51 protein-coding genes and 1 pseudogene (2 of these 52 only partly in view) are annotated in these 57,671 nt (G+C 55.8%); 16 read left to right on the forward strand and 36 right to left on the reverse strand.

Features of this window, described 5'->3' with window-relative positions; translation table 11 throughout:
- Positions 1-4,415, reverse strand: partial view of a filamentous hemagglutinin N-terminal domain-containing protein gene (locus V8J88_RS22030; protein WP_338846413.1) — the 5' end (the start) only. The gene continues 15,883 nt to the left of window position 1, outside the view; 4,415 of the gene's 20,298 nt are visible here — the first part of the coding sequence; its start codon is at positions 4,413-4,415; its stop codon lies beyond the left edge, outside the window.
- A 42-nt stretch (positions 4,416-4,457) separates the two neighbouring features.
- Positions 4,458-6,296 carry a ShlB/FhaC/HecB family hemolysin secretion/activation protein gene (locus tag V8J88_RS22035; RefSeq protein WP_338846414.1) on the reverse strand — a complete coding sequence of 613 codons (1,839 nt, stop codon included), beginning with the start codon at positions 6,294-6,296 and terminating at the stop codon, positions 4,458-4,460.
- 482 nt (positions 6,297-6,778) lie between these two features.
- Here V8J88_RS22035 and V8J88_RS22040 point away from each other — a divergent pair, with 482 nt between their 5' ends.
- The 3 genes from V8J88_RS22040 (at position 6,779) to V8J88_RS22050 (ending at position 9,987) form a co-directional block, all read left to right on the forward strand.
- A complete protein-coding gene (locus tag V8J88_RS22040) occupies positions 6,779-7,663 on the forward strand; it encodes a protein phosphatase 2C domain-containing protein (RefSeq protein WP_338846415.1) in 885 nt (294 codons plus the stop codon).
- Between the two features lie 146 nt (positions 7,664-7,809).
- Positions 7,810-8,580 carry an SDR family oxidoreductase gene (locus tag V8J88_RS22045; RefSeq protein WP_338846416.1) on the forward strand — a complete coding sequence of 257 codons (771 nt, stop codon included), beginning with the start codon at positions 7,810-7,812 and terminating at the stop codon, positions 8,578-8,580.
- Positions 8,581-8,625: 45 nt separating this feature from the next.
- The gene (locus V8J88_RS22050; RefSeq protein ID WP_338846417.1) at positions 8,626-9,987 is read left to right on the forward strand and encodes a S41 family peptidase; all 1,362 of its coding nucleotides are present in this window, start codon (positions 8,626-8,628) and stop codon (positions 9,985-9,987) included.
- Positions 9,988-9,991: 4 nt separating this feature from the next.
- Here V8J88_RS22050 and V8J88_RS22055 read toward each other — a convergent pair whose 3' ends face one another.
- Both V8J88_RS22055 and moeB read right to left on the reverse strand, forming a co-directional pair.
- Positions 9,992-10,600 carry a 3'-5' exonuclease gene (locus V8J88_RS22055; RefSeq protein ID WP_338846418.1) on the reverse strand — a complete coding sequence of 203 codons (609 nt, stop codon included), beginning with the start codon at positions 10,598-10,600 and terminating at the stop codon, positions 9,992-9,994.
- The gene (moeB, locus tag V8J88_RS22060) at positions 10,597-11,352 is read right to left on the reverse strand and encodes a molybdopterin-synthase adenylyltransferase MoeB (protein ID WP_338846419.1); all 756 of its coding nucleotides are present in this window, start codon (positions 11,350-11,352) and stop codon (positions 10,597-10,599) included. Before moeB ends, V8J88_RS22055 begins: the two co-directional genes overlap by 4 nt.
- Before the next feature lie 62 nt (positions 11,353-11,414).
- Here moeB and V8J88_RS22065 point away from each other — a divergent pair, with 62 nt between their 5' ends.
- On the forward strand, positions 11,415-11,645 hold the full coding sequence (locus V8J88_RS22065) for a hypothetical protein (protein ID WP_338846421.1): 231 nt from the start codon (positions 11,415-11,417) through the stop codon (positions 11,643-11,645).
- Positions 11,646-11,714: 69 nt separating this feature from the next.
- Here the strand turns inward: V8J88_RS22065 and V8J88_RS22070 are convergent, their stop codons facing one another.
- The 9 genes from V8J88_RS22070 to V8J88_RS22110 form a co-directional block, all read right to left on the reverse strand.
- On the reverse strand, positions 11,715-13,292 hold the full coding sequence (locus tag V8J88_RS22070) for a S8 family serine peptidase (protein WP_338846422.1): 1,578 nt from the start codon (positions 13,290-13,292) through the stop codon (positions 11,715-11,717).
- A gap of 1,330 nt (positions 13,293-14,622) precedes the next feature.
- Positions 14,623-18,324 (reverse strand): two-component regulator propeller domain-containing protein, encoded by a 3,702-nt coding sequence (locus tag V8J88_RS22075; RefSeq protein WP_338846423.1) that lies wholly within the window; start codon positions 18,322-18,324, stop codon positions 14,623-14,625.
- 230 nt (positions 18,325-18,554) lie between these two features.
- Complete coding sequence (locus V8J88_RS22080) at positions 18,555-19,577, reverse strand: NAD(P)H-dependent glycerol-3-phosphate dehydrogenase (protein WP_338846424.1); 1,023 nt, start codon at positions 19,575-19,577, stop codon at positions 18,555-18,557.
- Between the two features lie 21 nt (positions 19,578-19,598).
- The gene (locus tag V8J88_RS22085; RefSeq protein ID WP_338846425.1) at positions 19,599-20,048 is read right to left on the reverse strand and encodes an SH3 domain-containing protein; all 450 of its coding nucleotides are present in this window, start codon (positions 20,046-20,048) and stop codon (positions 19,599-19,601) included.
- A 67-nt stretch (positions 20,049-20,115) separates the two neighbouring features.
- Positions 20,116-20,355, reverse strand: coding sequence for a hypothetical protein (locus V8J88_RS22090; protein ID WP_338846426.1), 240 nt, complete (start codon positions 20,353-20,355; stop codon positions 20,116-20,118).
- A gap of 78 nt (positions 20,356-20,433) precedes the next feature.
- Entirely contained in the window at positions 20,434-20,601 is a 168-nt protein-coding gene (locus V8J88_RS22095) for a type II toxin-antitoxin system RelE/ParE family toxin (protein WP_338846427.1), read from the reverse strand.
- 153 nt (positions 20,602-20,754) lie between these two features.
- The gene (secB, locus tag V8J88_RS22100) at positions 20,755-21,231 is read right to left on the reverse strand and encodes a protein-export chaperone SecB (protein WP_338846428.1); all 477 of its coding nucleotides are present in this window, start codon (positions 21,229-21,231) and stop codon (positions 20,755-20,757) included.
- A 107-nt stretch (positions 21,232-21,338) separates the two neighbouring features.
- A complete protein-coding gene (gene grxC, locus V8J88_RS22105; protein WP_338846429.1) occupies positions 21,339-21,602 on the reverse strand; it encodes a glutaredoxin 3 in 264 nt (87 codons plus the stop codon).
- 30 nt (positions 21,603-21,632) lie between these two features.
- Complete coding sequence (locus V8J88_RS22110) at positions 21,633-22,058, reverse strand: rhodanese-like domain-containing protein (RefSeq protein ID WP_338846430.1); 426 nt, start codon at positions 22,056-22,058, stop codon at positions 21,633-21,635.
- Between the two features lie 115 nt (positions 22,059-22,173).
- On the opposite strand from V8J88_RS22110, the gene gpmA reads away from it, so the two are divergent.
- From gpmA to V8J88_RS22150, 8 genes and pseudogenes are all read left to right on the forward strand, one after another.
- A complete protein-coding gene (gene gpmA / locus V8J88_RS22115; protein ID WP_338846431.1) occupies positions 22,174-22,923 on the forward strand; it encodes a 2,3-diphosphoglycerate-dependent phosphoglycerate mutase in 750 nt (249 codons plus the stop codon).
- Positions 22,920-24,323, forward strand: coding sequence for a peptidoglycan DD-metalloendopeptidase family protein (locus V8J88_RS22120; protein ID WP_338846432.1), 1,404 nt, complete (start codon positions 22,920-22,922; stop codon positions 24,321-24,323). The genes gpmA and V8J88_RS22120 overlap by 4 nt, the downstream gene beginning before the upstream one ends.
- Before the next feature lie 10 nt (positions 24,324-24,333).
- Positions 24,334-25,815: a S41 family peptidase gene (locus tag V8J88_RS22125; protein ID WP_338846433.1), complete on the forward strand. Its 1,482-nt coding sequence runs from the start codon at positions 24,334-24,336 to the stop codon at positions 25,813-25,815.
- Between the two features lie 152 nt (positions 25,816-25,967).
- A complete protein-coding gene (gene amrB, locus V8J88_RS22130; RefSeq protein ID WP_338846434.1) occupies positions 25,968-27,374 on the forward strand; it encodes an AmmeMemoRadiSam system protein B in 1,407 nt (468 codons plus the stop codon).
- Complete coding sequence (gene amrS, locus V8J88_RS22135) at positions 27,361-28,458, forward strand: AmmeMemoRadiSam system radical SAM enzyme (protein ID WP_338846435.1); 1,098 nt, start codon at positions 27,361-27,363, stop codon at positions 28,456-28,458. The genes amrB and amrS overlap by 14 nt, the downstream gene beginning before the upstream one ends.
- A 58-nt stretch (positions 28,459-28,516) precedes the next feature.
- Complete coding sequence (locus tag V8J88_RS22140; RefSeq protein WP_338846436.1) at positions 28,517-29,035, forward strand: hypothetical protein; 519 nt, start codon at positions 28,517-28,519, stop codon at positions 29,033-29,035.
- Between the two features lie 27 nt (positions 29,036-29,062).
- Positions 29,063-30,600, forward strand: a pseudogene (locus V8J88_RS22145) (IS3 family transposase).
- A 125-nt stretch (positions 30,601-30,725) separates the two neighbouring features.
- Positions 30,726-31,115 (forward strand): kelch repeat-containing protein, encoded by a 390-nt coding sequence (locus V8J88_RS22150; RefSeq protein ID WP_338846437.1) that lies wholly within the window; start codon positions 30,726-30,728, stop codon positions 31,113-31,115.
- A 194-nt stretch (positions 31,116-31,309) separates the two neighbouring features.
- Here the strand turns inward: V8J88_RS22150 and V8J88_RS22155 are convergent, their stop codons facing one another.
- The 13 genes from V8J88_RS22155 to V8J88_RS22215 form a co-directional block, all read right to left on the reverse strand.
- The gene (locus V8J88_RS22155) at positions 31,310-31,693 is read right to left on the reverse strand and encodes a hypothetical protein (protein WP_338846438.1); all 384 of its coding nucleotides are present in this window, start codon (positions 31,691-31,693) and stop codon (positions 31,310-31,312) included.
- Between the two features lie 126 nt (positions 31,694-31,819).
- Positions 31,820-32,071 (reverse strand): hypothetical protein, encoded by a 252-nt coding sequence (locus V8J88_RS22160; RefSeq protein ID WP_338846439.1) that lies wholly within the window; start codon positions 32,069-32,071, stop codon positions 31,820-31,822.
- 154 nt (positions 32,072-32,225) lie between these two features.
- Positions 32,226-32,546 (reverse strand): hypothetical protein, encoded by a 321-nt coding sequence (locus tag V8J88_RS22165; protein ID WP_338846440.1) that lies wholly within the window; start codon positions 32,544-32,546, stop codon positions 32,226-32,228.
- A gap of 57 nt (positions 32,547-32,603) precedes the next feature.
- A complete protein-coding gene (locus V8J88_RS22170) occupies positions 32,604-33,617 on the reverse strand; it encodes a M35 family metallo-endopeptidase (protein WP_338846441.1) in 1,014 nt (337 codons plus the stop codon).
- A 69-nt stretch (positions 33,618-33,686) separates the two neighbouring features.
- Complete coding sequence (locus V8J88_RS22175) at positions 33,687-34,109, reverse strand: F0F1 ATP synthase subunit epsilon (RefSeq protein ID WP_338846442.1); 423 nt, start codon at positions 34,107-34,109, stop codon at positions 33,687-33,689.
- A gap of 57 nt (positions 34,110-34,166) precedes the next feature.
- Positions 34,167-35,564 (reverse strand): F0F1 ATP synthase subunit beta, encoded by a 1,398-nt coding sequence (gene atpD / locus V8J88_RS22180; RefSeq protein WP_338846443.1) that lies wholly within the window; start codon positions 35,562-35,564, stop codon positions 34,167-34,169.
- A 66-nt stretch (positions 35,565-35,630) separates the two neighbouring features.
- Entirely contained in the window at positions 35,631-36,506 is an 876-nt protein-coding gene (gene atpG, locus V8J88_RS22185; protein WP_338846444.1) for a F0F1 ATP synthase subunit gamma, read from the reverse strand.
- Positions 36,507-36,535: 29 nt separating this feature from the next.
- Positions 36,536-38,077 carry a F0F1 ATP synthase subunit alpha gene (gene atpA / locus V8J88_RS22190; RefSeq protein ID WP_338846445.1) on the reverse strand — a complete coding sequence of 514 codons (1,542 nt, stop codon included), beginning with the start codon at positions 38,075-38,077 and terminating at the stop codon, positions 36,536-36,538.
- Positions 38,078-38,134: 57 nt separating this feature from the next.
- Positions 38,135-38,668: a F0F1 ATP synthase subunit delta gene (locus V8J88_RS22195; RefSeq protein ID WP_338846446.1), complete on the reverse strand. Its 534-nt coding sequence runs from the start codon at positions 38,666-38,668 to the stop codon at positions 38,135-38,137.
- Positions 38,669-38,670: 2 nt separating this feature from the next.
- Positions 38,671-39,141, reverse strand: coding sequence for a F0F1 ATP synthase subunit B (locus V8J88_RS22200; RefSeq protein ID WP_338846447.1), 471 nt, complete (start codon positions 39,139-39,141; stop codon positions 38,671-38,673).
- Positions 39,142-39,213: 72 nt separating this feature from the next.
- Positions 39,214-39,456, reverse strand: a complete 243-nt coding sequence (atpE, locus tag V8J88_RS22205) for a F0F1 ATP synthase subunit C (RefSeq protein WP_338846448.1) — start codon at positions 39,454-39,456, stop codon at positions 39,214-39,216.
- 73 nt (positions 39,457-39,529) lie between these two features.
- Positions 39,530-40,369: a F0F1 ATP synthase subunit A gene (gene atpB / locus V8J88_RS22210; RefSeq protein ID WP_338846449.1), complete on the reverse strand. Its 840-nt coding sequence runs from the start codon at positions 40,367-40,369 to the stop codon at positions 39,530-39,532.
- A gap of 2 nt (positions 40,370-40,371) precedes the next feature.
- Positions 40,372-40,707 (reverse strand): ATP synthase subunit I, encoded by a 336-nt coding sequence (locus V8J88_RS22215; protein ID WP_338846450.1) that lies wholly within the window; start codon positions 40,705-40,707, stop codon positions 40,372-40,374.
- Positions 40,708-41,360: 653 nt separating this feature from the next.
- On the opposite strand from V8J88_RS22215, the gene V8J88_RS22220 reads away from it, so the two are divergent.
- From V8J88_RS22220 to V8J88_RS22235, 4 genes are all read left to right on the forward strand, one after another.
- On the forward strand, positions 41,361-42,020 hold the full coding sequence (locus tag V8J88_RS22220) for a hypothetical protein (RefSeq protein WP_338846451.1): 660 nt from the start codon (positions 41,361-41,363) through the stop codon (positions 42,018-42,020).
- Positions 42,021-42,058: 38 nt separating this feature from the next.
- Positions 42,059-42,868, forward strand: coding sequence for a hypothetical protein (locus V8J88_RS22225; protein WP_338846452.1), 810 nt, complete (start codon positions 42,059-42,061; stop codon positions 42,866-42,868).
- Positions 42,869-42,880: 12 nt separating this feature from the next.
- A complete protein-coding gene (locus tag V8J88_RS22230; protein WP_338846453.1) occupies positions 42,881-45,316 on the forward strand; it encodes a serine/threonine-protein kinase in 2,436 nt (811 codons plus the stop codon).
- Positions 45,317-46,588: 1,272 nt separating this feature from the next.
- Entirely contained in the window at positions 46,589-46,864 is a 276-nt protein-coding gene (locus V8J88_RS22235) for a hypothetical protein (RefSeq protein ID WP_338846454.1), read from the forward strand.
- A gap of 8 nt (positions 46,865-46,872) precedes the next feature.
- On the opposite strand, the gene V8J88_RS22240 is transcribed toward V8J88_RS22235, so the two are convergent.
- The 10 genes from V8J88_RS22240 to V8J88_RS22285 all read right to left on the reverse strand — a co-directional run.
- On the reverse strand, positions 46,873-47,433 hold the full coding sequence (locus tag V8J88_RS22240) for a PEP-CTERM sorting domain-containing protein (protein WP_338846455.1): 561 nt from the start codon (positions 47,431-47,433) through the stop codon (positions 46,873-46,875).
- Positions 47,434-47,559: 126 nt separating this feature from the next.
- A protein-coding gene (locus V8J88_RS22245) for an IS5 family transposase (protein WP_338846097.1) occupies positions 47,560-48,311 on the reverse strand; the annotation gives its coding sequence in 2 pieces (ribosomal slippage) (positions 47,560-47,981 and positions 47,981-48,311; 753 coding nt in all).
- A 364-nt stretch (positions 48,312-48,675) separates the two neighbouring features.
- The gene (locus V8J88_RS22250; protein WP_338846456.1) at positions 48,676-49,548 is read right to left on the reverse strand and encodes a ParB/RepB/Spo0J family partition protein; all 873 of its coding nucleotides are present in this window, start codon (positions 49,546-49,548) and stop codon (positions 48,676-48,678) included.
- 11 nt (positions 49,549-49,559) lie between these two features.
- Positions 49,560-50,330, reverse strand: coding sequence for an AAA family ATPase (locus tag V8J88_RS22255; protein WP_338846457.1), 771 nt, complete (start codon positions 50,328-50,330; stop codon positions 49,560-49,562).
- Between the two features lie 17 nt (positions 50,331-50,347).
- Positions 50,348-50,998 carry a 16S rRNA (guanine(527)-N(7))-methyltransferase RsmG gene (gene rsmG, locus V8J88_RS22260; protein ID WP_338846458.1) on the reverse strand — a complete coding sequence of 217 codons (651 nt, stop codon included), beginning with the start codon at positions 50,996-50,998 and terminating at the stop codon, positions 50,348-50,350.
- Complete coding sequence (mnmG, locus tag V8J88_RS22265; protein ID WP_338846459.1) at positions 50,995-52,911, reverse strand: tRNA uridine-5-carboxymethylaminomethyl(34) synthesis enzyme MnmG; 1,917 nt, start codon at positions 52,909-52,911, stop codon at positions 50,995-50,997. The genes rsmG and mnmG overlap by 4 nt, the downstream gene beginning before the upstream one ends.
- 108 nt (positions 52,912-53,019) lie before the next feature.
- Positions 53,020-53,778 carry a TSUP family transporter gene (locus tag V8J88_RS22270; RefSeq protein ID WP_338846460.1) on the reverse strand — a complete coding sequence of 253 codons (759 nt, stop codon included), beginning with the start codon at positions 53,776-53,778 and terminating at the stop codon, positions 53,020-53,022.
- 88 nt (positions 53,779-53,866) lie between these two features.
- Complete coding sequence (locus V8J88_RS22275; protein ID WP_338846461.1) at positions 53,867-55,066, reverse strand: ABC transporter substrate-binding protein; 1,200 nt, start codon at positions 55,064-55,066, stop codon at positions 53,867-53,869.
- A 760-nt stretch (positions 55,067-55,826) separates the two neighbouring features.
- Positions 55,827-57,446 (reverse strand): GMC family oxidoreductase N-terminal domain-containing protein, encoded by a 1,620-nt coding sequence (locus V8J88_RS22280; RefSeq protein ID WP_338846462.1) that lies wholly within the window; start codon positions 57,444-57,446, stop codon positions 55,827-55,829.
- A gap of 7 nt (positions 57,447-57,453) precedes the next feature.
- Positions 57,454-57,671 carry the 3' portion of a hypothetical protein gene (locus V8J88_RS22285; protein ID WP_338846463.1) on the reverse strand. Its footprint extends 934 nt past the window's final position, so the window shows 218 of its 1,152 coding nt (coding positions 935-1,152); the start codon falls outside the window, past its right edge; its stop codon occupies positions 57,454-57,456.

Here is a 57,671-nt window from a genome sequence, read left to right on the forward strand (position 1 = left end):
ACAGGACTGCCAAACCCGGCAAGCGCAGACGCTTCAATCGAGTCAAAGCTGAGCGCACCTGAAACATTCGAGCCAAGACTGATATCCACCGTAGGCGTATAAGGACTGAGCTTCAGTAAGGTAAGATTCGTACCGTCAGTGACGCCGCCCTCAAACTGCATCCGATCGGCCTGGATATCCACAGATGCGGCTTTCACGCTCCCCCCGTCCGCAAAGGTAAATGAGCCGGAAGAATGTTTATACACCACGGAAACATTTTTGCCGCTGGCGCTGATCGCCCCATCGAATGTAAATGAGGAAGCATTATTAGTCAGGCTGAAATCCCCGCCTGCGATGGTCAAATCGCCAAGCTCAGAGATTTCATTATCCAACCCCAGCGTCACCGCACCGCCGGCGTTATTCAACACCAGGACGCCTGCTTTCATCACTCCGCTTTGCGTCAGCGCTTGCGTGTTTTTCAGGGTGAAGGTTTGCCCTGTCGCGTCAATCGCGCCCAAGTCGCCGATCACATTGCTTTGATCCAGCGTGGTCGCGCCGCCGGTATTGGTCAGCACCAGCTTATCGGCCTTCATCACGCCGCTTTGCGTCAACGCCTGCGTGTTTTTCAGGGTGAAGGTTTGCCCTGTCGCGTCAATCGCGCCCAAGTCGCCAATCACATTGCTTTGATCCAGCGTGCTCGCGCCGCCGGTATTGGTCAACACCAGCTTATCCGCTGTCAGCACGCCGCTTTGCGTCAAGGCTTGCGTGTTTTTCAGGGTAAAGGTTTGCCCTGTCGCATCAATCGCGCCCAGATCGCCAATCACATTGCTTTGATCCAGCGTGCTCGCGCCGCTGGTGTTGGTCAAGACCAGCTTATCCGCTGTCAGCACGCCGCTTTGCGTCAAGGCTTGCGTGTTTTTCAGGGTAAAGGTTTGCCCTGTCGCATCAATCGCGCCCAAGTCGCCGATCACATTGCTTTGATTCAGCGTGGTCGCACCGCTGGTGTTGGTCAGCGCCAGTTTACTCGCCTTCAGCACCCCGCTTTGCGTCAGCGCCTGCGTATTTTTCAGCGTGAAGGTTTGCCCTGTCGCATCAATTGCGCCCAGATCGCCAATCACATTGCTTTGATCCAGCGTGCTCGCGCCGCCGGTATTGGTCAGCACCAGCTTATCCGCCTTCAGCACCCCGCTTTGCGTCAAGGCTTGCGTGTTCTTCAGGGTGAAGGTTTGCCCGCTCGCGTCAATCGCGCCCAAATCGCCGATCACATTGCTTTGATCCAGCGTGCTCGCGCCACTGGTGTTGGTCAGCACCAGCTTATCCGCCTTCAGCACCCCGCTTTGGGTCAAGGCTTGCGTGTTTTTCAGCGTAAAGGTTTGCCCTGTCGCATCAATCGCGCCCAAATCGCCGATCACATTGCTTTGATTCAGCGTGCTCGCGCCGCTGGTGTTGGTCAGCGCCAGCTTATCCGCCTTCAGCACCCCGCTTTGCGTCAAGGCTTGCGTGTTCTTCAGGGTAAAGGTTTGCCCTGTCGCGTCAATCGCACCCAAATCGCCGATCACATTGCTTTGATCCAGTGTGGTCGCGCCGCTGGTATTGGTCAGCACCAGCTTATCCGCCTTCAGCACCCCGCTTTGCGTCAGCGCCTGCGTATTTTTCAGGGTAAAGGTTTGCCCTGTCGCGTCAATCGCTCCCAAGTCGCCAATCACATTGCTTTGATTCAGCGTGCTCGCGCCGCTGGTGTTGGTCAGCACCAGCTGATCCGCTTTCAGCACCCCACTTTGGGTCAAGGCTTGCGTGTTTTTCAGCGTAAAGGTTTGCCCTGTCGCATCAATCGCGCCCAAATCGCCAATCACATTGCTTTGATCCAGCGTGGTCGCGCCGCCGGTATTGGTCAGCACCAGCTTATCCGCTGTCAGCACCCCGCTTTGGGTCAAGGCTTGCGTGTTTTTCAGCGTAAAGGTTTGCCCTGTCGCATCAATCGCGCCCAGCTCGCCAATCACATTGCTTTGATCCAGCGTGGTCGCGCCGCCGGTATTGGTCAGCACCAGCTTATCCGCTGTCAGCACGCCGCTTTGCGTCAGGGCTTGCGTGTTTTTCAGGGTGAAGGTTTGCCCTGTCGCGTCAATCGCGCCCAGATCGCCAATCACATTGCTTTGATTCAGCGTGGTCGCGCCGCCGGTATTGGTCAGCACCAGCTTATCCGCTGTCAGCACGCCGCTTTGGGTCAAGGCTTGCGTGTTTTTCAGGGTGAAGGTTTGCCCTGTCGCATCAATTGCACCCAGCTCGCCGATCACATTGCTTTGATCCAGCGTGCTCGCGCCGCCGGTGTTGGTCAACACCAGCTTATCCGCTTTCAGCACCCCGCTTTGCGTCACCGCAACGGTGTTCTTCAGCGTGACCGTTTTGCCCGCCGCATCAATCGCGCCTAAATCAGCGATTGCATTGCTTTGATCCAGCGTGGTGGCGCCGCCGGTATTCGTCACCGTCAAAGAGCCTGCAGTAATTACCGCGCCCGTGGTCTGACTGAGCGCGCCGCTGGCGCTGTCAGTATTATTCAAGGTCACCGTGCCGGCCCCGGCATTGATGGTGGAGAGCGTCATCGCGCCCTTCGTGGTCGCGCTCAGCGTACCGCCGCCGGTGGCGATCGAAGACGCCGCATCCATCGTGATGCTGCTGGCGTTTGTCCCCGCTGTGCCGCCCACCCCGCTCATGCCGGCTTTCAACGCCACATTCAGGGTATTGCTGTTGTTGTCGATCTTGCCGTTGGCGGTGAAGACGATATTTTTTTCCGCTTCCAGCGACAGAGTGGCGTTGCCACTGGCGGTAACGGTGGCGTCCACTGTGATATTGCCGTCCTGCGTGCCGCTGCTGCCGGTGTGCACGCGGATGGTGTTGCCGCCGGCCAGTGCAGTCGAGAGTGAGGATACGTTCACCACCGCATCGTCCGCCGTGGCGTCGAAAATCTTGGCGTCAGTGGCGTTATCCACGCCGGCATTCGTGCCGCTGGAAATCGTCACATTGCGCGGATCCAGCAACCATGTGCCGCCCTTGCCCTGGTTTTTCGCCGCTGCGGCGTCCACCTGTCCCTTCACGCTGAGCAGATTTTTGCCCGACGTTTCGACTTGGCCGCCATTGCCGCCTTGCGCCCCGCCGCGCGCTTCAATCTTGCCATCGAAGCGGGTTTTATCTTCCGCCCACAGCACCACTTTGCCGCCGTCGCCCTGCTCGATGGCGTTGGCCTTGATTTGCGCGCCTGCTGCGACATTTGTCATGCTGGCCTTGGGCATCGCGCCCTTGCCTTGCCAATCGCCGCCGACCAGCACTTCACCGCCGCCGCTGCGGCCCGAGGCATCCAGCTGCGCGCTGCTGCGCACAGCAATCTTATCGCCTTGCACCTGGATGGTTCCGCCCTTGCCCTGGGCATTTGAGACGTCCAGCTGGCCGGCCACACTGACCACGCCGCGCGTGCCGCCATCCAGCACAATCTTGCCGTTTTGCATGCTCATGCCGGTAGCGCGCACGCTGCCGCCGGTATTGATCACAGTATCCAGCAAGGCTTCCGCGCTCTTGGCGGCAAACACCACCTGGCCGGCCTGCGCCTGGCCGCTGTGTTCAAGCTTGGCTTTCAGCGCAGCCGCATCCACGCTCACATTCACCATGCCATTGCCCATCGCGAGCGTGACGCGGTCGCCGGCGGCCAGCGCCAGCGTGCCTTGCGGCGCATTCAGCACACCGCTGTTATTGATTTGCGGCGCGATCAAACTCAAATAACCGCCCTGCTGCACATTGATGCTGCCGGCATTCAGAATGCCTTGTGCGCCTCCTTGATTCACAAACCGGTAATTGCCGGCCAGAAAATCCTGATTCGAGAGCGATAATGTGGAGGCGACAAAACTGCCGGTGTTGACCGCCGCGCCCGGCGCAAAATACACCCCCGCGCTATTCACCAGAAATACGCTGCCATTCGCTTTCAAACTGCCGAAAATCTGCGAAGGATTGCCTGACAAAACCCGGTTCAAGGCCACGCTGGCGGCATTCGGCTGATTGAACACCACGCTTTCGCCGCGCGCGATATTGAAATTCCGCCAATCGATCACCGCTTTTTGCGTGCTCTGCTGCACCGTCATGCTGTGCGGCGAAGGCTGGCTGATTTGCGCCTGTCCCGCCGTCACTTGCGGCGCAACCGGCAGCGCCTGCACCAGCGAGGGCACAAACGGCAACAGCATCAGCAATGTGATGCGACTCAAACGCCGGGTCGGGCGCGGATTCACCGTCAAACGCAACTTGGCCGACAGCCATACCACCAGGGGACGCAGCTTTTTGCCAGCGCGTTGCAGTGCGCGGCGCGCCAGGCGCGACAGCGCGTTCGCCGGCGCCACAGGCGTGAAGGTGGAAACAGCGGAGGAAGCAGCGGGGGAGTCAGTACGCATCATCATTTCATTACTCGCTTTTGGTATTCGTATCAGGCAATCAGGGCGTCAGAACCAGCGTATGCCCTGGAACCACAGGCGCAGGCGGTTGGCCCCCTCGTCCGAGGTGGAGGGGCCGGACAAACCCCAGGCCAGGTCGGAGCGGATCAGGAATTCATCCGGCGCGCCAAGTTTGAAGCCGACCCCGATCGCGCCCAGGCCGCGCCGGTTGGCGCCCGCATCGGAAATCTGCGGGGCCTGGCCCGGATTGCGGTTGCGCCACACCATGCCGTAATCGGCAAAAGCCGACAGCGACAGACCGGCGCCAAGGAATTTGACATCCGGCATGGCGTAACGCAATTCCGCGCTGGCGGCAAAGCCCTGATCGCCGCCGCCTTCGCCTGCCGGATAGCCGCGCACCCGGTTCGCGCCGCCCAGGGTGAATTTTTCAGCCGAGGTCAAATTCTTCGAGGCCAATTGCCCGCTCACGGTAAACATGCCTTCCAGACGCGAATTGAATTTGAATTGTTGCAAACGGCTCAGATTGAAGTTGATCTTGGCGAAGCGGCCCGCAGTGTGATAGCCGTCGCGTCCCTGATCCAGATCCATTTGCGCTTTTTCTTTGATTTTGAGATTGCCCAAAATCAAATCCAGATTCGCCGTGTTGACATGGCCATCGCCACGGTAGTCGCCATTGAATTGGAATTTGAGGGAGTCGATCGATTTATTCTGGTCTTCCGTTTGCGCCTGTTTATCCAGCAGGCGTTTGGTTTCAAGACCAAACTGGCCGACCAGGTTGTATTCCTTGGTGCGCAGGAAAGGATGCACCGCCACCAGTTCCGCCAGGGTGGCGGCGCCGTTGACATTCAATTCTTTGAAGTTGCGGCCCAAAGCATATGACAGCTTGGACAGATTGAAGCCGACGCGGGTGCCGTAGGGGCCGACCGGGGCCAGATAACCCAGGCGACCAAACACGTTGGTCGGGGTCTGCGCCAGGGTGGTGTTGAGGTTCAAAATATCGCCAATGCCGAACGGCGCCAGATAATTCGCGCGCAAAGTGGCGCGGTATTCGCCAGCGAAACGGCTGCCCGCATTATCGAATTCGAGATTGCCGTTCAAGCGGCGCAATTCCGGCTTGGGCTGGATTTCCAGCGCAATATTGGCAGTGCCCGGCTCCTCGCCGGGGCTGAAGGTGGATTTGACTTCGACCCCCGGCAAGTCATTCAATTTCAGCAAGGGGCTTTCAATCGAGTTTTCAGTAATCAGGTCGCCCGGCTTCAAAGCCGACAACATGGTTTTGAATTGCGCTTCGGAAATCGTCGCGCCCTTGGGCAGCGGCGTGACAATATTCACCTTGCCGACGCGCCCTTCAAACACCTGGAAGGTCACCACGCCATCGCTCAACTCCTGGCGCGGCAATTGCACGCTGGCCAGGAAGTAGCGGTTGCCGGTGTAATGTCCCTTGACCTTGCTGGCGATATCTTCCAAGCCGGCGAAATCGACTTCCTTGCCGATATCATCCGCCACCAGCGCTTGCAACTGGGCTTCGGTGTACACCGTATTTCCGGTGAAACGGAAACCTTTGGGCGTAAATTTCAAGCTGGGCGCCGGCGGCGCAACCGCCACTGGCGGCGCAGCAGGCAATGCCGCCACCCCGCCCTTGCGCTCACGCTGCAATTTTTCCAGGCTTTCGATGCGTTTTAACATCTTCGTCGCCAAATCGCGCAATTCTTGCAATTCCTGGTCAATGCTGTCAGCCGCCGCGTCGTTGGCCCAAGCCTGCATCGGCAACCCCAGGCTGGCCATCATGCCGGCCAGGATCCAGTGGCGGCAGGCCCGGCGCAAAACCAGCGTCATTTGCGCTGGCGCGAAGCGGGGAGGAAGCTTCTGGATTGCATGCATGTTCATTCGCTACTCTTTTCCTTTTGACAATTTTTTATCGCGCCTTAGCGCCGCGCGCATCACGCGCGCGCGTGAAAAACAGGGCAACTGCCGTCAAGCTACGGGTTAGGGGTTTGCTGCAGACTCGCCGCATAATGCCGGGTCATGTAAGCGCACGAATTGCGCGCGCACTGAACGGCGGCTGCCACGGTGATGGCAGTGGAATGCATGGATGGGGGGAGTTGCAATCCGGTGGATTCTTATTAACAGCACTTTTTGACCGGCACGCTATCATAGCAGTTGTATGAGGATTGGCAATAGGCGAAAACATTTTATTGCAGATTAAAACTTTCCATTCCGCTGTTACAACAACATCAAGTAATACGCCGAGCGGCGCACTCCCCGCTGCCCATTGTCGGAAATCCGACAAGCTTGCCGGATTCGGGTTGCATGGCGTCTGAATTGAATGTATCGTTTTGACTCACCCTTGCCGCTATCCCAAGACGACCTTGACTACCTGGACGCAACTCACCCCCAGCCGCCTGCATCAATGCGGCAAGCTGCAGGCTTACGGCATGACCAATGTCGGGCGCGTGCGCAAATCGAATGAGGATAATTTCCTGATCGATGAAACGCTTGGCCTGTGCATCGTCGGCGATGGCATGGGCGGCCACGAAGCAGGCGAAATCGCCAGCGCGGAAGCGCTCGAAGCCCTGCGTTTTTTCATCCGTCACCGCCTTCAAACCGGCGCCGGCGCCGCGCCGCCGGATGAGGATGACACGGTGCCGGCGATCCAGCCGGGATTGCCGATCAAGCGCCCCACTGTGCAAGACGACCCCGACGCCACCCTGTCCGACGGCTCGATGCCGGCAGTGGCGACGGTGTTTGACGCCGTCGAATACGCCAACGCCCATCTGTACAAACAAAACCAGAGCCAGTCCATGGAAGAAGGGCGCGGCATGGGCACCACGCTGACCGGCTGGTGGCAATTTCTGCCCGGCGCCCCGGTGGTGGTGTTCCATGTTGGCGACAGCCGCCTTTACCTGCTGCGCGACGGTCAATTGCAGCAACTCACCAAAGACCAAACCCTGTACCAGCAAGCGCTTGACATGGGGCAAACCAACCACATGCCGGCGCGCAATCTCTTGCTGCAGGCGGTCGGCCCGAGCGATTACGTCAACCCGGAAGTATTTCCCTACAACATGCAAAGCGGCGATTTATATCTGCTGTGCTCAGACGGCTTGCATTCCGGCGTGCCCGACAATGTGATTCAAGACGCCTTGCGCAAGACGCACGCCGACAATTTGCCGCAAATTTGCGAAATGTTGATCGATCTGGCGAATCAATACGGCGGCAAAGACAATGTCACCGTCGTACTGGCGCGCCACCCCTGAGTCAAGCGCACCCTGTGGACAACGCTGTGCATAAACCCTGTAAAACCCCGTTCATAATTTGTGCATACACTGTTGAAATATTTTTTCACTGTGGATAAAGCTGTGAATAGCAGCTGCAAAGTCTGTTGATAAGAAAGGCAAGCGCCATGCAAGACCCTTTTTCCCTGGCCGGCAAACGCGGCTTGATTCTTGGCCTGGCGAATGAACACAGCATCGCCTGGGGTTGCGCCAAAGTCGCGCATGCGCGCGGCGCGCGTCTGGCCCTGTCCTGCCTGAACCCGAAAGTGGCCGGCTTGCTGGCTCCGCTGGCGGCCAGCTGCCAAGCCCCGCTGTTGGCCTGCAATGTGGAGCAGGAAGACGAATTGCAAGCCTGCATCGAACAGGCCGCCGCGCATCTGGGCCAATTTGATTTCATCATCCACTCCATCGCCTGGGCCCCGTTGCCGGATCTGCATGGCCGCGTGCTGGATTGCAGCCGCAGCGGATTTGCGCGCGCCATGCAAATCTCCTGTCAATCCTTTGCCGAAACCGTGCGCCGCGCCGAACCCTGGCTGGCGCCGCAAGCCAGCGTGCTGACCATGAGCTATATCGGGGCACAGGAAGCCACCCCGCATTACGGCATGATGGGGCCGGTCAAAGCCGCGCTCGAATCGCTGGTGCGCTATATGGCGTTGGAACTGGGGCCGAAAGGCGTGCGCGTGCACGCCATTTCGCCCGGCCCGATCCCGACCCGCGCCGCCTCCGGTCTGGAAGATTTTGACGGCTTGATGCAACACGCAATCACGCACGCACCCTTGCGCCGCCTGGCCACGCTGGATGAAATCGGCAATCTGGCCGCCTTCCTGGTCAGCGATGCGGCCAGCGGTATGAGCGGGCAAACCCTGTTTGTCGATGCCGGTTTTCACGCTGTGCAATAAGGCCGCCGCCTGATTTACAATCTGTGCATATTTCAGGAGGCCATCATGAAACGCCTGCTTGCATGCACTTTTTCCCTCATCCTCCTGAACGCCTGCGGCGGCGGGGGCGGCGGCAGCCCGGCGGCCAGCAACACGCCGGCCAGCGGACAGAGCAACGGCTCCGCGCAATACGCCGGCATTTGTCAGCCGGCAGCGGAAAAATCCTGGGTGCGCGCGCATCTGGATGATGTTTATCTGTGGTACCGGGAGATTGAGGATAAACCGGCGCAGAATTACAGCACGCCGCAAAGCTATTTCGACGCTCTGCTGGTGAGCCGGCGCGACCGCTTCAGCTTCACCGCGCCGCAAAGCGATATTGATGATTTTTTCGACAGCGGCGCGGAAATCAGCTATGGCTTGAATTATCTGAAACAGGGCGAATTGATCCGCATCGCCTACAATGAACCCGGCTCGCCGGCGGAGCTGGCCGGCATCCGGCGCGGCGCCAATCTGCTGAGCATCAATGGCGCGCCGCTGGCGCAATACAGCGCCAGCCAGCGTAAAAGCCTGCTCAATCCGCACACCCTTGGCGCCAGCGCGCGCTTGCTCTTCCAGCAGGAAGGCAGCCTCCTAGATGTCACCCTGCAGGCGCAAAGAGTGGTCAAGGCGCCGGTGCAAAACGTCAAGGTGATTTCCAGCGCAAACGGAAAACGGGTCGGCTATTTGCAATTCAATGATCACATCAGTTCCGCCGAAAACCTGTTGCGCAACGCATTTATGCAATTCGTGCTGGCGAATGTGGATGAGCTGGTGCTGGATCTGCGCTATAACGGCGGCGGCTATCTCGACATCGCCAGCCAGGTCGCCAGCATGAGCGCCGGCCCGGTCGTGCAAGGCAAGGTGTTTGAACGCCAGATCTTCAATGACAAACACAGCGCCTGGACCAATGACCCCGCCAGCACCCTGGGGTTTCGCAACACCACCAGCGATGGCCGCCAGCTGCCGCAATTAGCAATGAAACGGGTGTTTGTGTTGAGCAGCGCCGACACTTGCTCCGCCAGCGAGGCGATTATCAACGGCCTGCGCCCCTTCGTGCCGGTGATCACGATAGGCCGCGCGACTTGCGGCAAGCCGTATGGCTTTTATCAGGAAAACAATTGCGGCACAGCGTATTTCGCCGTCGAGTTTTATGGCGTCAATCAAAACGGACAAAGCGTGCCGACTGAAGGCATGGCCGCCACTTGCGCGGTGGAAGATGATTTAAGCCATGCATTAGGCGATAGCCGCGAGGGCATGCTGGCCGCCGCACTCTACTATATTGAGCGCGGCAGCTGCCCGTCCGCCGCACAAAGCCGGGCGCGCCAACGCAATCTCAGCGCGGCCCTGCTGGAGCGCAGCGCCTGGCGCAGCGTCGCCCTGCGGCGTTGATTGCTCAGGGCGTGCGCTTTAGCAAGGGACGCACGCCCCCTTGTTCCTGCCAGCGCAAATACACTTGCAGCGCAGCGTAAGCATCATTTGCGGCGTACAGCTTTTGCGCCTCGCTTAAAGGCAATCTGGCCCAATTGCTGGTGGTGATGCTGCGCGGCTTGTGCAAATCCTGCTGCAGCCAGCGCGCCACCGCGCCGCGCGCGCCGATTTCCTGATGCCGGTTTTCACGCAATTCGCGCGATAAATCCATCACCGGATGCAATTTCCAGCCAAAGCGGCGCTGCATATGCCGCACATCGTTGCGTAAGCCAAAACCGATTTTCAACACCGCCTCGCTTTGCAATAAGTCCGCCAATTCCGGCCACAATGGCGCGCCCGGCTGCAGCGGAAACAGCCAGGCTTGCCGGGTGCTGGCCAATTGCAATAAATGCGGGCCGTCTGACTTTTCGCCTTTGACAAAGGTCGGGCGCGATTCAGTATCCAAACCCAGCATGCTGCACGCCTGCAGGTCAGGCAAAGCGGCCAACATCGCGGCCGGGCTGTCAATCCACGCAATCTGCGCCAGCGTCAAGCCACGGAACACCGGCAGCGCGCCTTCCGCCGCCGTACTCATGCGGCCCCCGCGCCACAAACCGGGCAATCCGGGTTTTTGCTGACGCGGATCGTGCTCCACTCCATGCTGCGCACATCCAATAGCAAAAGCCGGCCGGCCAGGCTGCGCCCGAATGGCGTAAGCAGCTTCAATGCCTCTGCCGCCTGCATCGCGCCGATGATGCCGACCAGGGGCGCAAAAACCCCCATCGCGCCGCAAGCCTCGTCCTGAAACTGCTGATCCGGTGGAAACAGGCAAGCGTAGCAAGGCGCATCCGCCTGGCGTGAGTCAAACACCGAAATCTGCCCATCCAGCCGCACCGCCGCACCCGACACCAGCGGCTTGCGCGCCGCCACGCAGGCCGCATTCACCGCGTGCCGGGTGGCGAAATTATCGCTGCAATCCAATACCAGATCGGCCCCCGCCACCGCCTGCTGCAAGGCGCTTCCCTGCAATTTTTCCTGCAGAGGAATGATTTCCACTTCGGGATTGATCTGCTGCAGACAGATGCGGGCCGATTCGACCTTGGGCAGACCGACGCGGGCGCTGGTGTGCAAGAGCTGGCGCTGTAAATTGCTCAAATCCACCGTATCGTGATCGGCCAGGGTCAAGCGGCCCAGACCGGCGGCGGCCAGATATAAGGCCACCGGCGAACCCAGACCGCCGGCGCCGATCACCAGCGCATGCGCCGCCGACAGCGCCTGCTGTCCCTCGAACCCGATTTCATTGAGCAGAATATGGCGCGAATAGCGCAAAAGTTGTTGATCATTCATGGCTGGCAGGCAAACGCCGCATTCAAAACCCAGACTATAGCCGCAGCCGGCGCCGCCACGCAATGCGCGCAAAAAGAAAAAAGGCAAGACTGGCGATGCGCGCCGCAAAATCAGCCCGCCATGTCAGCTGGCGGCGCGCAGATCATGGCATCCGCAAGAAGCGCGGCAAAAAATATGCACAGCTTTTTCCACAGATTTATCCCCGTCAATCAGCAGGATATCCACCTCTTGCACAGCAGTTTTTCCCGACTTATACACAGCTTTTTCCACTGCTGCCGCCGGACTGCATATGAAAAAAAGGGGCCGGACTTCCGTCCGCCCCCTTTTCACACGTCAACCCTGAGACTTCAGGCGCTGCGTAATTACTTACCGCAACCCAGCGACTTGATACGGTCGTAAGCTGCTTTGGCTTGCACCAGACCGAAGCCGAATTTCACATCGCGGCCAGCTGCGCCCAGATCTTGCGCGCTCTTTTGCAGAGAAATACGCATTTGTGCAGCGGTACAGGTCGGGAAGTAGCTCCACACCAGGGCAGCGACTGCGGACACATGCGGGGTCGCCATCGAAGTGCCGTCATAGTAGGCGTAGTTGGTCGCCTTCACATTCACGGTTGCGCTTTGGCCAACTTTGGTCTTCATCACTGCGCCGTCGGTATCGCTGGCGGTGACAGACGGGATCGTGGTCACAGCCGTACCCAGGGTGCCGCCGAAGCTGCCTGCTGCATTGTTATACACAATCGCGCCCACGCCGCCGCTGCTTTGGCAGTTATTCACCTTGGTGGCGAAATCAACCGTACCGCGCTGGATCAAGCAAATCTTGCCTGCGGCGCCGGTATTGGTCTTGTCGCCGATGCCGAAGTCAAACAGTGCTGCGGTAGCGGTTTTGGCTGGCGAACCGCTCATGCCGCCCACGGTGTAAGCCACGCCTGCCACGCTGGCGGAAGATTCACGCCCTTGGCCCATCGGCACGGTGGACAACACATTGGTGCCGGGACCGGCCAATTCCACTTTGGTGTTGTATTGCGAGAAAGTGGACCATTGTTTGTTTTCGTCAATCGAACCCACCGAAATCACGCTGCTGTAGCCTGCCGGATAGGACACGGCGGTGGCTTTGGCCGGATCCGGATCATCGCCGTCATTGCCGGCGGCGGCGATCAACAGAATGCCAGCCTTGGCCAGATTGCTGAAGGTGGTGTTTTCAGACGCGCTGTAGCTCGGGCCGCCGAGGGACATCGAAACCACATTCGCGCCAGCTGCTTTACATTTGTTTGCTGCGGCGGACAGGGAAGAGGAATACGCCCAGCCGTCTTTGCCGAACACTTTCACAATGTGCAGCTTGATTTTCTTGTTCGGGTTCACACCGACCACGCCAACGCCGCTGTTATTCACGGCGGCAATGGTGCCGGCAACGTGGGTGCCGTGGCCGCTTTCATCGGTATACCACCAGCCGGTGCCGCTATCGTATTCGCCGGTGGCGGTGTTGCCGGTCAGATCTTCGTGCGCACGGTCATAGCCGGAGTCAATAATGCAAACCTTGCGGTTGGCGGCATTCGCATCGCCGGAGGGCAGCAGGTCGGCTTGCACTTGCTTGATGCCATACGGCACCAATTGGCCGGTCAGATACGGGGCTCCGGTGGAGGGGGTGGCGCCAGCCATCGGGTAACGGCGCACATCTTCTTCCACCACTTCAATATTCTTATTACCTTTGAGCTGCTTGACGCTATCTTTGCTGCCTTCAATCGACACCGCATTCATGCTGTGGATCTGATACTTCACATTGGCGCGAGCAGCCAGAATCGCGCTGCGCACTTCATTGTGGGAACCGTCTTTGAAATGCACCACATAGCGGCTGTTATCTTGTGCTGCGGCCGTGCTGGAGAAAGCCATTGCGGCGAACACTGCGCTGGCGATTGCGGAAGCCTTGATGTTGAATTGCGTCATGTCTGAGTCCCTCGGTATAGATTGATTGTGTGAATAGGAGTGAAACTATCACCGCATTCTTATTTGCAACAATTGTGACAATTTGTGATGCGTTGGACTTATCTTAAAACAGGCTTGGAAACTTGTCCACATCAAAATTACAAAATTTTTGATGGTCAAACCAGCCATATCCCAACTTTTTGCAGTGCAGCATGGTAAGAAATCTGAGGAATCTTCCCATTGCGCACTATTTTGGTGCGGATTTTCCGCCCCATTTTTGGGCGCTGGCAGCTATCAAAAAAACATTTGTTGCATTTGTCATAGTGCGAAATACGCTGCGGCGAGCGTCTTCAGATGTGATAAAGCAAGCAGCGTGCCAGCACATACCTGCAAGATGGCCGCAAATCAGGGCCAATGTCAGCAAAGTTTTAGAAAATAGGCTCTAGTTGCGTTGCAGCAATTCATTTCCACGGCAAACCCTCTGCATGCTTTGCCTGTTACATATAAAACAGGCGGGAAAATCCTTGCCACGCGGCAAAAGAACACCGCCGCACTCAGGGACGACCACGCCCATTCAGCGCATGCCCGGCTCAAGGTGCACAAAAACAGGGCAAAATGACGCGCCTCTTTCTTTGCGGAAAAGAATTGTGGATAAGTACGCCGCCGGAGAAAGGGACAGGATGTTGACAAACTGTATGCGCCAGCGCGGCGCGGCGGCGCCTGCGGCGGGGACAGCCCGGCATGCGCCATCACAAGCCCAAGCGGCGCCGGGGTTTCGGGCGTGAGCTGTGACATATCTTTTGCATGCCCTGCGCGCAAGTCGGGACACGGCTGTTTGCATACGCTGTCAATCGTGTGTGCGGCCGCCTGACGGAAAGCATCTGCGCCGGCGCGCTGACTTGCCCGCATATCTATCCACACTGGCGCGTATTCAGCATGAGCGATTCATGATGCGGAACGGCGGCAGGCACTGGCTCATGTTGCTGTGCGCCGCCGGTCCGGGGCTGGCTTATGGCTGCGCTCAAGCCCGCCTGCGCCTTTGAGTTGCATGCTGCGGGATAGTGACGCACGCAGCAATTGAGCGGAAATAAAGAGGTTGCACACTGCTTATACAGCGATTTCCCGGATTTATGCACAAGCTTACCCACAGCAGCCGGGAGTGCGCAGGCTGTCGCACTTGTGTTTGCCACGCCGGCGGCGGGCGAATATATATCGCGCCGGCCAGCTCTGGGCTTTGCTGTGACGTCATATGGCGGCGGGGGTTTTGCTTATCCTCAGCTTATCCAGCGCGTTGCCAACAGGCTTACCCACAAAGAGCGCGCAGATTTACCCACAGCTTTATACACAACCTTCAATGCGCCTCATCCCCTGCCACCAAGGGCAGATCCAGCACAAAACAGGCGCCCTGCCCGGCTTGGCTGTGCACCCGGATCTGCCCGTTCAACAATGAAGAAACGATGTTGTAGCAAACCGATAAGCCCAGGCCGATGCCGCCTTGCGCCAGCTTGGTGGTGAAGAAAGGGTCGAAGATATGCTTCTGATCTTGCGCGCTGATGCCGCAACCATCATCAGCGAACATGATCTCCACCCGCCCCGCCTGCAGGCGGCGTGCGCTCAGACGCAAATGACCGCCGCTGCGTCCCTCATACGCGTGCAACAGGGCGTTTTCCACCAGATGCGCCAGCACCTGGCCATATGGGCCGGGATAACTTTCCAAAATCAAATCAGGCGGGATGTCGATTTCGATCTCATGCCCATGCGCGCGGATCGCATTGCTCAGGGTGGCCAACACATCCAAACTTGTTTCGCGCAAATCAAACATGCGCCGCTCGCTGCTGGTGCGATCGACTGCGACTTGTTTGAAGCTGTTCACCAGATGGGCGGCGTTTCGCAAATTCCGCATCAAGACTTGCGCCGCTTCCTGCGCATCCTGCAGATCTGCATGCAATTGCTGGGCGCGCAAGGCGCCGCTGCTCATTTGCTGCAAAAGGTTTTCCACATTTTCCTGCATCGCACTGGCCATCATCAGACTGTTGCCAAGCGGGGTGTTCAATTCATGCGCCACACCGGCCACCAAGCCGCCCAGCGCCGCCAGCTTTTCCTGCGCCACCAGGCGGTCTTGCGCTTCGCGCAAGCGGCGGTAGGCGTTGCCGTTTTCGAGCGCAATCGCGCCATAGGCGCACAGATTGCGGAACAGGGTGCGCTCCCGTTCGCCATACGCGTGCGGGTGGTCGGATTGGATCGACATCACACCCAACAGACGCTGATCCACCACCAGCGGCGCAAACAGCAGGGTCAGCATATTGCGCGTGCCGGGAATCGGGCTGGGGTTAAGCTGGCCGGCTTCCAGCTCCAACAGAATTTCGCGCCGCTCACGGGCGCAACGGGCCGCGTTTGAGGAGGTGGAATTGAGTGCGATGCTGGTCGCCGGCAGGGCGCGCTCGTCTTCGCGCCCAAACACATATTCCAGGCAATCATTGTTCAAGTCGGCGCGGTAGAGTGAAAACGTGGGCGCATCCAGCAATTGCCGCACATGCCGGTGCAAGGCGGTAAACACCGCGTCCAATTCCAGATTGGCGGTGATTTCACGCCCGATTTCACCCAGTTCGCGCAAGGTGTTGGCGGAATTGGCCAAATCTTGATTCGCGCGCTGCAAATCGCGGTTGGCTTGCAGCAAGGCTTGCTGCTGTTGCTGCAATTCGCTGGTGCGCTGCGCCACCTGAACAGCCAGCCCACGCCTTTGCTGGCGCAGCAGTGTGGTGCGCACTTGCACCAAGAGCAGCACGGCGATGGCCCCGGCCGCCACCAGCAGACTGCGGAACCACAGACTTTCAAACCAGTCCGGCTGCACGCTCAGATGCAGTTCGAGGCCGCTTTCATTCCACACTCCGTTGCGATTCGAGCCGCGCAGGCGCAATTTATATTCGCCCGGCGGCAAATTGGTGTAGGAAGCCAGGCGGCGCGCCGGCTCGGTTTCCAGCCATTCACTGTCAAAGCCTTCGAGCTGGTAGGCGTAGCGGTTTTTTTCCGGCGCGGAATAATCCAGCGCGGCGAATTCGACCGCAATGCTGTTATTGTGCGGCCCCAATTCCAGCCGCCCCTTGCCTTGGTTATACATGCTGGCCGGAATGCGCTTACCGCCGATACGCAAATCCGTAATCACCAATTCAGGCCGGTAATCCCATTGCCGCACCTGTTCGGGCCGGATCACGCTCAAGCCGCCGGACGCGCCAAACAGCAATTCGCCGCCTGCGCCAACTGCGCCGGAATTGCTCCAATACGCTGGAAATTGCACGCCGTCGGCGCGCTGCAAGGCTTGCACGGAAAAACTGCGGCCATGAATGCGCGCCAGGCCGCCATCAGTGCTGACCCAGATATTGCCGGCCTGATCTTGCAGGATTTGCCCGATGATGGGATTCGGCAGGCCGTGGCTTTGGTCAAAGTGGCGCATCGAGGCCTGCCCGGCGCTGTTATAACCTTGCCATAAGTGCAGGCCGCCGCCGGAAGCGCCAATCCAGATCCGCCCCTGCGCATCTTGCAGCAGGCTGGTGATGAAGCCATGCGCCAAACCATCCATACGCTTGGGTTCCGGCATGATTTTATCCACCCGGCCACGCACCGGATCGTACAGATTCAAACCATTCCAGGTGCCGATCCAAAAGCGGCGCTGGCGGTCTTGCATGAAGCATGTGATGCGCATATCGCTGAGCTGGGCGGAAAACGGGGCCAGCGCCGCCGGCTGCGCCGGGTCCAAGCCGCCTTCAGCGTCCAGCGCCACACTCCACACCCCATCGCTGCCGCCTATCCACAAACGGCCATCGGCCAGGGTCAGGGTTTTGACGGCGTCCAGGGGTTTGCGCGGCGCCAGCGGCAACGCTTGCACGCTGTTGCTGCCGATGCGATGACGATACAGGCCGCGATTGCTGCCGATGTACAGCCAGGGGCCGGCTTCGACCATGGCCAACACCAGGGTGGCCGGCAAGGTGTGCTGTGGCCGTGCGGCGTCGGGGCGCAGGCTGGCGATCACGCCGCGCTGCGGGTGCAATAAATCCACCCCATTATTTCCCAGGCCAAGCCAATAACTGCCATCTTTGCGCGGCAGCACGCTCCAGACATCGCGGTCGCCGATCTTGCCCGGCTGGCCCGGATTGCCAACCAGATTCAACATAGCGCTTTGACGCGGATCATGGCGCGATAAGCCGCTTTGGCTGGCCACCCACAATAAACCGGAATTGTCTTGATACAAGGCCAGCACATTGTCATCCGCCAGCGAGCTTGCCTGGCTGGGATCATGCCGGATCATGCGCAAGCTGTGTTCGCGCGGATGAATGGCGTAAATGCCCTGGCCAAAACTGCCAAGCCAGATCTCGTCTTTATCATGGCGGCGGATGCTGTTGATATTGGCGCGCTCCAAACCGCTTTGCGGGATATGCAGCGCTTCCACTTTGGCGCTGGCCAGATCCAGCACAAATGCGCCATGACGTGCGCTGCCTATCCACAATTGCCCCTCATCCAGAAACAGGGCGCGGATATCAGGAATGCTGTCCGCCGGCAGGGCTTGCGCCAGCAAGCGATTTTGCTGCAACCGGAACAGACCGCGCCCGGAGCCTATCCACAAGCTGCCATCGGCGCTCTTCCACAGCGCTTGCACGCGCTTATCGCTCATGCCCGAGAGATCCGGCCCCTGAATGCGGCGCCCTTCCGCGTTCAAATGATCCAAGCCGCCATGATTGCCGACCCATAAGCCGCCCAGGCCATCATCCGCCAGGGCGTACACGCTGGGATTGCCGAGCTGCTCCGGGCCGATGCGCACAAATTGATCTTGCGCCGCATCGTAACGCGCCAAACCGCCAGCCGTGCCGACCCATAACCTGCCGCGCGCATCCAGATGCAAGACTTGCACCAAGTCGTCCGGCAAGGAATGTGGAATGCGCGGATCCGCCTGATACACGCGGAAATGATAACCATCCCAGCGCGCCAGCCCGCCTTGCGTGCCAATCCAGAGAAAGCCCTCCTGATCTTGCGCGATTGCCGTGGCGACCCCGTGCGGCATGCCGTTTTCATGATCGAGTGTGATGAATTGGGTTTGCGCCAGTTTTTCCCAGCCCTGGGCGGGCGGGTGATGGGTATGGCTGTGAACTGTATTGCAGAAAAAAAGAAGTGCTGTGGATAAGAATCCACAGATAAGAAAAAGCTGCGAGCCGCGCCCTGTGAAACATTGCAGCAGGGCGTTCCATCGCAGCATCATGATGTCAGCGGCGCCAGTATGCGCCGCAAAGGGCGTCAGGCGTTTTCATCGCGCGGATCGCGCGCCAGCAGACGCGCCACCATTTCCCGTGCATTATCGCCATCAAACAGAACGCCGGCCACAGCATTGGTGATCGGCATATCGATTTGCATACGCGCCGCCAGTGCGCGCACCGAGCGGGCGCAGGGCACGCCTTCCGCCACATGGCCAAGTTCATCAACGATTTGCTGCAGCGGTTTGCCGGCCGCCAAGCCCAGGCCAACCTTGCGGTTGCGCGATAAATCGCCGGTGCATGTCAAAATCAAATCGCCGACCCCGGTCAAGCCCATGAACGTCTCGGCATGCCCGCCGAGCGCCACGCCAAGCCGGCTGATTTCGGCCAAACCGCGCGTGATCAGGGCGGCGCGCGCATTCATGCCCAAACCCAATCCATCCGCGATGCCGGTGGCGATAGCCATGATGTTTTTCACCGCGCCGCCGACTTCCACCCCGGTCACATCATCCGAGGTATAGACCCGCACCGAACCGCCGTGAGCGATGCGCACCACTTTTTCGCGCAGCGCCGGATCATGCGAGGCGATGGTCAGGGCGCACGGCAGGCCGCGTGCAAATTCCTGGGCGAAACTGGGGCCGTACAAAGCGCCGCCAATGAAATCGCGGCCCAGCTCTTCCGCCACAATCTGATGCGGCAACATGCTGGCGCCGCCTTCAAAACCTTTACACAGCCAGACCAGATGTCCTGGCTGATAATTTTGCAATTTTTGCGCCAGCGGACGCAGGCCGGCCACCGGACAGGCGGCAATCAAGAGACCGTGTTTGCCATATTCCACCGCCGCGTCGAAATCATGCACCGCTTCCAACAGCTCAGGGAAAGGCAGTCCGGGCAGATAGTCGTGGTTTTCGCGCGCGCTTTGGGCGCGCTGCATCGCCTCGCTATTGCGCCCCCATAATTTGACCGGATGGCGCTGCGCCAGAGCAATCGCCACCGCCGTGCCCCAGGCGCCGGCGCCGAGCACCGCCACCGGAACCCCGGTGACTTTCAATCCTGTTTGCCCCATGCTGCTCTCCTGTATAGAGGCTTATTCGCCCCAGACCTCGCCGGCTTTGACAAAACCGGCCTGGCCATCGCGATGCCGCACTTTCAGCCAGGCATTGCCGCTCTGGCCATCCGCCATTTCCAGCAACACGCCTTTATCCACGGTGAAGGCGATGAATGCGCCCTCCTCGGCGGCGGCGCGCACTTTGACGCCATTGCTCTGCGCCACCAGCATACGCTTCGGGCTTAAAGCCTTGGCTTCCAGCCACGCCAGGCTGCCGCTGGCGTCGCGCACTTTGCGCCATTCGCCATATTCCATCACCACTTCCACCGGCATGCCGCGCGGCGCGACGAATAATTTTTTCCCCTTGGCGGACGGGGTGTCGTACAGCACTGCCGGCTGGGCCCCGATCGACTTGAAATCCGCCGCCAGCGCCACGGGCGCCGCCAGCGCCAAGGCCAGGGCGGTTATATGCGAAACCACAGATTTCATTTCACTTCCTCGCGACTTAGAAATGGAAACGACGCAGCGCGGGCTGCGTCGTTTTCCAAAGAAATTTTCAATTCATTAGCAGTTTTTTGCAATTTTTCCCCAAGGAATCAGCCATCTCCCTCAGGCAACAATGCCAGATATATTTTTTCAACTCTGCAGCGGCTTTGGTGTAAGGCCATATTTCTTGCAGCAAATCATCATGCACATCATCATCTTCACATTGCTGCAATGCGGTTTGTAAAGTTCCAATCTTCTCATCCAATGCGCGCACACAGGCAGTCAGGCTGATTTCACTGATTTCTACCATATGATCAATTACATTTTTAAGCAAAATTTTAAGGTGTTTTCTTTTTTAATAATGAACTAAGGCCTACTATCCGGGATTTCAGTACTTTTTATAAACCTCACCCCGGGGTTTGACATCCAGCACCAACACCTGCAACTCTTGATCTAAAATCCGAAAAACTATTCTATCGTCTCCCACCCGATAACGATACACATCTTTTTGTCCTTCCAAGACGATAACGCCCATCATTTTGGGATTTTCAGACAACTTTTCTTTTGACTTTCGATTTCAGCTTTGCGCCTAATGATCTCCGCATGCTCCTCTGGGGTCGTTTTACGGTCATCATGATTGCTTAATATCAAGCCAGGTTGGCGCCAGAAAAACTCAGGCCGGCAATCGCCGGCCCGAATCGGATACAACTCAGTTTGCAGCGGAACCGGCGGCAGCAGCTTGCTGTTGCTCGGCGATGGCTTGCAGACGTTGCTGGTAGAAGGCTTCAAAGTTCAGTTCCGCCAGGTGGATAGGCGGGAAGCCGGCGCGGCTGATCACGTCAGCGATGTTGGCGCGCAGATACGGGTAGATGATGTTCGGGCAACCGATGCCCAGCAGCGGGTCGAGCTGTTCGTTCGGCAGATTGCGGATATCAAAGATACCGGCTTGTTTGCCTTCCACCAGGAACGCCACTTTGTCTTTCACTTTGGCGGTAACGGTGATGGTGACGGTGGTTTCAAACACGGTTTCAGCCAGACGCTCAGCGCCGACGTCCACGGACACTTCAATGCCAGGGCCTTCCTGTTCCAGGAAGATGGCGGGGGAATTCGGCTGCTCCAGCGACAGATCTTTCAGGTAGATGCGCTGAATTTGGAATGATGGCTGTTGTTCGTTTTGATCAGACATGGGAAGCTTTCAATGTGGTTGGGGCGGCCGCGCCGCCCGGTGAAAAATGCCGCCAGCTGGAAAATCTTCAAGCTTGCATCTAAGGCATGCAGGATGATACAGAAGGATTACGCGCCTTGCAGCAATAAATCGAGTTTGCCGGCGCGCTCCAGCGCGCTCAAATCGTCGAATCCGCCCACATGGGTTTCTCCGATATAGATTTGCGGCACGGTGCGGCGACCGGTTTTTTGCATCATCGCCGTCCGTTCGTTTTCATCCAGATCGATGCGGATTTTGCGGATCTCGGTCACGCCCTTGTTGTGCAACAGGCGTTCCGCCATCACGCAATACGGGCAGGTTGCAGTGCTGTACATCACGACTTCTGAACTCATTTTTCTCTCCTTATTATTGTGACTGCACGTTCAAGCCTTGGCTTCTTTGACAGCCGGCTTGACGATAGGCATTTCCTGCGCCAGCCAGGCGCTGATGCCGCCATCCAGGCGCACCACATTGGTGAAACCCGCCGCCAGCAGGATGGGCACCGCCTTGGCCGCCCGCGCGCCGCTCTGGCACACCACGACCACGCTCTTGCTCTTGGCTTTATTCAACTCGCCAATGCGGTTTTGCAGTTCGGATAAGGGGATGTTGCGCGAATCGCGCAGATGGCCGGTGGCGAATTCGCTGCTCTCACGCACATCGAGAATCAGCACTTTGCCCTGGTTGATGATCATGGTTGCTTCTTGCGGCGAAGCCTTTGGCCCGCGACTGGACAACGCTTGCCACAGCAAGGCGCCGCCGGAAAAACAGGCCAACAGAATCAGAATGAGATTGTCCAGAAAGAATTTCACGGTATTCCAATAGTTGAATGCAATCCGCGCATTATAAAATAGAAGCAAGCCTGCTGTTGTTGGCGTCCGCTTTTTGGCTGCCGCTCCGATTTCTTAACTACCTTGACTGAAGAATATGTACAAAATCGTTTTCATGCGCCATGGCGAGTCCACCTGGAACCTGGAAAACCGCTTCACCGGCTGGACCGATGTGGATTTGACCGAAAAAGGTTGCGCCGAAGCGCGTCAGGCCGGACGCTTGCTGCAAGACGCCGGGTTCAATTTTGATCTGTGCTACACCTCGGTGTTAAAACGCGCCATCCGCACCCTGTGGCTGACGCTGGAAACCATGGATTTGATGTGGCTGCCGGTGCGCCACGATTGGCGTCTGAATGAACGCCACTATGGCGCGCTGCAAGGCTTGGACAAGGCCGAAACCGCCGCCCAATACGGCGACGCGCAAGTGCTGGTATGGCGCCGCAGCTACGATATTCCGCCCAATCCCCTGGCCGCAGACGATGCGCGCGCTTCGTTCAATGACCCGCGTTACAAACAACTGGCGCGCGAACAGATTCCGCTCACGGAATGCCTGAAAGACACAGTGGCGCGCGTCAAACCCTGCTGGGAAGAAGAAATCGCGCCGCAAATCCGCGCCGGGCGCCAGATTTTGATCAGCGCCCACGGCAACAGCCTGCGCGCCCTGATCAAAATGCTCGACGGCATCAGCGATGAAGACATCGTCGGCCTGAACATCCCGAATGGCCAGCCGCTGGTGTATGAGCTGGATGCCGATCTGAAACCGATCAAGAGCTACTACCTGGGCGACCCGGACGCCATCGCCAAAGCGCTGCAAGCAGTGGCCAATCAGGGCAAGGCCGGCAAGTGACGCGGCTGGCGGTTTGCCTGTTGACAGCGGCGCTGCTGGGCGCGCCGCTGGCCGCCGGCCATGCGCTGGCGGCCCCTTCCGCCAGCGCGAAAAACGACAGCCTGTCTGAACGGCGCAAGCAAAAAAACCAGGCGCAAGAAGAGCGCCAGGCATTGCAACAAAAATTGGCGGCAGTCAAACGCGATATCAATCAAACCGAAGCCGCCAAAGACAGCGCCGCCGATGAGCTGGCGCAGACCGAAGACGCGGTATCGCAAGCCAACGCCAGCTTGCAAGAGCTGGCGCAAGACCAGCAAGGCGTCGAAAGCCGTCTGCGCAAACTGGCGGCAGAACAAAAGAAATTGCAGGCCGATGTGCATGCGCGTCAACAAAAACTGGCGCGCTGGCTGCGTGAGCAATACATCGCAGGGAATGAAGACCGCATCAAACTTTTGCTGTCCGGCGACAATCCCAGCCGCATCAACCGCGAATTGCAATACATGTCCTACCTCTCGCAGGCGCAGGCGCGCTTGCTGGAAGAACTCAAACTCAGTCTGGCCGAAGTGGAGCGCAATAAGCAGGAAACCGAGCAGGCGCGCGCCGAGCTGCAGGAGATTGCGGAAGAGGAACGCACGCAAAAACAATTGCTTGAACAGGAAAAACAACGCCGCGCGCAATTGCTGGGGCAATTGGCGCAACGCTTGAAGACGCAAAAAAAACAGGCCGGCGACCTGGAAAAAGATGAACAAAGATTGGGCGGACTGGTCGAAAAGCTGGGCCAATTGATTGAAGAGCAACGCAAAGCCGAAGAAGCCGCAGAAAAACGGCGGCGCGAAGCCGAGCGCGAAAAACAACGTCAGCTGGCCTTGCAAAAGCAGCGCGAAAAAAGCGCAAAAGCAAGTGCGACAGGCAAGGCATCCGCCGGCGTGAAGCCAGACACGCCAAAAGCGGCGCCGGAAGCAGCAGCGGAAACCCTGCCGCGCAGCGGGCCGACGCTGGAAGCGGTTGCGGAAGGTGCGCCGCAGAATGCGAATTTCTCCAGCATGCGCGGCCAATTGCGCTTGCCGCTGCGCGGCAATCTGGTGGCGAAGTTCGGCGCCAAACGCGGCGATGGGCCTTCCGCCAAGGGGATTTTCATCCGCGCCGCAGAAGGCGAAGCAGTGCGGGCGGTAGCGTCGGGGCGGGTGGTGTTTGCTGAGTGGTTACGCGGCTTTGGTAATTTGATAATTGTCGATCATGGCGCACAATACATGAGCATCTACGGCAATAATCAAACCTTGTACAAGCGCGCCGGCGATGTGGTGAAAAGCGGGGATCAACTGGCGGCCGCAGGCAATAGCGGCGGCGGGGAAGAAACCGGTTTATACTTTGAATTAAGACATCAGGGGCGCGCTTTCGACCCTCTGACCTGGGTGAAATAAAGGATTGAACATGGGCGCCAGATTAAAAAACATCAGCCTGATCGGCTTGGGCATGGTAGCCGGCTTTGCCGCTTCGATGCAATTTTCCGCACAAGCGCAAAAAAGCGCGGGCAATCTGCCGCTGGAAGAATTGCGCCAGCTGAGCGAGGTTTTCGGCCTGATCAAGACCAATTATGTCGAGCCAACCGAAGACCGCAAGCTGTTGACCGAAGCCATGGTCGGCATGGTCTCCTCGCTTGATCCGCACTCCTCCTACCTGGATAAGAAATCCTTCCGTGAATTGAGTGAAAGCACGCAGGGCAAATTCGTCGGCCTGGGGATTGAAGTCGGCATGGAAGACGGCTATGTCAAAGTGGTGTCGCCGATTGAAGATTCGCCGGCCTATCGCGCCGGCGTGAAGGCTGGCGATTTGATCGTGCGCCTCGACTCCACCCCGGTCAAGGGCTTGACCCTGGACGAAGCCGTGAAAAAAATGCGCGGCGAACCGAATACCAAAATCACGCTCACCATTTCGCGCAAAGACGAAGACAAGCCGGTCTTGATCACCATCACGCGCGAAGAAATCAAAGTGCGCAGCGTGAAATCCAAAGTGATTGAGCCGGGTTATGCCTGGCTGCGCATCTCGCAATTCCAGGAGCCGACGCTGGAAGACGCAGTGAAAGCCATCAATAATCTGTACAAGCAAGACCCGAATCTGAAAGGGATTGTGCTGGATATGCGTAACGACCCGGGCGGCGTCTTGTCCGGCGCCATCGGCATTTCCTCCATCTTCCTGCCGAAAGACAAGCTGGTGGTGTACACCAGCGGCCAATTGTCTGAATCCAAGCAAAATTATTACGCCAAGCGCGAGTATTACGCTGGCCGCTCGCTGTCTGATCCGCTGGCCAAATTGCCGGAGGCAGTGAAAAACGTGCCGCTGGTGGTGTTGATCAATTCCGGCTCCGCCTCCGCATCTGAAATTGTGGCCGGGGCCCTGCAGGATTATCAGCGCGCCAAGCTGATCGGCAGCACCACTTTCGGCAAAGGCTCGGTGCAAACCGTACTGCGCCTGCCGGAAGAAACCGGCTTGAAGCTGACCACAGCGCGCTACTACACCCCGAATGGCCGCTCGATCCAGGCCAAGGGCATCACCCCGGATCTGCTGGTGAATGAATACGCCGACGGCGACGGCCTGAACAGCCTGCGCCTGCGCGAAGCCGATTTGCAAAAACACCTCAACAATGACAAAGACGCCAGCGCGAATGGCAAAGCAGATCGCAAGGAAGACCTGGAAGAGCAGCAAAAGCTGATCGAGCAGGAAAGAAAGCGCAAACCGGTCGAATTCGGCAGCAAGGAAGATTTCCAACTGCAGCAGGCGCTGAACTACTTCAAAGGCATTCCGGTGCAAACCGCGAAAGTCGATCCAAAACTGGCGGAAGGCAAGGACGCCAAGGGCAAGAAGAGCGGCAAAGCGGACAAGGAAGAGAAAAAAGACGCCAGCAAGACCAAATAAGCCGGCAGACAACAAACAACCGCCCGCCTCCCTGTATGCGGAGGCGCGCGGTTTTTTTCGGCCATTGGCGGCTTGACCTTGCCTCTCTTGCGCAGCTAAGCTGAAGCACCGCGCAGCCAGATGCGCCAATGCATACAGCTTGGAGCCGCCCCATGAACGCCGCCACCCTCACCGCACGCCGCCCGGCAGTCGCTGGCGTGTTTTATCCGCTGGACGCCAAGGAGCTGCGCACAGCAGTTGAGACTTATCTGCAACAAGCCCCCGCCACGGAACAGGCCGGCTGCCCGAAAGTCTTGATCGCGCCGCATGCCGGCTATATCTATTCCGGCGCCACGGCTGGCCATGCTTATGCATTACTCAAACCCTGGGCCGCGCAAATCAAACGCGTGGTCTTGCTCGGCCCCTGTCATCGCGTTGCCGTGCACGGTCTGGCGCTTCCCGATTACCGTCAGATCGATGCCTTTTACACCCCGCTGGGCGCAGTCATATTGGATAAAGCCGCGCTGGCGCAGCTGAGCAAGCTGCCGCAAGTCGTGTGCAGCGACCAGGCGCACGCGCAAGAACATGCGCTGGAAGTGCATTTACCGTTTCTGCAAAGCGTGTTACAGGAATTTGTCTTGATTCCTCTCGCGGTGGGCGATGCCGACGCGCAACAAGTCGCCCAAGTTTTGGCGCAAGTCTGGGGCGGGCCGGAAACCCTGATTGTGATCAGCACAGACCTGTCGCACTACCATCCCTACCAGCAAGCACAGGCGATTGACCGCGCCACCCTGCAAGAGCTGCTGAATTTACAAGCCTTGCATTCCGGTGAGCAGGCTTGCGGCATGCGCCCGCTGAACGGTCTGACCTTGCTGGCGCAGCAACGTGGCATGAAGATTGCATTACTGCAGGCTGTCAATTCCGGCGACACCGCCGGCGATAAACAACGCGTGGTCGGTTATGCCGCGCTGGCGCTGTATGAAGCGCCGCAAACGCAGGCCGGTGCGCAACACATCGGCGCGCTGCTATTGCAAATTGCACGTCATGCGCTGCAGCGCCATTTTGAACCTCAGCTTGCCGCCCTGGAGCTGTCAGTCAATCAAGCTCTGATGCGGCAATTGCAGATGCCGGCGGCGACCTTTGTCACCCTGAGCCAAAACGGCCAATTGCGCGGCTGCATCGGTTCGCTTGAAGCCTATCGCCCCTTACTCGAAGACTTGCAGGAAAACGCACTGAGCGCAGCCCTGCGCGATCCACGCTTCCCGCCCCTGCAAGCGCAGGAACTGGCCGTCACCCGCATCGAAATTTCTGTGCTGTCGCCGGCCAGCCCCATCTATTTCAAGAGCGAAGCGGAAGCCCTGGCGCAATTGCGGCCACAAATTGATGGCGTGATTTTGCAAAGCGGCAGCCGCCGCAGCACCTTCCTGCCGCAGGTGTGGGAGCAATTGCCGGATGTCAGCGATTTCATGGCGCACCTGAAACACAAAGCCGGCCTGCCGCCGCACAGCTGGCCGGCGGACCTGCGCTTGTGGCGCTACCAGGTGCAAAAATACAAGGAGGGTGCGCATGAACCCGCCTGACAGCCTGCACCCGGCGCGCTGGTGGCATGCGCTGGCGGACGATGGCGGGCCGGCGCGGATTCAATGCGATCTTTGCCCGCGCGAATGCAAATTGCATGAAGGCCAGCGCGGCCTGTGCTTTGTGCGCGCCATGCACGAAGGGCAAATGGTGTTGACCACCTATGGCCGCAGCTCCGGTTTTTGCGTCGATCCGATTGAAAAAAAGCCGTTGAACCAGTTTTACCCCGGCTCCAGCATTCTGTCTTTCGGCACCGCCGGCTGCAATCTGAGCTGCAAATTTTGCCAAAACTGGGATATTTCCAAATCGCGCGATATGGACAGGCTGATGGATCAGGCCAGCCCCGAGCGCATCGCCAGCGCCGCGCGCCAGGTCGGCAGCAAAAGCGTAGCCTTCACTTATAACGACCCGGTGATTTTCGCCGAATATGCAATCGACACCGCGCAAGCCTGCCATGCCCAGGGTGTGCAAGCCGTGGCGGTGACCGCCGGCTATATGCATCTGGATGCGGCACGCGCGTTTTACAGCGTGATGGATGCGGCGAATATCGACTTGAAAGGTTTTTCCGAACAGTTTTACAGCGAACTTTGCAGCGCGCGTTTGCAACCGGTCTTGGATGTGTTGGAAATGGTGCGGCATGAAACCCAATGCTGGATGGAAATCACCACCTTGCTGATTCCCGGCCAGAATGATAATGACGCCATGTTGCAAGCGCAGGCGAAATGGATGGCGCGCCATCTGGGGCCGGATGTGCCGCTGCATTTCACCGCCTTTCATCCGGATTGGAAAATGCGCGACACCCCGGCCACCCCGCCCGCCACCCTTCAGCGCGCGCGCAAAATCGCCCAGGACGCCGGCTTGCACTATGTGTACACCGGCAATGTGCATGACAGCGAAGGCGGCAGCACATATTGCCCGCACTGCGCGCGCGCCGTGATTGTGCGCGACTGGTATCAAATCCAGCACTACGCCTTGAATGAGCGCGGCCAATGCCGCTATTGCGGCTGGCAATTGGCCGGGCGCTATGAAAAATTCGGCGCACCGTTTGGGGCCAGACGGATTGCGGTCAGGATTCAGCAAAGCTGAGGCAACTCAAGCCCATTTCTGCAGTCCAAGCGCGATTCCATCTTTCCGGGTTTGCGCCATGTCCTTCAACTATTTACTGCCTGTGCTTGCCCTGCTGAGCGCCTGCGCCAGCCCGCCCTCTTCCACTGCGCTGCAATGGCAAAGCGCGCCGCCTATGCAGTTTGCACGCGCCGCGCATGCGGTGGCGGCGGATGACAGCGGAATTTATGTGCTCGGCGGCACCGGCGTCGGCGGTAAGCCGGTGTTGGAAGTTGAGCATTTTGATGGCCGGCAATGGCGCGTCATCAGCCAATTGCCGGCAGGCGGCTTGAATGCGCCGACTGCTGTCATGCATGATGGTCAACTCTGGCTGATCGGCGGTTTTTTCACTGACAGCAATATTCCCGGCGCGCAAGTCTGGCGCTTTGATCCACAAATCCGGCGCTGGCAGCAGGAAACCCCGTTGCCGGCGCCGCGCGGCGGCCACGCCAGCGCCATCTACCAAGGCCGGCTGCATGTGTTTGGCGGCGGCAATGATGAGCGCACGCTGGCCCCCCGTGTCAAAATAGTTGTCGCCTCCAGTGATTTGGAGTTCTAATCCATCCCGGGGGCGATGGAACAGACGATAATGAAATACACACAAGAGAAGAAAGAACATGTGCTCAAGCTGATGAGCGCACCACAAAACAAGTCTGTGGCCGAGGTCGCTGAGATAAGCGGCGTGCCAGAGGCTACGCTTTACCTGTGGCGGAAGCAGGCCCGTGAAGCCGGTCGTGTTGTGCCTGGCGACGGACAAAACCCCGAGCAATGGCGTGCTGCGGACAAATTTGCTGCAGTACTGGAAGCGGCGCCGCTGAACGAAGCAGAGCTGGCTGAGTATTGCCGCCGTAAAGGCTTGCTGGTAGCGCAACTGGAGCGCTGGCGCACAGAAATGCACGCTGCGCTTAGCAGCCAGAGCAGTCAAGCCGATGCTGCAGCCCGGGCCAAAGACAAAAAGCGCATCAAGGAGCTGGAAAAGGATTTGCGGCGTAAAGAAAAAGCGCTGGCGGAAACAGCGGCCTTGCTGGTTCTGTCCCGAAAGTACGAGGCGCTGGGGATCGACGGCGAGGACGCATGACTGCGTTGCCCCAGCGCCTTGAAATGATCGCCGATATTCTGCAGGCCCGGAAGGCTGGTGCGCGTTTAGCATTGGCATGCGCCGAACTCGGTCTAAGCGTGCGCACCTTGGAACGTTGGCGTTGTGACGGTGAAATTCGTCCTGACGGCCGACCGGAGGCAGAGCGGCCAGCGCCTGCGCACAAACTGTCTGATGAAGAACGTCAGCGCATCCTGCAACTGTGTCATGAACCGCGCTTTGCCGATTTGCCGCCAGCGCAGATCGTGCCGCGGCTGGCCGACGAGGGAGCGTATGTGGCATCGGAATCGTCGTTCTATCGTGTGCTGAGAAGCGCCGACCAGCAGCATCACCGGGGTCGCAGCAAGGCTCCTGTGGCCAGCGAGCCGGTGCGCCATGTCGCCCATGGCCCCAACCAGGTCTGGAGCTGGGACGTGACGTACCTGCCCAGCCGGGTGCGCGGCCAGTATTTTTATCTGTATGCCGTGCTCGATATTTACAGCCGCAAACTGGTCGCATGGGAAGTCCACGAGCGGGAAAATGGTGAGGAAGCTGCTTTACTGATTGAGCGCGCCTGCTGGCGTGAACAGCGCCGCTGCACGCCATTGGTGCTGCATGCCGATAACGGTGCTGCGCAAACTTCGCACACGCTCAAGAGCAAGTTGGAAATGCTGGGCATCGGCTCCTCGCATAGCCGGCCTGGCGTCTCCGATGACAATGCCCATATCGAAGCGTGGTTCCGCACCTGTAAATATGCGCCCAGCTATCCAGCCAAAGGCTTTGAGAGCATCGCGCAGGCTCGGGATTGGACACTGCAATTTGTGACTTGGTACAACTGCACCCATTTGCACAGCGCCTTGGCCTATGTGACGCCGGAGCAGCGCCATACGGGCGCCGCCAATGCGATCCTGGAGCGCCGACGCGACGTTTATGCCGAAGCCCGGCAACGCCATCCGCTGCGCTGGAAGCGTCATACACGGCCCTGGCTGGCGCCCAATGAGGTCTGGCTTAATCCGCCATCAAAGCTGGACCAGCGCATGGTTGCTTAATCGATTTTTTGCGACAACTACCTTGACACGCTCCGCTGGATGAACACCTGGCTTATGATTTCAACAGCCGCCAATGGCGCAGCCTGCCCGCCCTGCCCCGTTCTGAAGGCAGCCCGGCGGCGGCGGTGCTGGATGGCGCGCTGTATGCGATAGGCGGCCGCAGCGGGTATAGCGATTTTGGCGATGTGTATCGTTTTCAAGCGGAAACGGGATGGCAAAGCGCACCCGGCATCCCGCCGCGCGGCACAGCCGGCGCTATCAGCCATTGCGGCAAGCTGTGGGTTTTCGGCGGCGAATCTCAAAGCAGTGGCAAGGTTTTGGCTGAGGTATTCAGCTATGCGCCTGTGGATAAGATATGGCGCACACAAACGCCGCTGCCACAAGCACGCAATTTCGCGCGGGCGGTGTGGTTCAACAATGCGGTGTGGGTGGTGGGCGGGAGTTTAAGTGCGGGAAATAGCCATGCGGCGCAGGGGAGTGCGGTGGTGGAGATGGCGGGGTTGGGGTGTGGATAAGTAAAAAACACCGCTGCTCACCTTGCTTTTCGCAACAGGCGTTCTTCAGCGGCGATTATCCCTTGCTTGAGAATGTAGGGTGCATCGTCATTCCCGCGAAGGCGGGAATCCAGTGACTTCGACATATTCAGATGGCGACCATTTGGGTAGAACTGGATTCGCGCTAAAGCCATGCGGGAATGACAGCGTGAAACTCAACTGCGGGATATATACTTTCCTTTAATAAAATGCCTTGTCACAGAAATTGGTGGCAAATCAACCCGGCTTCCAATTTCGTTTAAATCAAATTCAACACGTTCCAAGTAAATTAATATATTGCTTAAGCTATATTCAAACTCACGAAGAGATTCAAAAATGTCAATCAAGCGCAGATGATCCCTTCCCTCCTGCATTGGCAAAAAAGTATATTCATACTCTGTTTCATGGCCGAGTCGGCAATTTAAAACAAGGTATCGCCCATCATTTTTCCCAAACCAATCCATTCGCCAATTAGCATCTTCAAATGAAATGCTTGCATTATCCAATGCCAGACGCGCCCATGTATGAAATCCGCAAACCTCGCTAATCTTCATTTGCATGCATTCCTTTTGTTTTCAGGCACATCTTTTCAAGCATGTGGTTCACTCATATTTGAAAGTGGATAGCTGACAACAATTCTACCCGGCAGAATTGACACAGTTTTATTGTGCCCACGCGGCGCACTGTCATACTTTCTTTTCAGATTCTGGTGTATCAAACTCGTATAAACCCATTTCCTCGTTCAATGCCACAATTTGATCCATAATTTCTCGGTTATGCAATATATCAGGATGCGCAGACGAAAGCACAACAGTCCTCTTTTCCTTGTCAATTTTAAGAAAAATTGACTGGTTGCTTCCCAGCACTTCAATGGCTTCTGCCGGGAGTTGCAATTTATGATCCTGGCTTATTTCAGCCGTAAATATTTCATCATTCATCACTTACCTCTTTTATAGAATTATTTTTCTCAATTCGACCCGGTAGCATGGATTCAACAAATATAACCATATTCATTATCCCGCGTGGGCACAAAAACGTGCCCACCCTACCGGGCTGCACTATCTTGCACCCCAATATCTGGCATTTCCGCCCTCAGACCTGACTTTTTCTATTTTGCTTGATTATTTTTTTCTCACTTTCATACGGAGAATATACCATTTCGGCAGAGCGCTCGGTCAAATTAATGGCATAAACCCGTCCATGTTCCTCTTTTATTCTAACCACGCCATCCCTCACACCCATTTCAATGATAAACATGTCTTGCACATCATCTTCTTTTTTTGGGTTATATTTTATGTCATAGATTTTTATAAAAAATAAGTGCTGATTGCTATTGGCATCTTTTATTTCTAAATATCCTCCATTTTGTTCCAAACCTGCATCTTTCCCAAAATGGAGAACTTCAATCTTCATTCCATTCAATTCCACTGCCGGGATTTGTCTTGGCCCCCTTCTCATATGTCCTCCTGATTAAAAATATACAACGCTATCTGTATTAGCAGGCAAATAACCTGCCAGATCCATAGCAAAATATGCCCACGAATCGGCATTTTTGATTGCCTGTGCAGCAGGGAAAATAATGGAAGGTTTTAAACCTCTTGTGTCATAGCGGACATCTCCAGTCGAGACCCCAATATGGGATGCCTCATGTAGAACTGTTAATGCGCATTTCCAATGCTCGCCAATATTGACTGCTTTTTTATATCCCCCTGCAATATACATAACATACATATTCTTTTCAGCACGCTTATAGACACTTCCAAATTTCTCTTCATATTCAATAAGGCTTTTTCTGTCAAATGGATCATCTGAAAATATCAATTTATTTGAATTACAAATATCTGATATTTTTTTAAATCCATCTAACAATGTAGCAGCAACTTGTTTAACCTGAACCAAATCTTTTTCAGACTCTATAAACCATTTTTCTACTATTCTAAGTGTTCTTTCGTCTGGACTTCCAAGTAAACTAATTGCCTTCTGTGATACAGCTAATGCCATCTGAACAGAATCAACCATAGTTTCTTTCTCAAATTCAGAATAGACTTCTTCATCTTTCTTAAGCCACATCAAAACTTTAGAGTCTGTTCCGTTGAGTAAATCGAATATCCAACGCCAGTAAGCTACAGGAGGAGAATAAATCCATATTTCCTGTGCATGTCTATTTGCCTTTTTAGTAAAATGTAACATCACTTTCATGAACGCTGCCCGTGTGTTCCATTTTGAATATGGCTCACCCGCTTTGGCAATTTTTACTATTAATTCTGGAATTGAAATATTTTGCTTTTTTGCTTCATCCACTATTTTTAGGCGGAATAGATTCAATCCCGTCACAGCAGACGGAAATGGGCCATTATCATTGAAAATTTCTGTGACTAATACATTTGTTCTAAGAAATGTTGACCACTCACCAGGAAATTTGTGAGTCTTAACAACTTCCATGCATTTTTCGTAGACTTTTTCCCTGAAATTTCTTTCAGTCATGAAAATCCCCACTTTTTGATGTATAAATCCCCCCGCGCCTCACGGCGCGGGAGTATCAAGTCGCAGAAATCAACGCTTTTGGCGCAGTTTCTGGATTGCGGCGAGCTGTGCAACGGCGGCGGACAGTTCTGCCTGCGCCTTTGCATAGTCAATTTTGGTGTCGCGGTTGGCCAGTGCTTCTTCGGCCAGTTTTTTTGCTTCGTTGGCTTTTGCTTCGTCGAGGTCGTGGCCGCGAATTGCGGTGTCAGCCAGAACCGTTACCGTGCCCGGTTGCACTTCAAGAATGCCGCCAGCGACGAAGACGAATTCCTCTTCGCTCTTGCCAGCCACCTTGATGCGCACCGCGCCCGGCTTGACGCGGGTAATCAGCGGGGTATGCTTGGGATAAATACCCAATTCACCAGCCTCACCAGGCAACGCGACAAACTCAGCCTCGCCAGCGAAGATTTGCTCTTCCGCCGAGACCACGTCAACGTGAATAGTGTGTGCCATGGGATTCCTGTCCGGTTAATGCCGCCCCCGCAAATGCCGGGGCGGCGGGCTGAAAGCTTATTGCTTCTTGCCTTTTTCAATCGCTTCGTCGATCGTGCCCACCATGTAGAACGCTTGTTCCGGCAGGTGATCCAGTTCGCCCGAGGCGATCATCTTGAAGCCACGGATGGTTTCCTTCAGCGACACGTATTTACCCGGCGAACCGGTGAACACTTCCGCCACGTGGAAAGGCTGCGACAGGAAACGTTGCATCTTACGGGCGCGCGCCACCACCAGCTTGTCTTCCGGCGCCAGTTCGTCCATACCCAGAATCGCGATAATGTCACGCAATTCTTTATAGCGCTGCAGGGTGCCCTGCACTGCGCGTGCGGTTTCATAGTGCTCTTGGCCCACCACCAGCGGGTCCAGCTGACGCGAGGTCGAGTCGAGCGGGTCCACTGCAGGATAAATACCCAGCGCAGCAATGTCACGCGACAACACAACGGTCGAATCCAAGTGACCGAAGGTGGTTGCAGGAGACGGGTCGGTCAAGTCATCCGCAGGGACGTACACGGCCTGGATCGAGGTAATCGAGCCAACTTTGGTCGAGGTAATACGTTCTTGCAGACGGCCCATTTCTTCCGCCAGCGTCGGCTGATAGCCCACTGCGGAAGGCATACGGCCCAGCAGTGCGGACACTTCAGTACCGGCCAGGGTGAAGCGGTAGATGTTGTCCACGAAGAACAACACGTCACGGCCTTCGTCACGGAACGATTCCGCAATGGTCAGACCGGTCAGCGCCACGCGCAGACGGTTGCCCGGCGGTTCATTCATCTGACCATACACCATGGATACCTTGGAGTTGGTCGGGTTTTCCAGATCCACCACTTTGGCGTCAGCCATTTCGTGGTAGAAGTCATTACCTTCACGGGTACGCTCACCCACGCCGGCGAACACGGACAAACCGGAGTGCGCCTTCGCGATGTTGTTGATCAGTTCCATCATGTTCACGGTCTTGCCCACACCCGCGCCACCGAACAGACCCACTTTACCGCCCTTGGCGAACGGGCACACCAGGTCAATCACCTTGATGCCGGTTTCCAGCAGTTCTTGCGAGGGGGACAGTTCGTCGTATGCCGGCGCTTTGCGGTGGATCGATGCCACTTGATCCAGGCTGATCGGACCGCATTCGTCGATCGGGTTGCCCAGCACGTCCATAATACGGCCCAGGGTCGCCTTGCCCACCGGCACCATGATCGGCTTGCCGGTGTTCTGGATCTTCATGCCGCGACGCAGACCGTCGGAGCTGCCCAGTGCAATGGTGCGCACGATACCGTCGCCCAATTGCTGTTGTACTTCCAGAGTCAGTTCCGACCCTTCCATCTTCAAGGCGTCAAACACCTTGGGCATCGCGTTGCGCGGGAACTCTACGTCCACCACAGCGCCGATACACTGAACGATTTTGCCTTCAGCCATGTTCGTTCCTTCAATATTAAAAAATGGTTGCCAGCCGACGCCCGCAGGCGACCGGCGAAATCCTTATCACACCGCAGCCGCGCCGGCGACAATCTCGGACAATTCCTTGGTAATTGCAGCTTGACGGGTCTTGTTATAGACCAGCTTCAATTCACCAATCACGTTACCCGCGTTATCGCTCGCTGCCTTCATCGCCACCATCCGCGCCGATTGCTCCGACGCCAGGTTTTCCGCCACGGCCTGATAGATCAGCGCCTCGACATAGCGCACCAGCAGTTCGTCAATCACCACTTGCGCATCCGGCTCGTACAGGTAATCCCAGCCATGGGATCCCTTGTCCGCCTTCAGCTTGTCAGAAGCCAACGGCAGCAATTGCTCCGCCACCGGCTCTTGGCGCATGGTGTTGATAAAACGGGTGTAGCACAGGTACACCGCATCCAGCTTGCCTTCCTGGTAAGCGTCGAGCATGACCTTGACCGGCCCGATCAACTTTTCCAGGTGCGGCGTGTCGCCGATTTGCACCGCTTGCGACACCACTTTGGCGCCGATACGGTTCAAAAAGCCCAGACCTTTGTTGCCAATCGCCACCGCTTCCACTTGCTGCCCCGCTTTTTCTGCTTCGCGGATGTGGTTGGTGACTAAGCGCAGCACGTTGGTGTTCATACCGCCGCACAGACCTTTATCTGTGGTGACGATGATGAAACCGATCTTGCCGGCCTTGCTGGTCTTGGCTTTGGCCAAAAATGGATGCGTGTACTCCGGGTTGGCTTGCGCCAGATTCGACGTGATATTCCGAATCTTGTCGGCATACGGGCGGGCGGCGCGCATCCGGTCCTGCGCTTTGCGCATTTTGGATGCGGCAACCATTTCCATCGCCTTGGTGATCTTCTTCGTATTTTCTACGCTCTTGATCTTGCCGCGTATCTCTTTGCCTACTGCCATGAGTCCTTACTCCTTGCCAGTTGTGAGGCTCAATATGCGCCGGTTTTCTTGAAGTCTGCAACCGCAGCGGACAAGGCAGCTTCGCTGTCTTTGTCGATTTGTTTGGTTTCTTCAATTTTGGCCAGCAAAGCAGCCTGTTTGGTCTTCATATAGGCGTGCAGCGCAGCTTCAAACGGCAGAATCTTCTTGACTTCCACATCGTCCATGAAGCCCTTGTTCACTGCGAACAGCGACACAGCCATCAGCGAGATCGGCAGCGGAGCGTATTGGTTTTGCTTGAGCAATTCGGTGACGCGGGCGCCACGGTCGAGCTGCTTACGGGTCGCTTCGTCCAGATCGGATGCGAACTGCGCGAATGCAGCCAGTTCACGATACTGCGCCAAGTCGGTACGGATACCGCCGGACAAGCCCTTGATCGCCTTGGTTTGCGCAGCGCCACCCACACGCGACACCGAGATACCTGCGTTAATTGCAGGACGGATGCCGGAGTTGAACAGCGAGGTTTCCAGGAAGATCTGGCCGTCGGTAATCGAAATCACGTTGGTCGGCACGAATGCGGACACGTCGCCAGCCTGGGTTTCAATGATAGGCAGTGCGGTCAGCGAACCGGTCTTGCCCTTCACAGCGCCATTGGTGAACTTTTCCACATAGTCGGCGTTCACGCGTGCAGCGCGTTCCAGCAGACGGGAGTGCAGGTAGAACACGTCGCCCGGATACGCTTCGCGGCCCGGCGGGCGGCGCAGCAGCAGGGAGATTTGACGATACGCCACAGCTTGCTTGGACAAGTCATCATAGATGATCAGCGCGTCTTCGCCGCGATCGCGGAAGTATTCGCCCATGGCGCAGCCGGCATACGGTGCAATGTATTGCATTGCAGCGGATTCGGAAGCGGAAGCGGCCACCACGATGGTGTATTCCATAGCGCCGTGTTGTTCCAGCGCACGCACCACGTTTTTGATCGACGAAGCTTTCTGACCGATCGCCACGTAGATACAGGTCATGTTCTGACCTTTTTGATTGATGATGGCGTCAATCGCCACGGCGGTCTTACCGGTTTGACGGTCGCCAATGATCAATTCACGTTGACCACGGCCGATAGGCACCATGGAGTCAATCGATTTCAAGCCGGTTTGCATCGGCTGGCCCACGGATTCACGCGCGATAACGCCCGGCGCGATCTTTTCGATCGGGGTGGTTTCAGCGGTGCTGATGGCGCCTTTGCCGTCGATCGGCTGGCCCAGCGCGTTCACCACGCGGCCCACCAGTTCACGGCCAATCGGCACTTCCAGAATGCGATTCGTGCATTTCACGGTATCGCCTTCAGAGATGTGCTCGTATTCACCCAGAATAACCGCGCCCACAGAGTCACGTTCCAGGTTCATCGCCAGGCCGAAGGTGTTGCCCGGGAATTCCAACATTTCACCTTGCATCACTTCGGACAGGCCATGGATGCGGCAAATGCCGTCGGCCACGGAAATCACCGTGCCCTGATTGCGAATCTCAGCGGAATCGCCTACGCCCTGAATGCGGCTTTTGATCAATTCGCTGATTTCAGAAGGATTGAGTTGCATACTAACTCCTAATAGTTTTCTCTTGGCCTGCACGAAGGCAGGTGCAGCGTGAGGGGATCAGGCCAGCAGCGCCACTTGCATTTGCTGCAGCTTGGCGCGCACCGAAGTGTCGAGCACCTGATCGCCAACTTCCACGCGCACACCGCCGATCAGCGCGGCGTCCACGATGACCGATGGGTTGAGCTTGCGGCCGAATTTCTTTTCCAGCGACGCGATCAATTCCGTCACCTGGCCATCAGCCAGGGGAAAAGCGCTGGTGATAACGGCATCCGCCGCGCCTTCGCTGGCGTTTTTCAACGCGTGGAATTGCGCGCCGATTTCCGGCATCAGCGCGATGCGACGGTTTTCGACCAGCATGTCGATGAAATTCTTTGCCTGCGCCGTTACCGGCGATTTCAGCAAAGCCACAAACAAAGCGCCCATATCGGCGTCGGAGACGTTGGGGTTTTGCGCCAAAGCCAGGACTTCCGGATGGGCTGCTGCCTGGGCCATTTCGGCCACCAGCTCAGACCACGCGTTCAAGTCCCCTTCGCGCGCAACGCGAAACAGGGCTTCAGCGTAAGGACGGGCGACGGTTGCAAGTTCTGCCATGATTACAGCTCGGTTGCGAGTTGTTTCAACAGATCAGCATGAGCAGCCTGGTCGACTTCGCGACGCAGAATCTGTTCAGCACCCTTGACCGCCAACGCTGCGACTTGCGCACGCAGTTCTTCACGCGCACGCGCCACTTGCTGTTCAGCATCGGCTTTGGCTTGCGCCAGAATGCGATCCGCTTCCGCCTTGGCGTTGGCTTTGATCTCATCGCCGCTCATGGCAGCACGCTTTTCAGCGTCTGCAACACGCTTGGCGCCTTCATCGCGGGCTGCGTTTAACAGCGAGGCGATTTCCTTGTCTGCGGCAGCGCGGGCGTTTTTGCCCTGTTCTGCAGCGGCCAGGCCATCAGAGATTTTTTTTGCGCGCTCATCCAGTGCGTTAATCAACGGCGGCCACACAAACTTCATGGTGAACCAGGCCAGGATGAAGAACACTACTGCTTGCGCAATAAATGTTGCATTCAGATTCATCGTTACCTTCCCTTCTCAAAGTGACTTAAGCCGAACCCCGGTTTGCCCGGGGTTCGGCCTGAGAATCGGCGATCAGGCGCCAAACGGGTTGGCGAATGCAAACATCATGGCGATACCAACACCGATCAGGAATGCTGCGTCGATCAGACCGGCCAACAGGAACATCTTGGTTTGCAGGGTGTTCATCAGTTCCGGTTGACGGGCAGAAGCCTCGATGAATTTGCCGCCCATGATACCGATACCGATACAAGCGCCGATAGCGCCCAGACCGATGATCAAACCGCAAGCCAAAGCAACGAAAGCGACAGTAGTCATTGAAAACTCCTTAGATAGTCAAAAGTCAAAAAATGGAAAAACGTAAATACTGCTAAATCTGGCGCTGCCGCGTTCAGTGGCCTTCATGCGCCTGGCCGATATACACCAGCGTCAGCATCATGAAAATAAACGCCTGCAGAGCAACGATCAGGATATGGAAAATCGCCCAGATCGAACCTGCAATCAAATGCATGCCAAAACCCCACCAAGTTGCCGTGGAGCCGAGCAGCGCGATCAACAGGAAGATCAATTCGCCGGCATACATATTGCCGAAAAGACGCATGCCTAACGACACGGTTTTTGCGGCAAATTCAATCAGGTTCAACAAGAAGTTGAAGATCCACAGGGCCGGATGAGAACCGAACGGCGCGCAGAACAATTCATGCACAAAGCCGCCGCCACCCTTGATCTTCAGGTTGTAATAAATCATCAGCAGGAATACGCCGAAGGAGATGCCGATCGTACCGTTCAGGTCAGCCGTCGGCACCACGCGCAAATGCGGCTCACCGAAGCCCAGCCAATACATGGAACGGGCAAACAAATCCACCGGCAGGAAGTCCATGGAGTTCATCAACAGCACCCACATGAACACGGTCAGCGCCAGCGGCGCGATGAAGCTGCGGTCGCCATGGACGATTTGCTTGGATTGGTCTTCCACCATTTCCACCAGGATTTCGATGGCGGCCTGGAAACGCCCCGGAACGCCGGAGGTTGCTTTTTTCGCTGCCCGCCACAAGATAAAGATGGCCAGCAAGCCCAGCGTGAGCGAGAAAAACAGGGTGTCGTAATTGACGATGGACATATCCACAATCTTGTCCTGATGATGACTGCTCAGGTGGCCAAGATGGTGCTTGATATATTCGCCAGCTGTTGGCGCATGGTTAGCAGCGTTCGCCGCGGTTTCAGTTGTCATAACTAGAGCCTAAACAATAAGATGAGATAACTCTTCATTGCCACGACCATGCCAGCGATCAGCGCCAGCCAGTTGATGCCGTGGTACAGCCAAGCAACCGTCGCCAACATGGCCACGGTCAATGCAATCTTGATCAACTCCCCGATCAATACAGAAAACGGGTTTGCTGTTCCACGTCTTACGTTGACAAACAGACGCAACGCAAACAATGCATTTGGCAAGATGCAAATTGCTGCTCCAAGCAGCAATGAAATCACAGCGGGCCAACCTCCGAGCACTGCTGCGATCACGGCGGCCACGGCTGAAGTCGCTATCTGGGCCAGGATCAATCGCAGCATCTTTAAGTATCTTTCCAGTGTGCTCGGACAGAAAAATAGGTCCGGGTCTTGCCAAGCCGGGGGATTATAAGGGCAAGCTGACGTGCACGTCAAACGCATGCGCGCCCTGATGCGGGTTTTTTTCGTGATTTTTTTGCTATCCGTGCTTTATTTGTCAAGCATCATCATCATTTTTTATGTCAGTTATTTGTAAATTGAATGAATAACCTTGCATTCAGTAATGAATATATTTTGGTCGCTATTACCATTTTTAAATATTTGTTTTAGATACTCATAAAATACGCCAATGTATAAAGACAGACGATTTTACTTTGACAATATTATAGTGAAGACATCATAAAAAATCGTGCTCACTTTTAGCCATTGTTGCAATCTGGAAAATAAAATAATGAAACATTGCTACGAATACATTAAAATATGGACACTTGGCAGTAGCAGTGCAATTTCCCGCTTGAAGTGATGCAAGCTGACCGGCAGCGTTGATACAAAATCCTCACGCAAAGCCTGGCTGAGGCGTAATTCCAGACTTGGCGCTGCTTTGCAACAAAGCATGCAGCACAGTTTTGACAAAGGCGCGCATGCACGTTACATTCCTTCGGTTATGTCTGCGTGCACAGCCTCACTCTGCCACCCATTTATTGACAGGATTTGACATGTTGCGAAGCATCGGTTTGATATGCGGCCTGCTCCTGGCTTGCCACAGCAATGCACAGGGCTTTAAGTTTCCCAGCGAGCAGGAGGAACAGCAGCGCGCGCAGGCGGAAGAAAAAGCGCGCGAGGATAAATTGCGCGCCCTGCTGGCCACACCCTGCCGCAGCAATTTGAAGCAAAAGAAAATCATGGTGCTGATCGCAGAACGGCGTAATGGCTTGCTGATGACGCGCCAATCCGGCTACGGCGCCCATGTCGAAGCCATTAACCACGGTTTGCGCAAACTGGGCTTGAAGACCTACACCCAGGAGCAAATCCGCCAGCAAATCGCACAGGCGGAAGTCGATGCCTATTTCAAGAATGACCCGGATGCCGCGCTGTCGGCCTCGAAGCGGCTGGCGGCCAGCTATGTGCTGCGCGGCGTGATTGAGACGGAAGCCAATCAAAATCCCATTATCCCGGTCAACCAAATCAATGTTGACATGCAATTCACCCTGAGCGGCGCGGATGGCCGCACGATTGCAGAAACCAGTAAAAGTAACGCCAGCGGGGCCGGGGCCAATGTGCACGGCGCCACGCTGGAGCTTGTTAAAGAAAGCGGCGAAGAAGTGATCGCCGAACTGTATAGCAGCTATTGCAAAAAAGCGGGCGCGACCCGCTGACCGGACCGGAAAGCCCATTGTTTTTTAAAGAGGACACCATGAAAAAATTCTCTCCCATCACTATCGCCCTGGCCGGCCTGCTGACCCTGTCAACCGCCGTACGCGCTGAAGGCCCGGAATTCGGCAATCCCTCGCCGACCGCCGGCAGCTCCACGTCTGAAAAAGCGAATGCCGCCGCCGATGTCGCGGCGTATAAGGAAATCGAGTACAAAAACAAAGACAAGAAAGGCCCGGCCATCATCGTGCTGCCGGGCGATGTGAAGAGCAATAACGCGAATTTCATGCAGAAATTCGGCCCCAACAATATCGCCGACTATGCTGAATTGGAATTGGGTAACGCCAATTTCAAAGTCTTGGAGCGCAGCGGCCTGGGCAAGGTTTTGAATGAAATCTCGCTCGCCTACAACCTGGGCGATCCGAAAGTGGCGAAGAAGACGATGCAAATCGGCAAATTGAAAACCACCAAATGGATTATCAAATTCGACATCCTGAAAGCTGAGCAAATCGCGGAAGCCAAAAAAGGTTTTGACGGGCGCGCAGTGGGCGGCATCATCGGCGCGCTGTTTGGCGGCTCCACCGGCGGCAATGTGGCCGGCGCGGTGGCCGGTTCGGTCAACACTCAGGAAGCCACCGGCGTATGGCTGATTGGCATGCGTTACAAGATCATCAATGCCGTCACCACCGAGCAGGAAGCCACCGGCTACAAAGAATTGAAAATGGAAGTCGGGGCCAAGGGCAGCAGCGTGCTCGGGGCGTCGGAGCAGCAAAGCGGCGGCGTTGGTCTGGACACCATGGTGCAAAGACTGGTGCAAACCGCAGTCTGGGAAATCGATTCCAAATACAAATAAGCGGAGCCAGGCATGAATCAACTCGGCAAGTATCAGATCCGGCGCGAACTCGGTAAAGGCGCGATGGGGATCGTATATGAAGCCTTCGACCCGGTCATTGAGCGCCGCGTGGCGCTGAAGACGATCTTGCGCGAGGATAAAGATGAGGCGGCGCTGGCGGAGGCGCTGGCGCGCTTCAAACGCGAAGCGCAGGCCGCAGGCCGCCTGAATCATCCCGGCGTGGTCGCCGTGTATGACTATGGCGAAGCGCAGAGCGCGGATGCGCAAGGCAAGCCCTGCCAGGTCGCCTACATTGCCATGGAATATGTGGACGGGCGCGAGCTGCGCGCCATGTTTGAAGAGCAGCAACGCTTCACGCCACAGCAAGTGGCCATTCTGATGCTGGATATTCTGGATGCGCTGGGGCATGCACATGCGCACGGCGTGATCCACCGCGATATGAAACCGGGCAATCTGTTTGTGCAGCAGGATGGCAAAGTCAAAATCGGCGATTTCGGCATTGCCCGGCTGGAAAGTTCTGATCTGACGCAGGTCGGCGCGATTATCGGCACACCGGCGTATATGTCGCCCGAGCAAGTCACCGGCAGTCCGGTCGATGCGCGCAGCGATCTGTTTTCCTGCGGCGTGATTTTGTACCAGTTGCTGACCGGCGAACGCCCCTTCACCGGCAACCATACCAGCATCATGTACAAGGTGCTGAATGAAATGCCGCCGCCGGTCACAGCCTTGCATGCCGGTTTGCCGCCGGTGTGGGATGCGGTGGTGAAAAAAGCCATCGCTAAAAACCCGGATCACCGCTTTCAAAGCGCGCAGGAATTTGCCGCCGCCATCAAAATCGCCGCCAGCGGCCGCCTGCCGGAAGCGGATGACGATAAAACCGTATTGCACAATCCGGTGGCGGCGCAATTAAGCGCGGAGATGCCGACGCAAACCTTCCCCGCCCGCCAGGCGCACACGCCAAGCGCAACGCCGGCCCCGGCGCCCGCGCCAGCTGCGGCGGCAGCGCCGCCGGCCAACGCCGCACCTGGCGTCACGCAAGCGCCCTTGCAGGCCACCCTGAATCAAAACCGGCAAAGCGCGAACAAAGGCGTCTGGCTGGGCGCTGCTGCAGCCGGCATTGTGGCAGTCGCCGGCGCCGCCTATTTCTTTGTCTTGCCGGATAAAAACGCGCAGACGCCACAACAGGCGGCAGCCAGCGCCAGCGCGCACAGCACGCCGGCCCCGCAGGTTGCGCAAACCAGTGCGCCACAACCCGCTCTGGCCAGCACAGAGATCAAGACCGCTGACGGCGAAGTGGTGATCAGCGCGCTGGGCCTGGTCGATCCGCAAGATCCCAAGTTCGGCGGCGACAGCGGCGCAGCGCAAGCCGAGGTGCGCGCCGATGCGCGCCGTCAACTGGTGGAAAAAGCGCTGGCGCTGTATGTGGATAACAATTCGCTGGATAAAAACTATCCTGTGATTGAGCAAAAACTCTTATCGCGACACAGTGATTTCATCAAAAACGTGCTGCACGAAAGCGGTGCGGAAACCGGCAAAAACGGCTTATTGCAAAGCGAAGCGCGCGCTGTGTTGAAGGTACGCGAGTTGCGTAAATCGCTCAATGAGTTATCCAAGGCGGAAAGAATCGACTTCATCCGCAATAATGGCGACCCCAAGATTGCGATTCAGATGTCAATTGGCAATGCCGATCAAACCTTGCCGCCGGCACGCTCACAACTGGCGGAAAACGTGCTCAAAGAGCGCGTCAAATCGTTTGGCTTCCGGATTTGGGCCGGCGATGGTGAAGTCAAGGGCGGGCCAAACGCCAAATCCGCAGACTTCCAAATCATAGGCGAAGCGAAGTTCAAGCAGCTCTCACACAAGCTGCCGGCCTCAGGTCTGACGATTAACAAGACTGTGCTGACCTCCTGGACCGTGAAGGCGATAGACAAAGCCACGAACGAGGAAATCTATCTCAACACCATGTTGCCCAAGGGCGCCAGCTGGAACAGTGAAGATCAAGCGCTGGCGGATATTGGCAAACAAATGGGCGATGAGTTTTCTAAAGATTTCTTCCTGCAGCATTTCGAGTATGGGGTGAAAAAGATCAATTTGAACATTGCCGGCCTGCCGAATGCGCAAACCGCACAAATCATGCTGTCCGAATTGCGCAATGTGCGCCGCGTGCTGGATGTGCAAAGCGGCACAGGTTTGGGTCAATTTCAGCTGCAAGTGCCGGAAAGCAGCAATAGCGATTTGCTGCAGGAGAATTTGATCGCGCCGCTGAATGCCAAGCTGGGACAGCATTGTTTTGCCTTGGCCGGCGCAAGCGGGAATGACATCAATCTCAGCTTTGCCGCCCAATGCAACACAGCGCAACTCTTGGCCAAGCTGGAAAGCGGCGCGCCAGCCGCAGTCATGCACGCGCCCGGCGCACGCGGCAAGCTCAAGGGCAAAATCAGCACCTGAAAGCGCTGACTGAGAAAAACCGCTGCCAGATGATATGGGCAGCGGTTTTTTTTCGCCCATCCTGTGGATAAAACTGTGCACAAACCAGGGAAAAGATGTGAGGAGAATGTGCATAATTACATCTCACCTCGCATAGGCCGATGTTTGATTGCAAGGGCATCTCACACACCTTGTGGGTAAAGCTGTGCACAACCAAGGCATAAACACGGTATAAGCTGTTGAAAAAAGAAATGCTGCGAACACGGCTGTTGATAAAGCTATGGTCACTGCTAAGCCTTCATAAGGATGGACGAAGCAGATTCCGTTCGCCCTGAGCCTGTCGAAGGGCATGGTTGCTCATGGAAAACCGTGGTTCGACAAGCTCACCACGAATGGCAAAACCGTGGTTCGACAAGCCCGGCACAATGAAGCTGCAACCCGCTTGGTATATAAACCGACTTGTTAGCGCATTGGCTGAATAGATACAAGCTGTGAAAAATAAGTGGATCGTGGTGGATAAGTTAAGCAAATTGCACTCGCCTGCTTCCACTCATCTTCTGAGAGCCTGTGTCAGCCACATCATTTGCACCCAACAATGGCGACATGCGGAAATACCGCTGCAGACACGATTCGGGCATGCTGATGGTCTGAAGTGGCGCGCAGCCGCCTGCTTTGCCCTCGCTTGCCTTTCCAACACCACGGGGCTTGGGATGCTCCACATACCGGGTGGATGCCAAAGCGCATATAGCGCAAACGCTTATCGAAGATTGAAGCCCCGCTTCGTAAGGCATGCCGCTTTCAGAATGTGCGTAAAGCTGTGAATAAACCCTGTATAAATTGCGGATTGTTTGTGGATTATGCGCAGCGCGAACACACAACGCATCCACTCGACAGACAAGAGGAAAAAACCTCACCCCGGCAAACTGTGTACAAACCTGTGAATTAAGTATGAAAAAGCTGTGCAAATGGGGTGCAAAACTTGCAGAGAAGCGAATCAATTAAAACCACCGCTATGCATAAAGCTGTGCATATGAAATGCACAAATCTGTATAGCTTGTGCATATCCTCAGCAGGTCAGACTTCCCGTGAAAAGTACTAAGACCCGCACAGATACAGGCTGCTGCACACACTTCTCTGTGCAAAAAGCTGTGCATAAGCAAGGGATAAACAGTGCGCAGCATGTGCAAATCTTTGCTAACGCTTCACGAATACATGCGGCAACACTGCCGACTTTATTTTTGCCGGGCGTTCTCCTGGGCTGGTCGAAGGAAGCTTGTCGAAAGAATAGTGGATATGCAAAAAGTGCTTCGACAAGCTCAGCACGAACGGATGAAAAACCGCGCTTCAACAGGCTCAGAACGAACGGCAAAAGAAAAATACTCAGGCAAGCTCAGCACGAACGGCTGGGGTGTGCACAAAGATGTGCATAACGCGTGGAAAAATCAGAGGAAAAGCTGTGAGTCTTTTGTGCACAACAACGCAGATGAAAACAGCCGCTCTAAAACCGCTTTAAAGGCCGCAGGAAGCAAAAACCCCGCCGCAGCGGGGGTCGGAGTCAGCCAAGCTTAAAAAACAGCTCAGGCGGCTTTACGGCGGCGTGCAATCATGCCCATCACGCCCAGGCCAGCCAGCAGCATGGCATAGGTTTCAGCTTCCGGCACAGCGGCTTGCACGCTCACATTGTCCATGCGGAAGAAGCTCGGATCGTTGCGGGCGCCAAATTTCAATTCGGTTGCATTGGAAGTGGCCAGCACATCGAGAGTGATGTGGGACCAGTTCAGCGCAGTGTTTTTCACGCTGTACACTTCATTGTCGCCAAACATCGCGTTGAAAGTGACTTTGTTCGGATCGGTCGAGGTGGCGGTGTTATACACATCGAAAGACAGGGTGTAGCGCTGGCCGGCGATAGTATTCAGCACTTGGCTGATATAACCGACAGAGCCGGTTGCGCCATTGCGCCATACCCAAGTGCGGTTGGAAGTTACGGTGTTCTTGATGACATCGTTCAGGCTCAGATTGCCGGAACGGGTCCAGCCGGCGAAGGTGCCGGTTTCAAAATCGCCATTCACAACCAATTCGGTTGCGGCTTGTGCGGAAAATGCGGATGCCAGAAGTGCTGCAAAAACAATTTTTTTCATTTGAATTTCCTGTGGGTATTGATGAGGCAGTTGCGGATGTAGCAGATGTGCGGGTCTGAGTTGCAACTGGAATCATATTGTAACGTCTTGATACACTCCAGGCAAGCAATTAGGGTGTGTTGACATTTATTTCAACCATATCATTGATGCCGCCAAGGTTACAAACGAAGAGAAACGGGTATCCAGTTTGTCGTAGCGGGTAGCGATCCGTCGAAATTGCTTAATTTTGGCGAAAAAGCGCTCAATGAGATTGCGGTTTCGATATTGGAACTGATCATAATCCCGCTGTTCTTTCCGGTTCGCCTTTGGTGGAATCACGACCTTGGCATTTTTTCCCTCAATGCAATCAATCAGTGTGTTGGCATCATAGGCTTTATCTGCCAGCACCGCTTGTGGCGCGACGTCATTGAGTAACGCGGTTGCCTGGGTTATATCGTGAACTTCTCCGCCTGTCAGGATGAACTGAACCAAATTGCCCAAGCCCTCAACGCAAGCATGAATCTTGGTGGTTAATCCCCCACGAGACCGGCCAATGGATTGCGGCCCCTTTTTTTTGCGGCTCCTGCTGCATGCTGATGCGCCCGCACGATAGTGCTATCAAGAAAAACTTCCTCAAAGTCCGCGTCCTCGCGTAGCACGGCAAAGATTTTGTGCCATACCTGCTTATCCGACCAACGCGCAAACCTCACATAGACGCTGTTCCATGGGCCAAATTCAGCAGGCAAATCCCGCCACGGGCTGCCTGTCTTTGCTATCCATAAAACAGCTTCCACAAACAGCCGATTATTCACGCCTGTTCTGCCTCTATCGCCAACCTTTCCTGGTACCAAGGCTTCAATTCTTGCCCACTGATCGTCCCGTAACATCATCCGTGCCATTCTGTTTTGCCCAAAAACAAGAATGTAAACACAAGTGGCAAAAAGTTAACAGCTTTTTTTGAAAATTCCCATCCAAAGTGCTGTTAATTGTCAACACGCCCTAGACGGCGGATACAAAATTATTTTCAGCAAAATAAAGCAACCCCCGAACAATCCGTGCATAAAGCTGTGAATAAGCCGGTAAAAGCTGTGGGCATATTCTGTGAATTACGCCCAAATATGATTTACCGGCTTACGCGCCCGCGCTATCAACAACTATCCCACAGCCTTACCCACAAAAAAACGTGACTTATCACAGACTCACCCACAAGCTACCCTCAGCTTATACACATACTTTTCCACAGCGCTCATACAGTCAGCTTCTTCAGGCGCGCAGCTTGGCTAAAATATGATCGAGTTGATCCAAATCGCCAAATGCGATTTGCATTTGGCCTTTGCTGGCGCTGCTCATTTTAAAACTGACCGGCATTGCCAATAAATCTGACAATTCTTCTTCCAGCGTTTTCAGATCGGCAGACTTATCCAATTTGCGCAGCGGTCTTTCACTTTGTTCCTGTTGTGCGCGCGTCACCAGTTTTTCCGCTTCACGCACCGACATGCGCTTGGCATTGATTTCATTGGCCATGGTGATTTGTTGCGCGCCATCCAGCGCCAGCAAAGCGCGCGCATGCCCCATATCCAGATCGCCCGCCATCAGCATGGTTTGCACCGGCTTAGCCAAGTTCAACAAGCGCAACAAATTGCTGACTGCACTGCGTGAACGCCCTACTGATTGCGCCGCCTGTTCATGCGTAAAACCGAATTCATGAATCAAGCGTTGAATGCCTTGCGCCTCTTCCAGCGGATTTAAATCTTCGCGTTGGATGTTTTCAATCAAGGCCATCGCTGCGGCGGTCTTGTCATCCACTTCACGGATCAAGACCGGCACTTGCTCCAGACCTGCCAGACCGGCGGCGCGGAAACGCCGTTCGCCTGCGATGATTTCATAACGCTCAGCTGCAACCGGGCGCACAAGAATCGGCTGCATAATGCCTTGCGCCCGGATCGAATCCGCCAACTCAGCCAATGCGCCTTCATCCATCCGCGTGCGCGGCTGATATTTGCCAGGCTGAAGCTGGGTCAAGGGCAAGCTGTTGCCCTGCTCAGGTTTGACTGCCGGCGCTTCGACAAAATCGGCTGAACCGCCTAATAAAGCCTCCAAACCACGCCCCAAGCCTTTCGATTTCTTGCTAGCCATTCTTCCAGTCCTTACATGGTTTTAATACGTTCCACCAATTCAGCACCGAAGGCGATATATGCTTGCGCGCCTTTTGCCGATGGATCAAAACTGACGCCAGGCATGCCGTAAGATGGCGCTTCAGCCAAGCGCACATTGCGCGGGATAATCGTGTTAAACACTTTATCGCCGAAATGCTGCTCCAGCTGCGCCGAAACCTGCTGCGATAAAGTCATACGCGGATCAAACATGACGCGTAACAAGCCAATGATTTTCAAATCCGGATTGAACTTGGCATGCACTTTTTTGATGGTATTCACCAAATCCGACAAACCTTCCAGCGCGTAATATTCACATTGCATGGGAATGATCACGCCATGCGCTGCACACAAGGCATTCAAGGTCAGCAGGGATAAGGCAGGCGGGCAATCAATCAGCACAAAATCATATTCCGCATCGACCTTGGCCAGCGCTTCTTTCATGCGCCGCTCGCGCCGATCCAATTCCACCATTTCCACTTCAGCGCCTGCCAATTCACGATTGGCCGGTAAGACATCAAAGCCGCCATTCTCAGATTTTTGACGCGCCTGCGCCACGTCTGTCATACCCAATAAAACCTGGTAAGTGGAAGCCGCAAGATTGGCTTTGGCGATGCCGGCGCCCATGGTTGCATTGCCTTGTGGATCCAGATCAACCAAGAGCACACGTTGTTCCAATTTGGCCAGACCTGCGGCCAGATTCACCGCCGTGGTGGTCTTGCCTACTCCGCCTTTTTGATTTGCTACACAAAAAATTTTGGCCATATAAGTCCTGAAGATATTTAAGCGCGTTCGATAAACACCAGATGCCGCGCCGCATCAAGTTGCGGCACGCGTAAGGCTTGAATTGTTTTGACACGCCAGCCTGCCGGCAGCGCCTGGCTTTCCTGCAAGGGATCTTGCCCTTTAAGCGCGATGAATTCACCGTCTGCTGTTAGTAAATGGCCTGACCAGGAAACAAAATCCCGCAAATCAGCAAACGCGCGGGATGTGATGATATCAAAGGCGGCAAGATCCGGGCCGGTTTGCAGGTTTTCCACCTTGCCGCAGTGCACATTCACATTCACTAATTTCAATTCTGCCTTGACCTGATTCAAAAATGCGGTCTTCTTTTGCACCACATCAATCAGATGAACTTGCACATCCGGGCGCGCAATCGCCAGCACGATGCCAGGTAAACCGCCACCTGCCCCCACATCCAGAACCCGTTTTGCCTTGGCAAAAGCAGCGACTGCGCTTAATGAATCGAGCAGATGCAAAGCAAGCATCTGTTCCGGATCACGGATCGCAGTCAGGTTATAGACTTTGTTCCACTTGCTCATCAAGCCTTGATAGTCCAGTAATTGCTCTATCTGTTGTGGCTGCAGGTCTAAACCGAGTTCAAGCAAGCCTTGCAGCAGGCGGCTGCGCAATGTTTCACGTGAAACATTCATGCTGCGCCCTTCCCTGCGTACAATCCACGCTTCTTCAAAAACACCAACAGCAAAGAAATGGCCGCCGGCGTCACACCGGAAATCCGGGAGGCTTGCCCCAGGGTTTCCGGTTTTTGCTTAGCCAGCTTTTGCCGCACTTCAATCGACAAAGCCTGGATGCTCATATAGTCCAGATCAGCTGGCAAACGCAGGTTTTCATGGTTTTCATGCCGCTCAATTTCGCGTGCCTGGCGTTCGATATAGCCGGCATATTTGATCTGGATTTCGATTTGCTCGGTAATCTCGCTCGCTTCCAGACCTGGGCCGGCAAGCGCTTCACCTTGCAATCCCTGCAAACTCATCAAATCGCTGTAACGGATATTGGGCCGCGCCAATAAATCGGCCAGATTGTATTCATGCTCAATTGGCTTGCCAAACACCCTGCTTGCTTCTTCTTTGCTGATGATGCGTGGATTAATCCAGGTCGAGCGCAAACGTTCTGACTCTTTCGCAATGGCGTCACGCTTGCGGCAAAAAACATCCCATTGCGCGTCGCTGACGCATCCAAGCTTGCGGCCGATTTCGGTCAGGCGGATATCAGCATTGTCTTCACGCAAGCTGAGACGATATTCTGCCCGGCTGGTGAACATGCGATATGGTTCCATCACGCCTTGCGTCACCAAATCATCCACCATTACGCCAAGATAAGCTTCACTGCGCGCCGGGATCCAGGCTTCTCTATCCTGCGTGTATAAAGCGGCATTCAAGCCCGCTAACATGCCTTGTGCTGCCGCTTCTTCATAGCCTGTCGTGCCATTGATCTGACCGGCAAAGAACAAGCCTTGAATCGCGCGGGTTTCAAGCGATGCCTTCAGGCCGCGAGGGTCAAAGTAATCGTATTCAATCGCATAACCCGGCCGCAGAATCCAGGCATTTTCCAAGCCGCGCATTGAGCGCACCAGGTTTAATTGCACATCGAACGGCAAGCTGGTGGAAATTCCGTTTGGATAAAATTCGTTCGTCAACAAACCTTCCGGCTCAAGGAAGATTTGATGCGTCTCTTTATCTGCAAAGCGATGGATTTTGTCTTCAATCGATGGGCAATAACGCGGCCCCACGCCTTCGATCACGCCGGTGTACATGGGGCTGCGATCCAAGCCGCTGCGGATGATGTCATGCGTCGCTTGATTGGTATGCGTAATCCAACATGGCAGTTGGCGCGGATGCATTGCAGCATTCCCCATGAAGGAAAATACCGGCACAGGATCCAAATCACCGGGTTGTTCTTCCAGTTTGGAAAAATCAATACTGCGCCCATCGATGCGCGGCGGCGTACCGGTTTTCAAACGCCCTTGCGGCAGCTTTAATTCTTTCAAGCGCGCAGACAATGAAATGGCTGGCGGATCACCGGCACGACCACCGGAATAATTTTGCAAGCCGACATGGATCTTGCCATCAAGGAAGGTGCCGGCAGTCAGCACTACAGCGCGGCTGCGGAAGCGCAAACCAACTTGCGTCACAGCCCCACACACCTTATCACCCTCTACCAGCAAATCGTCCACCGCTTGCTGGAATAGCCAGAGATTAGGCTGATTTTCCAGACGTGACCGGATTGCCTGCTTGTACAGCATGCGGTCGGCCTGGGCGCGTGTGGCGCGCACAGCAGGGCCTTTGGAGGAGTTCAAAATGCGAAATTGGATGCCGGCTTCATCGGTCGCGATCGCCATCGCTCCGCCCATGGCATCCACTTCCTTTACCAAATGCCCTTTACCAATCCCACCGATGGAGGGGTTGCATGACATTTGGCCCAGGGTCTCAATATTGTGCGTCAGCAGCAAGGTTTTTTGCCCCATGCGCGCTGCAGCCAGCGCAGCTTCAGCACCGGCATGGCCACCACCGACCACAATGACATCAAATTCTGTTGGATAAAACATAGGAGGAGCGGATTGATCTAGAGGCGAAGATTATAGAACTTTTTCCTGCCCCCGGTTCCCTCCCCTGCTGAAATTGGTGGCAGGATTCAGATTGTTTCACGTGAAACATTAACGCAGAAAGGCGTCGTACGTGGTTTTGCAGATCAGCGCGAACACAACGAACAGGAAAAGTTTACGCACAAAACCCGTTCCATACTTCAACGCCAGGCGGCTGCCGGTAAGCGAGCCGGCAATCTGACAAACCGCCATCATCAAGCCCAACATCCACAATACATGTCCATGGTAGCCAAACAGCATCAATGCCGCCAAATTGGTGCTGATGTTGACGATTTTCGCCACGGCGGAAGCGGCGATGAAATCAAAGCCAAACACGCGCACAAAAACAAAAACCAGAAAACTGCCTGTGCCCGGGCCAAAAAATCCGTCATAAAAACCGATCACCGCGCCGGAGAATGCCGCCAGGATTAATTCGCGCCGTCCATGAAGCCGAGGCTGATGATGTTTGCCAAAGTCTTTCTTGGCCAAGGTGTAGGCCCCAACTGCCAGCAAAATAAAGGGCAAGCTTTTGCGCAGAAAATCCGGCGGGATATGAATCACCGCATACGCCCCGAGCATAGAAAATAGAAAAGCGGACAGCGCTGCCGGCGTGGCAACGCGCCAGGTAATCTTCACCTGACGCAGAAAATTCACAGCAGCCGCGCTGGTGCCGCAAATGCTTGCCAGCTTATTGGTGCCGAAAACTGTCGCCGGCAATTCTGTCCGCAGCACCGAAAACAATGCCGGCACCTGAATCAAACCACCGCCGCCCACAACCGCATCCACCAAGCCGGCGACAAATGCCGCCACCGCCAACAACGCAAAATCCATTCCATTACTCCACAGGCAAAACAACACCTTAACATCAGCCCTGAAAAAAAAGAGCGCCGCAGCGCTCTTTTTCTATTGTCAACCCAATTCAATGTGCAAATCTTCGCTCAGGCATGATGACTGTCATATCCACATAACGGGAAGCATTGTGATTGGAGGGTGAGAAATTCACCGCAAAACCGCCGACATCATAATTGGCGCTGTTGATCGATTCCAAGGCCCGGATCAACTTTTCGCGGGTCAATTCACGTCCGGCGCGGCGCAAACCTTCGTGGAAAATCTTTGCCGCCATATAGCCTTCCAGGCTGGAGAAATTAATCTCTTTCTTGGCCTTACGCATGGCCTTGGTGTATTCCGCCACCACTGGCGTGGCTTGGCTCCAGGGGAAAGGCACAACCTGGGAAATCACCACACCCGGCCCATAGTCCGGCCCGCTCTTAGCCAGGGTGTCGGCCAGCGCCTGGCTGCCGACAAAGGACACATTGTAAAACTGACCGTTATATTTCTGTTTTTTCGCTTCCACGATGAAGGCCGCGCAAGAGGCGTAAGCACTGATTTGAATAATCACATCCGGCTGCCTTGGCAAAATATCGCGCAGCGCTTTCGATACATCCACGCTGTTGCGCTCCACCGTGGATTTAGCAACCAGCTGGACTTTCATTTTTTCCATGGCGCGCTCCACCCCTTTCAAACCGGCCATGCCGTAGGAGTCGTTCTGATAGAACACGGCGATCTTGCTCATGCCATTTTTCACCAGATGATTGACCAGATGCTCTGTTTCATCGTAGTAGCTGGAGCGCATATTGAAAATATAGCGGTTGAAAGGTTCGCGCAGCAATTGCGCCCCGGTGAAGGGTGCGAAAAACGGCACTTTTTCTTTCGTGAAAATCGGCAATGCGGCGGCGCTGGTGGGCGTCCCCACATAGCCGAATAAAGCAAACACTTGATCTTTTTCAATCAACTTGATCGTGTTCTCTTCGGCCAACTTCGCTTCGTACTTATCGTCTGCAGTGACAATCTCAATCTTGCGGCCATGCACGCCGCCATCTTCATTCAGATTCTCAAAATAGACCGAAGCGCCGGCATGCATATGAATGCCCAACTGTGCGGCAGGGCCGGAGAAGGCGGCCGACTGGCCAAGAATAATTTTTCGCTCAGTAACGCCATTTTCAGCAAAAGACGGCAAGGCCGCCAACAGACCAACTACAGCAGAAAAAATGCGAGTGCAAACTTTTCCAGAAAAGTTCATCGGTGCTCCAATACAAAAAAACAGTCCTGTGCGACGCATCGCGCCACAGTGATGTGTAACAGGCCGAATGGCCGGGGAGAACTTTGCAAAGAACCACAGGCTGGCGCACGCAAAAGCACGCGCCAACGCTAACCACGCACTGTGGTATGCCAAAGATCCAGTAAATCCTTGCTTGCTTTTATGGGGGACAAACCGTGCAACGCTTCCCGCTAAGGAAGTCCTGCGCGGTATTTGCTCCCTTACCTTTTCAGGATTGCCGGGAAACCAACGGAATATGGGGATATCCGGTTTTATCGTTATTCACATTGCCGCCTGAACGTGAAACTTGTCACGCCCCTGCTTGCAATGCTTGCTTTATGTGTGGCGGGGATTTTACCTGTAATGGCGCATTCTTTCCAATTACCAGAGGAAATATTCAAACCCTCCATGCCGCATGACGCAAGCGGCAAATTCAGTACATGTATTCCGCCTGATAAGACAGTATCAATTTTTCTCTAAAATCAAGCAAAATACGTTAAAATCTTACAAATTCATCTAAATATTACGTATTTCACTAAAAATACTGGCATCAAATACGTCCCTTTTATTACCAGGATTGGGTTTCTTCTGTTGCTTTATTGCAATACGTGATAGTTATCCACAAGGAATTTCACAAAAGAGAACCATAAAGGAAATTATTTGAAAACCAAAGAATTAATGGTGAGAACGATTTTTTTGCTTATTTTTTTGATAATTCAAGCCCGTACCAACAGCCACACTTCCCGCCAGCAAGATAGAGCATTTGCTCTATCTTGACATATCAAGCGCTCGCCATTTCCTGCAAAATAAAATCCGCCGCTTTATGCGCAATCATCAGCACCGGGGCGCAAGTATTGCCTGAAGTAATGGCCGGCATGACGGATGCATCCGCGACGCGTAAGCCGGTGACGCCGCGCACATGCAAGCGGCTGTCCAGCACAGCGCTGGAGTCGCCTGCACGCCCCATTTTGCAGCTGCCTACCGGATGGAAAATTGTCGTCCCGATCTGTCTGGCCGCTTGCTGTAATTCCTGCTCGCTGCGGCAATCAAGGCCAGGTTTGATTTCAGTTGGCGCAAACGGTTGCAGCGCGTCCTGCTGCATGATGTGGCGGGTTAAGCGCAAGGCATTCGCCGCCACCTGGCAATCGTATTCTGTGGATAAGTAGTTGGGCGCAATCAGGGGCGCTTGCAGCGGGTCTGCGCTGCGTATGCTGACTTCGCCACGCGATTGCGGTCGCAGATGGCAAACGCTGGCTGTGAGGGCTGGAAAGGGGTGCAACGGGTCGCCAAACTTGTCCAGTGACAAGGGTTGCACATGATATTCGAGATCCGGCCATGCAATGCCCGGCGCAGAACAGGCGAAAGCGCCCAATTGTGAAGGAGACATTGACATCGGGCCACTGCGTTTGAGCAGATATTCGCTTGCAATCGCCAATTTCCCCCACCAGCTGTGCATCAACTGATTCAAGGTGCGTGCGCCTTGAATCCGGTAAATACAGCGCAATTGCAAGTGGTCCTGCAAATTTTTACCCACACCCGGCAAATGATGCCGTACAGGAATCTGATGCCGGCGCAATAATTCCGCATCGCCAATCCCTGAGAGTTGCAGTAATTGCGGCGTCGCCAAGGCGCCGGCGCACAACACCGTCTCACGCCTGGCGCGCGCCTGCCAGCGGCTGCCCTGCTGTAAAAACGCCACACCTGTGCAGCGCTTATCCTCAAACAAGAGGCCGCAGGCATGCGCATGGCGCAAAATCCGCAAATTTTTGCGCTTTGCCACGGGATGCAAAAAGGCTTGCGCCGCATTCAGACGCCAGCCTTTTTTCTGTGTGACCTCAAAATAACCGCAACCGGCATTATTTCCCCGGTTGAAATCCTGCACAGTCGCGATGCCGGCTTGCGCGCAGGCCTTGCGGAATGCATCCAAAATCGGCCAGGACAATCTTTGCTGCTCCACGCGCCAAGGCCCGCCGGCCCCATGCCAGCGATTTGCGCCGCCATGATGATCTTCAATCGCCATAAAATCCGCTAACACCTGTTCCCAGCGCCAAACCGGATCGCCGCTCAGCTCGGCCCAATGGCGATAGTCTTCACTTTGGCCGCGCATATAGATCATGCCATTGATGGCAGTACAGCCGCCCAATACTTTACCGCGCGGGTAGATCAAACTGCGACCGTCCAAGCCTGGCTCTGCCTCGGTGCGCCAGCACCAATCTGTACGCGGATTATTGATGCAGTACAAGTATCCAACCGGGATATGGATCCATGGATAGTTATCCTGGCCGCCCGCCTCCAGCAATAAAACCTGGTGCTGTGGATTTTCACTCAAACGGTTCGCCAACAGGCAACCAGCGCTGCCGCCGCCGATGATAATGAAATCGTAGTCGCCGGCAGTTTGCATACACGCCTCAAGGTTTGGCAGCGCTCTGCTGCTCTTGCAGTTTTTTGATCATTTCCAGGGTTTTGGCCGAAACCGGATAATCCGGATATTGCTTGCGGAATTTCTCCCATTCGGCCAACGCTTCCTGCGGCAGATTGGATTTTTGCAATTCTTCTATCAATTCAAGCCAAAGTTTGGCATTTTCAATCTTTTTTTGGCCAAGGGAAGGCGGTGATTTTTCAGCTT

It is taken from the genome of Massilia sp. W12, from assembly GCF_037300705.1.
GTDB lineage: Bacteria > Pseudomonadota > Gammaproteobacteria > Burkholderiales > Burkholderiaceae_D > JACPVY01.

Bases quoted from the DNA above. Each gene is read 5' to 3' on its own strand.
- V8J88_RS22240 (WP_338846455.1), bottom strand. From the start codon at position 47,433: ATGAAAAAAATTGTTTTTGCAGCACTTCTGGCATCCGCATTTTCCGCA.
- V8J88_RS22155 (WP_338846438.1), bottom strand. From the start codon at position 31,693: ATGCAAATGAAGATTAGCGAGGTTTGCGGATTTCATACATGGGCGCGT.
- V8J88_RS22230 (WP_338846453.1), top strand. From the start codon at position 42,881: ATGAATCAACTCGGCAAGTATCAGATCCGGCGCGAACTCGGTAAAGGC.
- V8J88_RS22085 (WP_338846425.1), bottom strand. From the start codon at position 20,048: ATGAAATCTGTGGTTTCGCATATAACCGCCCTGGCCTTGGCGCTGGCG.
- V8J88_RS22050 (WP_338846417.1), top strand. From the start codon at position 8,626: ATGAAACGCCTGCTTGCATGCACTTTTTCCCTCATCCTCCTGAACGCC.
- grxC (WP_338846429.1), bottom strand. From the start codon at position 21,602: ATGAGTTCAGAAGTCGTGATGTACAGCACTGCAACCTGCCCGTATTGC.
- V8J88_RS22045 (WP_338846416.1), top strand. From the start codon at position 7,810: ATGCAAGACCCTTTTTCCCTGGCCGGCAAACGCGGCTTGATTCTTGGC.
- V8J88_RS22255 (WP_338846457.1), bottom strand. From the start codon at position 50,330: ATGGCCAAAATTTTTTGTGTAGCAAATCAAAAAGGCGGAGTAGGCAAG.
- atpA (WP_338846445.1), bottom strand. From the start codon at position 38,077: ATGCAACTCAATCCTTCTGAAATCAGCGAATTGATCAAAAGCCGCATT.
- V8J88_RS22275 (WP_338846461.1), bottom strand. From the start codon at position 55,066: ATGCGTCGCACAGGACTGTTTTTTTGTATTGGAGCACCGATGAACTTT.
- atpD (WP_338846443.1), bottom strand. From the start codon at position 35,564: ATGGCTGAAGGCAAAATCGTTCAGTGTATCGGCGCTGTGGTGGACGTA.
- rsmG (WP_338846458.1), bottom strand. From the start codon at position 50,998: ATGAATGTTTCACGTGAAACATTGCGCAGCCGCCTGCTGCAAGGCTTG.
- V8J88_RS22235 (WP_338846454.1), top strand. From the start codon at position 46,589: ATGCAAAAAGTGCTTCGACAAGCTCAGCACGAACGGATGAAAAACCGC.
- V8J88_RS22215 (WP_338846450.1), bottom strand. From the start codon at position 40,707: ATGCTGCGATTGATCCTGGCCCAGATAGCGACTTCAGCCGTGGCCGCC.
- V8J88_RS22280 (WP_338846462.1), bottom strand. From the start codon at position 57,446: ATGCAAACTGCCGGCGACTACGATTTCATTATCATCGGCGGCGGCAGC.
- atpB (WP_338846449.1), bottom strand. From the start codon at position 40,369: ATGACAACTGAAACCGCGGCGAACGCTGCTAACCATGCGCCAACAGCT.
- V8J88_RS22140 (WP_338846436.1), top strand. From the start codon at position 28,517: ATGTCCTTCAACTATTTACTGCCTGTGCTTGCCCTGCTGAGCGCCTGC.
- V8J88_RS22070 (WP_338846422.1), bottom strand. From the start codon at position 13,292: ATGACGCAATTCAACATCAAGGCTTCCGCAATCGCCAGCGCAGTGTTC.
- amrS (WP_338846435.1), top strand. From the start codon at position 27,361: ATGAACCCGCCTGACAGCCTGCACCCGGCGCGCTGGTGGCATGCGCTG.
- atpG (WP_338846444.1), bottom strand. From the start codon at position 36,506: ATGGCAGTAGGCAAAGAGATACGCGGCAAGATCAAGAGCGTAGAAAAT.
- V8J88_RS22200 (WP_338846447.1), bottom strand. From the start codon at position 39,141: ATGAATCTGAATGCAACATTTATTGCGCAAGCAGTAGTGTTCTTCATC.
- atpE (WP_338846448.1), bottom strand. From the start codon at position 39,456: ATGACTACTGTCGCTTTCGTTGCTTTGGCTTGCGGTTTGATCATCGGT.
- moeB (WP_338846419.1), bottom strand. From the start codon at position 11,352: ATGAATGATCAACAACTTTTGCGCTATTCGCGCCATATTCTGCTCAAT.
- V8J88_RS22195 (WP_338846446.1), bottom strand. From the start codon at position 38,668: ATGGCAGAACTTGCAACCGTCGCCCGTCCTTACGCTGAAGCCCTGTTT.
- V8J88_RS22125 (WP_338846433.1), top strand. From the start codon at position 24,334: ATGGGCGCCAGATTAAAAAACATCAGCCTGATCGGCTTGGGCATGGTA.
- V8J88_RS22225 (WP_338846452.1), top strand. From the start codon at position 42,059: ATGAAAAAATTCTCTCCCATCACTATCGCCCTGGCCGGCCTGCTGACC.
- amrB (WP_338846434.1), top strand. From the start codon at position 25,968: ATGAACGCCGCCACCCTCACCGCACGCCGCCCGGCAGTCGCTGGCGTG.
- V8J88_RS22065 (WP_338846421.1), top strand. From the start codon at position 11,415: ATGCGCGCAAAAAGAAAAAAGGCAAGACTGGCGATGCGCGCCGCAAAA.
- mnmG (WP_338846459.1), bottom strand. From the start codon at position 52,911: ATGTTTTATCCAACAGAATTTGATGTCATTGTGGTCGGTGGTGGCCAT.
- V8J88_RS22220 (WP_338846451.1), top strand. From the start codon at position 41,361: ATGTTGCGAAGCATCGGTTTGATATGCGGCCTGCTCCTGGCTTGCCAC.
- V8J88_RS22035 (WP_338846414.1), bottom strand. From the start codon at position 6,296: ATGAACATGCATGCAATCCAGAAGCTTCCTCCCCGCTTCGCGCCAGCG.
- V8J88_RS22090 (WP_338846426.1), bottom strand. From the start codon at position 20,355: ATGGTAGAAATCAGTGAAATCAGCCTGACTGCCTGTGTGCGCGCATTG.
- V8J88_RS22175 (WP_338846442.1), bottom strand. From the start codon at position 34,109: ATGGCACACACTATTCACGTTGACGTGGTCTCGGCGGAAGAGCAAATC.
- V8J88_RS22075 (WP_338846423.1), bottom strand. From the start codon at position 18,324: ATGCCGCACGGGGTCGCCACGGCAATCGCGCAAGATCAGGAGGGCTTT.
- secB (WP_338846428.1), bottom strand. From the start codon at position 21,231: ATGTCTGATCAAAACGAACAACAGCCATCATTCCAAATTCAGCGCATC.
- V8J88_RS22270 (WP_338846460.1), bottom strand. From the start codon at position 53,778: ATGGATTTTGCGTTGTTGGCGGTGGCGGCATTTGTCGCCGGCTTGGTG.
- gpmA (WP_338846431.1), top strand. From the start codon at position 22,174: ATGTACAAAATCGTTTTCATGCGCCATGGCGAGTCCACCTGGAACCTG.
- V8J88_RS22165 (WP_338846440.1), bottom strand. From the start codon at position 32,546: ATGAAGATTGAAGTTCTCCATTTTGGGAAAGATGCAGGTTTGGAACAA.
- V8J88_RS22055 (WP_338846418.1), bottom strand. From the start codon at position 10,600: ATGAGTACGGCGGCGGAAGGCGCGCTGCCGGTGTTCCGTGGCTTGACG.
- V8J88_RS22160 (WP_338846439.1), bottom strand. From the start codon at position 32,071: ATGAATGATGAAATATTTACGGCTGAAATAAGCCAGGATCATAAATTG.
- V8J88_RS22170 (WP_338846441.1), bottom strand. From the start codon at position 33,617: ATGACTGAAAGAAATTTCAGGGAAAAAGTCTACGAAAAATGCATGGAA.
- V8J88_RS22250 (WP_338846456.1), bottom strand. From the start codon at position 49,548: ATGGCTAGCAAGAAATCGAAAGGCTTGGGGCGTGGTTTGGAGGCTTTA.
- V8J88_RS22080 (WP_338846424.1), bottom strand. From the start codon at position 19,577: ATGGGGCAAACAGGATTGAAAGTCACCGGGGTTCCGGTGGCGGTGCTC.